The sequence below is a fragment of the Endozoicomonas sp. genome (assembly GCF_051008435.1).
Lineage (GTDB): Bacteria > Pseudomonadota > Gammaproteobacteria > Pseudomonadales > Endozoicomonadaceae > Endozoicomonas_A.
Genome location: NZ_JBPCXO010000323.1, coordinates 1 through 53,196, shown reverse-complemented (window position 1 = coordinate 53,196; position 53,196 = coordinate 1). Strand labels below are relative to the sequence as shown.

41 protein-coding genes are annotated in these 53,196 nt (G+C 47.8%); 16 read left to right on the top strand and 25 right to left on the bottom strand.

The annotated features are described in order from the left end of the window. Positions 1-158 precede the first annotated feature (158 nt). The 5 genes from ACR2PX_RS16405 to ACR2PX_RS16385 form a co-directional block, all read right to left on the bottom strand. Entirely contained in the window at positions 159-1,649 is a 1,491-nt protein-coding gene (locus ACR2PX_RS16405; protein ID WP_434000433.1) for a hypothetical protein, read from the bottom strand. Between the two features lie 18 nt (positions 1,650-1,667). Then, positions 1,668-3,230 (bottom strand): type III secretion system translocon subunit SctE, encoded by a 1,563-nt coding sequence (gene sctE, locus ACR2PX_RS16400; protein ID WP_434000432.1) that lies wholly within the window; start codon positions 3,228-3,230, stop codon positions 1,668-1,670. Between the two features lie 16 nt (positions 3,231-3,246). Further along, positions 3,247-3,723 carry a SycD/LcrH family type III secretion system chaperone gene (locus ACR2PX_RS16395; RefSeq protein WP_434000431.1) on the bottom strand — a complete coding sequence of 159 codons (477 nt, stop codon included), beginning with the start codon at positions 3,721-3,723 and terminating at the stop codon, positions 3,247-3,249. Between the two features lie 18 nt (positions 3,724-3,741). Then, positions 3,742-4,602 (bottom strand): hypothetical protein, encoded by an 861-nt coding sequence (locus tag ACR2PX_RS16390; RefSeq protein WP_434000430.1) that lies wholly within the window; start codon positions 4,600-4,602, stop codon positions 3,742-3,744. A gap of 131 nt (positions 4,603-4,733) precedes the next feature. After that, positions 4,734-6,518 carry a hypothetical protein gene (locus tag ACR2PX_RS16385; protein WP_434000429.1) on the bottom strand — a complete coding sequence of 595 codons (1,785 nt, stop codon included), beginning with the start codon at positions 6,516-6,518 and terminating at the stop codon, positions 4,734-4,736. 148 nt (positions 6,519-6,666) lie between these two features. Here ACR2PX_RS16385 and ACR2PX_RS16380 point away from each other — a divergent pair, with 148 nt between their 5' ends. Continuing rightward, positions 6,667-7,287, top strand: coding sequence for a trimeric intracellular cation channel family protein (locus ACR2PX_RS16380; RefSeq protein ID WP_434000428.1), 621 nt, complete (start codon positions 6,667-6,669; stop codon positions 7,285-7,287). A 58-nt stretch (positions 7,288-7,345) separates the two neighbouring features. Here ACR2PX_RS16380 and ACR2PX_RS16375 read toward each other — a convergent pair whose 3' ends face one another. Then, the gene (locus tag ACR2PX_RS16375) at positions 7,346-7,765 is read right to left on the bottom strand and encodes a CBS domain-containing protein (RefSeq protein ID WP_434000427.1); all 420 of its coding nucleotides are present in this window, start codon (positions 7,763-7,765) and stop codon (positions 7,346-7,348) included. A gap of 204 nt (positions 7,766-7,969) precedes the next feature. Between ACR2PX_RS16375 and ppa the strand changes: the two genes are divergently transcribed. The 12 genes from ppa to ACR2PX_RS16315 all read left to right on the top strand — a co-directional run bounded on the left by ppa (position 7,970) and on the right by ACR2PX_RS16315 (position 23,303). Beyond that, entirely contained in the window at positions 7,970-8,497 is a 528-nt protein-coding gene (gene ppa / locus ACR2PX_RS16370; protein ID WP_434000426.1) for an inorganic diphosphatase, read from the top strand. Between the two features lie 167 nt (positions 8,498-8,664). Next, positions 8,665-10,503, top strand: a complete 1,839-nt coding sequence (gene dsbD / locus ACR2PX_RS16365; RefSeq protein WP_434000425.1) for a protein-disulfide reductase DsbD — start codon at positions 8,665-8,667, stop codon at positions 10,501-10,503. A 351-nt stretch (positions 10,504-10,854) separates the two neighbouring features. Next, entirely contained in the window at positions 10,855-11,301 is a 447-nt protein-coding gene (gene aroQ, locus ACR2PX_RS16360) for a type II 3-dehydroquinate dehydratase (protein WP_434000424.1), read from the top strand. A 159-nt stretch (positions 11,302-11,460) separates the two neighbouring features. Beyond that, complete coding sequence (gene accB / locus ACR2PX_RS16355) at positions 11,461-11,919, top strand: acetyl-CoA carboxylase biotin carboxyl carrier protein (protein WP_434000423.1); 459 nt, start codon at positions 11,461-11,463, stop codon at positions 11,917-11,919. 10 nt (positions 11,920-11,929) lie between these two features. Next, positions 11,930-13,273 carry an acetyl-CoA carboxylase biotin carboxylase subunit gene (gene accC / locus ACR2PX_RS16350; RefSeq protein WP_434000422.1) on the top strand — a complete coding sequence of 448 codons (1,344 nt, stop codon included), beginning with the start codon at positions 11,930-11,932 and terminating at the stop codon, positions 13,271-13,273. Positions 13,274-13,427: 154 nt separating this feature from the next. Then, positions 13,428-14,312 carry a 50S ribosomal protein L11 methyltransferase gene (gene prmA, locus ACR2PX_RS16345; RefSeq protein ID WP_434000421.1) on the top strand — a complete coding sequence of 295 codons (885 nt, stop codon included), beginning with the start codon at positions 13,428-13,430 and terminating at the stop codon, positions 14,310-14,312. 162 nt (positions 14,313-14,474) lie between these two features. Further along, positions 14,475-15,320, top strand: a complete 846-nt coding sequence (locus ACR2PX_RS16340; RefSeq protein ID WP_434000420.1) for a DUF3426 domain-containing protein — start codon at positions 14,475-14,477, stop codon at positions 15,318-15,320. Positions 15,321-15,810: 490 nt separating this feature from the next. Further along, positions 15,811-16,803 carry a tRNA dihydrouridine synthase DusB gene (gene dusB, locus ACR2PX_RS16335; RefSeq protein WP_434000434.1) on the top strand — a complete coding sequence of 331 codons (993 nt, stop codon included), beginning with the start codon at positions 15,811-15,813 and terminating at the stop codon, positions 16,801-16,803. Next, positions 16,800-17,102: a DNA-binding transcriptional regulator Fis gene (fis, locus tag ACR2PX_RS16330; RefSeq protein ID WP_434000419.1), complete on the top strand. Its 303-nt coding sequence runs from the start codon at positions 16,800-16,802 to the stop codon at positions 17,100-17,102. The genes dusB and fis overlap by 4 nt, the downstream gene beginning before the upstream one ends. A 296-nt stretch (positions 17,103-17,398) precedes the next feature. After that, the gene (gene purH, locus ACR2PX_RS16325; RefSeq protein WP_434000418.1) at positions 17,399-18,988 is read left to right on the top strand and encodes a bifunctional phosphoribosylaminoimidazolecarboxamide formyltransferase/IMP cyclohydrolase; all 1,590 of its coding nucleotides are present in this window, start codon (positions 17,399-17,401) and stop codon (positions 18,986-18,988) included. A gap of 170 nt (positions 18,989-19,158) precedes the next feature. Beyond that, the gene (gene purD, locus ACR2PX_RS16320; protein ID WP_434000417.1) at positions 19,159-20,442 is read left to right on the top strand and encodes a phosphoribosylamine--glycine ligase; all 1,284 of its coding nucleotides are present in this window, start codon (positions 19,159-19,161) and stop codon (positions 20,440-20,442) included. A gap of 479 nt (positions 20,443-20,921) precedes the next feature. Beyond that, entirely contained in the window at positions 20,922-23,303 is a 2,382-nt protein-coding gene (locus tag ACR2PX_RS16315) for a response regulator (protein WP_434000416.1), read from the top strand. A 34-nt stretch (positions 23,304-23,337) separates the two neighbouring features. Here ACR2PX_RS16315 and hemE read toward each other — a convergent pair whose 3' ends face one another. The 10 genes from hemE to ACR2PX_RS16265 all read right to left on the bottom strand — a co-directional run bounded on the left by hemE (position 23,338) and on the right by ACR2PX_RS16265 (position 38,094). Beyond that, positions 23,338-24,405 (bottom strand): uroporphyrinogen decarboxylase, encoded by a 1,068-nt coding sequence (hemE, locus tag ACR2PX_RS16310; RefSeq protein WP_434000415.1) that lies wholly within the window; start codon positions 24,403-24,405, stop codon positions 23,338-23,340. Between the two features lie 189 nt (positions 24,406-24,594). After that, positions 24,595-26,022: an FAD-dependent oxidoreductase gene (locus ACR2PX_RS16305; RefSeq protein ID WP_434000414.1), complete on the bottom strand. Its 1,428-nt coding sequence runs from the start codon at positions 26,020-26,022 to the stop codon at positions 24,595-24,597. A gap of 132 nt (positions 26,023-26,154) precedes the next feature. Next, on the bottom strand, positions 26,155-30,612 hold the full coding sequence (gltB, locus tag ACR2PX_RS16300; RefSeq protein ID WP_434000413.1) for a glutamate synthase large subunit: 4,458 nt from the start codon (positions 30,610-30,612) through the stop codon (positions 26,155-26,157). Between the two features lie 511 nt (positions 30,613-31,123). Further along, positions 31,124-32,230: a 3-dehydroquinate synthase gene (gene aroB, locus ACR2PX_RS16295; protein ID WP_434000412.1), complete on the bottom strand. Its 1,107-nt coding sequence runs from the start codon at positions 32,228-32,230 to the stop codon at positions 31,124-31,126. Further along, entirely contained in the window at positions 32,230-32,754 is a 525-nt protein-coding gene (gene aroK, locus ACR2PX_RS16290) for a shikimate kinase AroK (protein WP_434000411.1), read from the bottom strand. Before aroK ends, aroB begins: the two co-directional genes overlap by 1 nt. 145 nt (positions 32,755-32,899) lie before the next feature. After that, entirely contained in the window at positions 32,900-34,981 is a 2,082-nt protein-coding gene (locus tag ACR2PX_RS16285) for a type IV pilus secretin PilQ (protein ID WP_434000410.1), read from the bottom strand. 317 nt (positions 34,982-35,298) lie between these two features. Next, complete coding sequence (locus tag ACR2PX_RS16280) at positions 35,299-35,826, bottom strand: pilus assembly protein PilP (RefSeq protein WP_434000409.1); 528 nt, start codon at positions 35,824-35,826, stop codon at positions 35,299-35,301. Next, positions 35,826-36,440, bottom strand: coding sequence for a type 4a pilus biogenesis protein PilO (locus ACR2PX_RS16275; protein ID WP_434000408.1), 615 nt, complete (start codon positions 36,438-36,440; stop codon positions 35,826-35,828). The genes ACR2PX_RS16280 and ACR2PX_RS16275 overlap by 1 nt, the downstream gene beginning before the upstream one ends. Beyond that, positions 36,437-37,003 (bottom strand): PilN domain-containing protein, encoded by a 567-nt coding sequence (locus ACR2PX_RS16270; RefSeq protein ID WP_434000407.1) that lies wholly within the window; start codon positions 37,001-37,003, stop codon positions 36,437-36,439. The genes ACR2PX_RS16275 and ACR2PX_RS16270 overlap by 4 nt, the downstream gene beginning before the upstream one ends. Then, positions 37,003-38,094, bottom strand: coding sequence for a pilus assembly protein PilM (locus ACR2PX_RS16265; RefSeq protein WP_434000406.1), 1,092 nt, complete (start codon positions 38,092-38,094; stop codon positions 37,003-37,005). Before ACR2PX_RS16265 ends, ACR2PX_RS16270 begins: the two co-directional genes overlap by 1 nt. Before the next feature lie 461 nt (positions 38,095-38,555). Here ACR2PX_RS16265 and ACR2PX_RS16260 point away from each other — a divergent pair, with 461 nt between their 5' ends. Both ACR2PX_RS16260 and ACR2PX_RS16255 read left to right on the top strand, forming a co-directional pair. Next, positions 38,556-41,033, top strand: coding sequence for a penicillin-binding protein 1A (locus ACR2PX_RS16260; RefSeq protein WP_434000405.1), 2,478 nt, complete (start codon positions 38,556-38,558; stop codon positions 41,031-41,033). 136 nt (positions 41,034-41,169) lie between these two features. Beyond that, positions 41,170-41,970, top strand: a complete 801-nt coding sequence (locus ACR2PX_RS16255; protein WP_434000404.1) for a hypothetical protein — start codon at positions 41,170-41,172, stop codon at positions 41,968-41,970. 130 nt (positions 41,971-42,100) lie between these two features. Here ACR2PX_RS16255 and ACR2PX_RS16250 read toward each other — a convergent pair whose 3' ends face one another. The 3 genes from ACR2PX_RS16250 to rpmE all read right to left on the bottom strand — a co-directional run bounded on the left by ACR2PX_RS16250 (position 42,101) and on the right by rpmE (position 44,670). Continuing rightward, positions 42,101-43,351, bottom strand: coding sequence for a malic enzyme-like NAD(P)-binding protein (locus ACR2PX_RS16250; protein ID WP_434000403.1), 1,251 nt, complete (start codon positions 43,349-43,351; stop codon positions 42,101-42,103). 176 nt (positions 43,352-43,527) lie between these two features. After that, positions 43,528-44,343, bottom strand: a complete 816-nt coding sequence (locus tag ACR2PX_RS16245; protein ID WP_434000402.1) for a thermonuclease family protein — start codon at positions 44,341-44,343, stop codon at positions 43,528-43,530. Between the two features lie 111 nt (positions 44,344-44,454). Further along, positions 44,455-44,670 carry a 50S ribosomal protein L31 gene (rpmE, locus tag ACR2PX_RS16240; protein ID WP_434000401.1) on the bottom strand — a complete coding sequence of 72 codons (216 nt, stop codon included), beginning with the start codon at positions 44,668-44,670 and terminating at the stop codon, positions 44,455-44,457. A 304-nt stretch (positions 44,671-44,974) separates the two neighbouring features. On the opposite strand from rpmE, the gene ACR2PX_RS16235 reads away from it, so the two are divergent. Beyond that, on the top strand, positions 44,975-47,194 hold the full coding sequence (locus tag ACR2PX_RS16235) for a primosomal protein N' (RefSeq protein WP_434000400.1): 2,220 nt from the start codon (positions 44,975-44,977) through the stop codon (positions 47,192-47,194). 14 nt (positions 47,195-47,208) lie between these two features. Here ACR2PX_RS16235 and ACR2PX_RS16230 read toward each other — a convergent pair whose 3' ends face one another. The 6 genes from ACR2PX_RS16230 to tatA form a co-directional block, all read right to left on the bottom strand. Continuing rightward, positions 47,209-48,003 carry a DUF2059 domain-containing protein gene (locus tag ACR2PX_RS16230; protein WP_434000399.1) on the bottom strand — a complete coding sequence of 265 codons (795 nt, stop codon included), beginning with the start codon at positions 48,001-48,003 and terminating at the stop codon, positions 47,209-47,211. A 76-nt stretch (positions 48,004-48,079) separates the two neighbouring features. Next, positions 48,080-48,790, bottom strand: a complete 711-nt coding sequence (locus ACR2PX_RS16225; RefSeq protein ID WP_434000398.1) for a 16S rRNA (uracil(1498)-N(3))-methyltransferase — start codon at positions 48,788-48,790, stop codon at positions 48,080-48,082. Between the two features lie 74 nt (positions 48,791-48,864). Next, positions 48,865-51,465: a serine/threonine protein kinase gene (locus ACR2PX_RS16220; protein ID WP_434000397.1), complete on the bottom strand. Its 2,601-nt coding sequence runs from the start codon at positions 51,463-51,465 to the stop codon at positions 48,865-48,867. Between the two features lie 108 nt (positions 51,466-51,573). Beyond that, the gene (gene tatC / locus ACR2PX_RS16215; RefSeq protein ID WP_434000396.1) at positions 51,574-52,311 is read right to left on the bottom strand and encodes a twin-arginine translocase subunit TatC; all 738 of its coding nucleotides are present in this window, start codon (positions 52,309-52,311) and stop codon (positions 51,574-51,576) included. Then, on the bottom strand, positions 52,308-52,670 hold the full coding sequence (gene tatB / locus ACR2PX_RS16210) for a Sec-independent protein translocase protein TatB (RefSeq protein ID WP_434000395.1): 363 nt from the start codon (positions 52,668-52,670) through the stop codon (positions 52,308-52,310). Before tatB ends, tatC begins: the two co-directional genes overlap by 4 nt. Positions 52,671-52,790: 120 nt before the next feature. Beyond that, positions 52,791-53,009 (bottom strand): twin-arginine translocase TatA/TatE family subunit, encoded by a 219-nt coding sequence (gene tatA, locus ACR2PX_RS16205; protein WP_434000394.1) that lies wholly within the window; start codon positions 53,007-53,009, stop codon positions 52,791-52,793. Between the last annotated feature and the right edge of the window lie 187 nt (positions 53,010-53,196).

Genomic DNA, 53,196 nt, shown 5'->3' with positions numbered 1-53,196 from the left:
GCCTGTCGGACTTACCACTGACCTACTGCGAAAAAGCCGGATTTGGCCATTTTCTATGATTCTTTTCGTTGAATAGCTCGCTATTCGCCTCAAATAATCATAAAAACTGTCTCAAACCGGACTTTTTCTCACTACGGTCGGCTAAGTCCGACAGACTCCTAGCCTCGAGTGGTGGTTTTCAGTGTTTCAAACCAGGTACGAATAATTTCGTCCATCTTACTCTGTACCGTTTTCACCATATCCTGATGCATCTGCATCCACTCGGACGCACTCTGGGCGGCGTTATCATGCGTTTTCTGAAAGGCTTCATGCTCTTTCTGTCGAGCCTGATGCTCAGATGCCTGATAGTTGAAGCCTGCAGAAATAATGTCACCCATACCTGATACCATTTGAGAAGCCTGAGTAGCCTGCTGCATCCTTACGGAAGACTGTGCTGCTGACCCCCCTCCCATTGAGCCACCTATGGCCACTGCACCAGCAGCGACCTTCATGGTGCCACTGGTAACACCTGCAGCCAGGGTATAGATAGCCGCTTTACGCATTTCTCCGGCCTGATTCAGGATTTCCTGTTTGGCCGCATCGTATTCCATCGCTCGGGTTTCCCTTGCAGTTCTCCGCCCCTGCACACTCATTTCGTGAAGAAGTTCAAGCACAGTAAAAATATCCACCAGCTGCTCAAGCACTCTGTCCCCAATTGGACTACCTGTTGACAGCACATTGGCAGCCTGTGCCATTTGCTGCAATTGAGCCAGCTGATTAGCATCAGTAGATTGCGCTAGCTTACCCTGAGCCTTCAAAGCCTGAGGGTCTGCAGTTGCCAGAAGCACATCAGATTCTGTATCACTGAAGCCCATTTGCTTCAGAAGTTCTTTTTGCTGCTCCGTACCAAAGGTTTGTCCATTGAGCAGTGCAGTCAAACGTTCTGCCTGAGCATTGCTAAAGCCTTGAGAGGCTAAAGGAGATTTGGATTTACCGGATCCGGCCTGGTGAGTAGATGCAAGAGAGTTTCCTTCATCATCCGGATCAGCCAGTGATAACAGGGCGTCAACCTGACTTTCGCTGAACCCCATGGATTTCAGAGCATCTTTCTTACCTTGCAGAGCTGACTGGCCACCGTGCATGGAAGCCAGTGAATTACCGGCATCAGCAGGATCAGCCAGTGACATTAAAGCGTCCAGCTGACTTTGACTGAATCCCATTCCAGCCAGAACACTTCTCTTGCCTTCAGTTCCACCGAGATTATGTCCATGAAGATTACTTAAAAGACTGGCACCACCTTTTAAAAGGTCCGCGTTTCTCTCTAGCTGCTTCTGCTGATCTGGATTCAAACTCCCGCTGCGCAGGCTTTTGGCCAGCTCCTGGGTATTTTCAAGGGATGACTTCGTCAGTTTACTGATGTCATTTACGTCTGTATTGGCTGCTTCAAGATGAGTGGGCTTAACATCGTCCGGTTGATCAAGGACTGGTGCCCTGCTCTGCTGGCCCTTCAGTACTTCTGCACTTTTGGTTTCTCTGGCGTATCGAAGATTTTCACCATCAAGGTCTCCTCGCCCTACTTCATCAAGAGAGCCCGCACCAGACAAGCCTGTCTGAGAGCCATAGTTCACCGGCGTATTCTGTGTTGAGCCTGTTTGTCCTACCTGTGACATAACCTACCTCCTTGAGACTCAGGCACGCAGATTGCGCGCAAGTGTTGTCTTGGTTTCGTGATTAGCTTTTATAATACTGGCGGCTATGGAGTAGCCCTGCTGGAGTTCGTCGATCGCCTTTTGCACAGCTTCAATAGCATCATCAATTCCCTGCTGGATCCTGGACATTTCGGCTTTCTCTTCAAGAGCTTCAGCTCTTAGAATATCTGCCTGATAGGTATAAACAGAGGTCCCGATATCAGCACCACCTGAAGCCACCTGAGAAGCACCACCAATCAATTGAGCCAACTTAGCCAGCTTAGTCATGATCGCAGCAGCTTTAGCTGCGGTGGTTGCAGCAGTAGCTGCTGTGTTAGCCCCCGTCGCCGTTACTGTGGCGGCAGTAGACGTACCCGTTGCGGCACCCGATGTAGCAGCACTTGCTGTACTGGCTGCCGCACCACCCGCACCGGCAAAGCCACCAGCAGCAGCCGCACCTGCTGAGAGCGCAATCATAACCACGGCCCAAAACACCATGGCAGCAATCCGGGCATTCTTCTTGTCATCTCCAGCAAAACTATCAAAAATTTTCATCATAAAATTATTGGTTTCAGAAGAAATGATCATCGTCACCATAACGGCCATAGCAGCAACCATGAGTGATACAGCCACGACTGTCAGAACACCGCCTGTAAAAATAATCCCGACTGCAGCAACGACAACTGTGGCAACCGCCATGAGAGCAAGTGCTATATAGCCAAAAATCTTTCCAATCAATCCGCTTTGCGCGGCCTTATCCATTTTCTCAATGGTTTCCTTGATCTTCTGGATAATTTTACTACTACGTTGCTCTGCAGCTACCTGCCCTACTTTGATACTTTCCTGATCAAACTTGAGTCTTTCATTCTGAAGTTTGGACTGAATTTGAACCAGCATCGTAGTTGCAGAATCAAGATCAAGGGGTTGCTCTGCATTCAAAGCGGCCTTAGTAAATGATTCAATATCACTGGTGAGTTCAGCTTTCAGATCATTAGGTATTTCAGTAATGGCAGAGAAGCGAACCATCACATCTTCGAAGGTATTAAATAACTGATTAAGCTTGGGATCTCCTCCTCTGGCATCCATATCTTTAATTCGTGCACTGGTAGAGTGCATAGAAGACAGGGAGTTCTCGAGATCATTGGGATCTGCCAGAGCAAGCATCCCATCTATCTGGGATTTACTGAACCCTATGCTCTCCAGTTCAGAACGTTTGCCCTGAAGATTGCCAGTCTGCTTCCTGATAGGGATATTCTTCTGCTCCTGAACAGTCTCTCCTTGAGTCTTGGATTGTTTAGCCGTTATATCAGAATTTTGTTCTGCATGCTGTTTCAACACTTCTGACGTGGCCTTTTCAGACTCAGCAATAGGTGCTGGAACATCCAGTACGGGAGTATTAGTCTGAGGTTTGGGGGCTTCATCACCTTTAGTTCTAGAGTAACTGTTCTGGTTACTGAAGCCTCTCTGAACCGGGTTCTCTTCATGATCAACGGCATCAAAAGAAGCCTGATTAATATTCCCAGTTTGCTCTGTAGAGACAGGTCCCTGACCGATTGAAGACATCCTTGTACCTCTTCCCTTAACTGCTCAGGTTATCCAGCATACTTTCGGCTCTTTGCTTCTCATCCTCATAATCAGCCGCATCGCCAGCCCATTCAATTGCTGTCTCATAGGACATTTTTGCTTTTTCTTTGTCACCCATAGCCAGATGACAGTCACCGATATAGATCATGGGCCTGGGATCATCGGCATCCAGCACTGTTGCAAAAGTGAAGATTTCAATAGCATTGTCATACTGCTTCATCATTTGCTGACATGCACCAAGCCCCATGAAGTACTTACGATTGAAGTGATCGTAAAAGCACAGGAACTGAAATACTTTTTGAGCTTCCTCGTACTTTCCACCCTGGTAGAGGTTATAAGCGACGCTGTAAATTGCCTCCATGGCATCGTCACTCATATTTTTCAGGTCCTTGAAGGTACCTCCTTTACCAAAAAACTCGAGCAACATATCTTCGAGCTCTTCACCTTCACTGGTCTTAGCTTCTTCATTCACACCGAGATCCTCCATAATTCAGCGTAGATTCTGAATAATCGTACTGAGTGACTGATAGTATTTGTTAATGAAGTTAGAAAGCATTTCAAAACTTTGGTTATATTTATTTATAGTCTGCTGCAGTTTGGTGGTTTCCAGCTGGGATTGACTGGTTAGAGCTTCAATTTTTGACTTGAGTCCTTCAATATTGACATCCCAATCCGCAGAATTATGGTCAAGAACTTCGGTATCAGTGTTGGTATCCGTGGTTTGAAATTCAGCATCAAGGCTTTCCCAATAATCCCTGAATTCCTGATCAAAGGTTGAAGAGCCTGATGTACCGGCTTCTGCTTTCTTAGCTCTGGCTCTTGCTAACCAATCGTTTGCCCTTTCAAGTTGAGCGTTTTTATCCTGAATAGACTGAATCTGATCCCTAAGTTGTACCTCAATTATTTCAGCTCGAGCAGAAAGCACTGAAAAGACTAATGCATCCAGGCTGGGTTTAGAAAAATCAACAGGCTCTCCATTGAGAAAGGCATTAACTGACGATGCTCCAGGGCCCACATAGTTCTCACCCTGCCAATTACTAGGGTCACTGATCTGATTCAGAAGCGACACCGGTGTCTGAACATAAACTAATTGCCTAGCAGCTTCAGTAAGTTGGCCTGAATACTGAAGAGAATTGAGCGTTGATTTATCTACGGTATAAAAATGGGTTGGCGACAGTGAGCTTCCCTGATCATCAGGATCAGCAAGAGAAAATAATGCCTCAATCTGGGCATCACTAAAACCGGCAGCTCTAAGCGAGTCTCGCTTGGCATCAGTAATGTGAACTGACCCCTGCGTGCCAGTGAGTGTCACTCCTCCCTGATTATCTATCGATGGTGAGGACTCAGTCATAACTTGGCTCCCTGCCGTTCTGTGCTGATCACATTACAATTAATCTAGGTTATTTATTCGTTATCGATGGCTGACATCTCTCATCTCATAGTCTTATATGCAAAAAATTCATAAAAAAAGTAAATTAGTTACTATTTGAAATGATCCTTGCCTTTAATTTTAAGAATAACTTCAGAGAACCTTTCACCAGTCTGCTTTTTAAGTTCCTCTAAAAACTCTGCACCGCTGATTCTTTTCTCTCTGGGCTTTTCCAACACTTCTCTGGCCGCTTTCAGAAAATCATTTTTGTCACTGTCATTAAGACGATCAGCTCGATCCAAGGTAGCCAGCTCAAATGAAAGCACTCTGAAATGAACCATATTTTTTGAAATAGACAGACCAACCGCTTCAGAGGTTCCTGCTTCACTCACAGAGTGCGGTGGAGCTTTAGCTACTGATTCTTTAGGTTTTGGAACTTCAGGAGGAGCAGCAGGAGGTTCAGGCACGACTTTAGAAACCGCAGCAGAAGCGCCAAATGAGATAGAAGCCTGCTGTTGTTGCTTCAATAGACGCTCTGCTTTTTCTGTCTGCAACAATTTCAGAACGCCTGTGAATACCTCTCTGGCCTCAGCTGTCCCTGCGCTGGCCATTGCACCTCTAGTCATAGCTATTAGCTGATCCAACGTCGCATCACTCATCCTCGGCAACATCTCTTTCAATTTCGAAAGAAACTCTGCTAAAGCCTGCTCTCTCTCGCTGTCTGTCGTTGCATTCATCATGGCTTCTGCCGCACTCAAAATAGCGTTTGTTACTGTTTTGAATTCAGCATCATGCGGATCAAAGTTCTTATCTCTGCTCAAAACATCAGCAATAGCACCAGAAACCACTTCTGAGAGAGGCTGTCCGGCCTGCACCCCGGTAGAGATTTGTTGCAGAAGCTCTTCAGGATCCACATTGAGCTTGCTCTCTTCAGCAAACCTCTTAAGTCTTTTCTTCGCTTCGTCTTCATCCAGTGAGCCATCCTCCTGAAGAGGAATAGACCCATCACCCTGAGTAAGAGCTTCAAGAACTGGCTTGCGAACTGCCATGAACTGGCCATCATCAACACTGCTTTCACCAGGTTTATTTTTGGGGTCGTCAGGCTTCGGTTTTGGCTCATCTGGCTTGGGTTTTGGCAGATTTTCAGGGACATCATCCAAGGCAAACATCATCTTGGATAGGCCCATACTCAGCATCATTATTCCACAAGCGTATATGCAGAGACCTGCCGGAGGAAAACCAATCGCTGCAGCGGCACCTATGCCTATCAAAATACCACCCGCCGCTGTGACAGTTATTTCTTTCTTATGCTTATCGAGAAAGCTCAATTTGGGCTGCAGCTGATTTTTGAATTCTTCTTTTCGCTTTTGCACATCCGGATCATCAGACGTGCTGACTGATACTCTAGGAGAAGTTTCTTTGGGTGTGATGAGTTCATCATCAGGATCAGGGGCTGGACCAGGCCTCTGCCCACCCGGAGGTGTTTGCCTGGGTTTTATCTGCGGGGGAATAAGCTCATCTTCAGGGTCAGGAGTACGCCCTGATCCATGGCCTTCTGAAGGCTGAGCTGTTCTGGACCGGGAAGATTTTCTGGAAGCTTCGAGAGAACTTAACAGTTCAGAAGCTTCATCACTATCCAGTGAATTTTCCAGTTCTGACTCAACCAGTTCTGGTAAATCACCCTGTTGATGCTGGGCTTTGGACGCAGTACGTGAATGAATACTTTCAGACAAAGGACCCGAACCCTGTGAGTCACGTCTACCCACAACACTCTGTCCCGGTGTGCCTGTAACATTCCTGGGGCCCAACCGACCTGATTCATTAACTTCATGCTTTGGATGCACTACTTCAACAGGTACTGTTGATTGAGTATCAACTCCCGCCGTTTTCCCTGGCATAAACCTTCTTCCGAAAATGCAGCGTATACTTCATTAAAGCTTAGATGAACTATCACTTCAGCAGTTAGATTTAATAGTCAGAGAGAATAAGTAACTCATTAATATTTCGCCAATTTTTTGGCATTTTAACCCTATGAGGAAGGCGGTATTGCTGGAAGTACTTTATATTCTTGCTATTACTGTGGAAGCCATGTCAGGTGCGATTGCGGCTGGAAGAAAACAGATGGATCCATTTGACATCCTCATTATTGCTACAGTCACGGCTTTTGGAGGTGGAACCCTTCGAGATCTGGTATTAGACAACCACCCCCTGGTGTGGATTGCTCATCCTGAGTATTTGGTTGTCACTACGGTAGCGGTGGTCGTTGTCATCATTATAAGACCTTGGATTCGCTACTTATCCGAAGCTTTTCTGGTGCTTGATGCGATTGGTTTGGTGACATTCAGTATCATTGGAGCCCAAAAGACGCTCGAGCTGGGACACAACTATCTGATCGCCAGTATTATGGCAGTCTTTACGGGTGCGTTTGGTGGAGTGCTGAGGGATATTCTCTGTAATCAGGTACCATTGGTCTTCAGAAAAGAGCTTTATGCCAGTATTTCATTTATAGCTGCCTGGATTTTCTTTATTTTGTGTATGACACCGTTATCCATGACGGCCTGCATCCTCATCACTTTGATCACCGGCTTTGTAGCCCGCATGCTAGCCATCACCATGAATATAGAGTTGCCCATACTCAATTTCGATCAAAAAAAACCTAAAAAATAGCGATTCAAAGGCAACGCCTGGTCTTTTCTGCAAAGTCGCAGGCGTGTTAGCTAGTCACTTACATTGCTTTATGGCTGGTCGGAGTTTCATAAAACTCCAACACAGCTGACATAACATCTTTAGGACTTAACATTCCGACCAAAGACCCCTCTTCAACAACAGGCACTCTGAAGGCATGAGCTTTCATAAAATGTTCATAAGCCGTGATGATATCGTCATATGGCGATACAGTAAGGACATCTCTGGTCATACTCTCACCCACCAAGCTGCCTTCCTGGGAAAAATAACCTCCCATCAATGTCCCCTGAAGACAGTCTGTCTCTGAAAGGATACCTACCAGGCCACCATTCTCATCCACCACAGGTACCGCTGTTATATCGTTATTGAGCAGTATTCGTATGGCCTCGACCACTTCCATGGTTGGAGGAATAGTAATCACCTGAGGGGTCATACAGTCTCTGACTTTGATTGATCTCATAAAGCCTCCTCGATTGTTACGAGCAGTAAGGAGCAATTTATACACTTACAGTATTCTACTCTTTTTCGAACAAAGTCCAGTTCCCGAATAAACTTCCTTAATAAAGTCTTGCTCAGAACGGAGACAAGCTGCTCTGAGGCCTTTATAATGGCCGCCTTTCAACCCTTTTTACCTCTGTAATCGAAATAAGGCAAAGGTATATACATGAGCTATGCGAATATTCCGGCGGGTAAAAATCTGCCTGAAGATATCTATGTTGCTATCGAAATCCCGGCCAATGCGTCTCCTATCAAGTACGAAATCGACAAAGATATCGACGCTCTGATGGTAGACCGTTTCATGGCTACCCCCATGTTCTACCCTGCCAACTATGGTTACATCCCACAGACTCTGGCGGACGATGGAGACCCTCTGGACGTTCTGGTAGTGACTCCTTACCCTGTTGTTCCAGGTTCTGTGATTCGCTGTCGCGCAGTAGGCATGCTGAATATGTCAGACGAAAATGGTCAGGACGAGAAACTGATTGCAGTGCCTCACGAGAAGCTGTCTGCACTGTACAACGATATTCAGGAATACACTGACCTTCCAGAACTGCTGCTGAAGCAAATCGAACACTTCTTCGAGAACTACAAAGACCTGGAACCAGGCAAGTGGGTCAAGATAGAAGGCTGGGAAAACAAAGAAGCAGCCTTTGAAGTCATTAAAAAGTCTGTAGCCAATTACAAAGGCTAAAGGGAATGATGCAATAAACCATTTTTGAGAATGGTGCATTACTCCTTTAATAGTGCTGAAGATGACATCTTCAGCACTATTAACAAGCCCAGAACCTTCCAAAGGTTTGCATCCCGGCGGTTTCACTCCACAATAAAAGGATCAGAAACAAGAACAGTCGGTTTTCCATGGCTCATTTATTGAGAAGCAATCAGAAATCTTCCCCATCGACCTTCATCCTCTTTCTTTTTATTTGGGCATTTTCAAACTGCGCTACTGCTAACCTGGACCAACTGTTGAATAGCGGTTCATCAGAGCCTCAGCAGTTTCTTCCTGTGGAAGAGGCTTTCCAGTTGGAGGCAGAAATCGTAGACACAACATTGCTGCTGCACTTTCTGGTGACACCTGAGCACTATCTTTACAAAGATCGTTTCAGCTTTTCTAGCAATGAAGACTCAACTCGGCTTGGTCAGCCCGTTTTCCCAAAAGGCCAAGAAAAGTACGACATCAACTTTGAAGAGAACATGGAGGTTTTTCCAGAGAGCATTACTATCAGAATTCCTGTAAAAAGTACTGAGATCGAACCTCAATTCCAGATCAAGTTTCAGGGCTGTGCTGATGCTGGACTCTGCTACCCCCCTCATACTCTTAACGTTTCTGTCAACAACCCGCATGTCGTTAATACTGAACAGCTTGCCCCCTCTGCAGCCACTTCAGACAGTTACGAAGGCCTGAATGTATCGAAACCCACTGACCATTTAAACAAAGGGCTTTGGGTAACGCTTTTACTTTTTTTATTGGCAGGTCTGGGACTGACTTTTACACCTTGTGTCCTCCCAATGATTCCTATTCTTTCCAGCTTACTGGTAGGTGCGGCTGCGCAGGGGGCGAGCCGAAAGAGAACGCTTTCACTTTCAATAGCTTATGTGCTCAGTATGTCTGCCACTTTTGCTGTGGCTGGCACTTTAATGGGTCTATTCGGTGCCAGCTTGAATCTGCAGGCAAAACTTCAGTCTCCCTGGTTATTAATCCCCTTCTCTATCCTCTTCGTGCTTCTGGCTCTGAGTATGTTTGGGCTGTATGAGCTTCAGCTGCCCGAAAAACTCAGGGATCGTCTCAACAAACATCCCCAGAAATCAGGCAGCCTTTCGGGTGCAGCCATTATGGGAGTTCTTTCTGCCTTAGTGGTATCTCCCTGTGTATCAGCACCGCTGGCAGGAGCCTTGATCTACATCAGCACAACCGGAGACGCATTGATTGGAGGACTCTCTCTGCTGGCTCTGGGCCTGGGAATGGGATTGCCACTGATATTAATCGGTTTGGGTGGTAAGGCTCTTATGCCGAAAGCCGGTGGCTGGATGGAGAATGTAAAGCTGTTTTTCGGCTTCCTATTGCTAGGCGTTGCCATCTGGATGCTGGAGCGTATTATTCCTGCCCCACTCACTTTGCTTCTTTGGGGAACTCTGGCCATTGGTAGTGCCGTTTGTCTTGGCGCGCTTGAATTCAGCAAGAAGTCTGGGTCAGCAATACTCTTTCAGGCGTTAGGCATTGTTCTCCTGATTTATGGCACCTTGCTGATTATCGGAGCATCACAAGGCGAAAAGAACCCGCTAAAGCCACTTGGCAGCAATAGTCAGCCTACTGAAAACTTGTCAAAAGAGATTTCTTTTCAAACAGTCACAACGATTGAAGCACTGTCAAAACAGCTTGAAGTAGCAGTAAAGAGTGGTAAACCTGCCATGATTGATGTTTATGCTGACTGGTGTATTTCCTGCAAAGTCATGGAAAGAGAGGTTTTCCCTGAGGCTTTCGCCAAAGTCAGCATCAGCAGCTGGCATCTCATCAAATTTGATATTACTGCCAATACCCCTGAGCAACAAAACTGGCTCACCCGTCATCAGCTATTTGGGCCCCCTTCCCTGCTCTTCTTCGATACTCATGGGCAGGAACAAAGCGAACTTCGCTCTCTGGGTGAAATTACTTCGTCAGAGCTCCAGAAAAAGCTGCACCAGACACTTTCTCCGTAAACCTGGCCCTAACCCGAATGTTTCATAAACATGCTCCTCTTCTCGCTTGCCCCTTACCGCCCTAAGAAAGTTTGACTCAGTCGACCGTACTCCCCGGTACGGCGCTCCTTCGTCAAATTCCTTAAGACTGCATGGATGCAGGAGGTAGAGCAACGCAGGAGCAGTTGCCGAGAACGACAATGGTCTGCGCGAGATTCAGGACAGTTTATGAAACATCCGGGCTAACAAGATAATTGTGAGCTTATCTGGCTCTGAAATGCTTGGTAACTGACGTTAACGTTCAGTAACACGCACGAACTAGACCCTTTCATTTCATTGCGGCACAATGCATGCCAATATGAGAGGATACTGATGGCAACAATACTTGTTCTGAATGGCCCCAATCTGAACCTGCTGGGAACCAGAGAGCCGGGCGTTTATGGCGCCACCACACTGGAGCAAATCAACCAGATTCTGACCCAACAGGCTCAAACGGCTGGCCACCAGCTCAGCTGCTTCCAGAGCAACGCTGAGCATGAACTCATAGAACGTATTCACAAAGCCCTTGAGGAAGAGGTTGATTTCATCATTATCAACCCTGCTGCTTATACTCATACCAGTGTTGCTATCAGAGATGCCCTGCTGGGTGTTTCCATCCCCTTTGTTGAAGTTCACTTGTCCAATGTCCACCAACGGGAAGCTTTCCGACATCACTCTTATTTCAGTGATGTTGCTGAAGGTGTTATCGCAGGACTTGGACCCAAGGGTTACGAGTTTGGTCTGGCCTACGCCCTGGATCAGCTCGATCAGAAGCCTTGATGGCCCCACCTGGAATCATCAATAGACAGAGCTTCTGTACAACAGATTTTCCTATAGGGCTTAAGCAGTAATCAAGGCTGCATGAGTTATGTGCGCCAACGAACACATCCTTTAAACCACGGTCAGGTTTACCCTGTCCAACAGCATTTGAGATTGACCATGGACATCAGAAAAGTAAAAAAGCTCATTGAGCTGCTGGAAGAGTCTGGAATTGACGAGCTGGAGATTCACGAAGGTGAAGAGTCTGTTCGCATTAGCCGTTATTCCCAGAATGCTCCGGTGGCCGCACTAGCTGCTCCACAGATGATACCAGCAGCGGCTCCCGCTCCTGTAGCAGCTGCACCGGCAGCTACGGCAGCTGCTGAAGTCAAACCTGAACTGTCCGGTCACCAGGTTAAATCTCCAATGGTCGGCACCTTCTACACATCTCCTTCACCGAGCTCACCTGTTTTTGCTGAACAGGGACAACATGTCAAAGAAGGTGACGTTCTCTGCATTGTCGAAGCCATGAAAATGATGAATCAGATCAAGGCCGACAAATCAGGCACCATCGAAGCTATTCTGGTTGAAAACGGACAGCCCGTTGAATACGACCAGCCCCTGTTCACTATTGTCTGAGATAGTTGCCATGCTGGATAAAATCGTAATCGCCAACCGGGGTGAAATAGCCCTACGGGTATTGCGGGCCTGTAAAGAACTCGGCATTAAGACCGTTGCAGTGCACTCCAAGGCTGACGAAAGCCTGATGCACTTGCGTCTGGCTGACGAGTCTGTCTGCATTGGCCCTAATAGCCCAGCTGAAAGCTACCTGAATATCCCGGCCATTATCAGCGCTGCAGAAGTGACTGATGCTGATGGTATTCATCCGGGCTACGGCTTTCTTTCCGAAAACGCCGACTTTGCTGAACAAGTAGAACGCAGCGGGTTTACCTTTATAGGCCCAAAGCCTGACGTTATTCGTCTAATGGGCGACAAGGTATCAGCTATTGCTTCCATGAAAAAAGCCGGCGTTCCCACTGTCCCAGGCTCTGACGGCCCCATTACCGACGATGATGAGCGCACACTGGAAATAGCCCAGCGCATTGGCTACCCGGTCATTATCAAGGCGTCAGGCGGCGGCGGCGGTAGAGGCATGCGGGTAGTTCATCGCGAATCTGCTCTACTGAACTCTATCAGCCTGACCCAGTCAGAGGCCAAAGCAGCCTTTAACAATGATGTAGTTTACCTTGAAAAATTCTTGGAAAACCCTCGTCATGTTGAATTCCAGGTACTTTCAGACAGCCACGGCAATGCCATTCACTTAGGTGACCGTGACTGCTCGCTGCAGCGCCGCCACCAGAAAGTCATTGAGGAAGCGCCTGCACCTGGCATTGATGAAGATGCCAGAGCCACCGTAGCAGCAGCCTGCACCAAGGCCTGCAGAGAAATTGGTTATACCGGAGCAGGTACCTTCGAATTCCTGTACGAGGAAGGCCAGTTTTACTTTATTGAGATGAATACCCGCGTGCAGGTTGAGCATCCCGTAACGGAAATGATTTCCGGAGTGGATATCGTCAGAGAACAGATCCGCATTGCCAGTGGTCTGCCCCTGAGCATCACTCAGGAAGAAGTAAAACTTCAGGGACACTCTTTCGAGTGCCGAATCAATGCTGAAGACCCCAAAACCTTTATGCCATCGCCTGGCCTGGTTAACCAGTTCCATGCTCCTGGCGGCAACGGAGTCCGTGTCGATTCTCATCTGTACAGTGGCTACAGCATTCCTCCTTACTACGACTCACTGATCGCCAAGATCATTACCTATGGTCCGGATCGTGAGACCGCTCTGACAAGAATGAAAAATGCACTGGATGAGGCTGTGGTGGACGGAATTCGCACCAACATCCCTCTGCATCAGGATCTAGTGAAGGACAAAAACTTTCAGGAAGGAGGCGTTAGCATCCATTACCTGGAAAAGAAGCTGGAAGAGTCCTGAAACACCCCAAAGCTCTCTGAAAACAGTTTTCAGAGAGCTTCTCTCCTATCCCTTTTGCAATACACTTTGTCCCTCTACTGCAATCAGCTAGAATGAGTCCGACTCGGCGGATACTTATTTCTGCCTCCCACTCCCAATCTGTAAGTCCATACCCATGCCCTGGATACAAATCAAACTAGATACCTCTTCCGATCATGCTGAAGAACTGGAAAACCTGCTTCTGGAAGCCGGAGCCAGCGCCGTCACCCTTCAGGACAGTAAAGATCAGCCTCTGTTCGAACCTGAGCCAGGAAGCACTCCGCTGTGGCACAACACCATGGTTATCGGCCTCTTCGATGCTCATGCCGATATGGAAGCTGTTGTTGAGCATTTACAGTCCCAGTATCAGCAAACTCCATTCCCCAGCCATAAGATAGAGATTGTTGAAGACAAAGATTGGGAAAGAGAATGGATGACTCACTTTGTGCCCATGCAATTTGGAACCAAACTCTGGGTCTGCCCCAGCTGGAAAGAGATTCCAGAACCCGACGCCATTAACCTGATGCTTGATCCCGGACTAGCCTTTGGAACAGGCACTCACCCGACAACAGCCTTATGCCTGGAGTGGCTGGAAAAACAGCAAGATTTCGAAAATCAGACGGTCATCGACTACGGATGTGGCTCCGGTATTCTGGCTATCGCAGCCCTTTTGCTGGGTGCAAAAACAGTGACAGGGGTTGATCTTGATCCTCAGGCACTGGAGGCCACCATTGATAATGCTGAAAGAAACAAGATCGCCCTAGAAAAACTGAAAGTGTATCTACCTGATCAGGCCCCAGAAAATAAAGCGGACACCGTCATTGCCAACATTCTTGCAGGCCCACTGGTAGAGCTGGCACCAAAACTTGCCGGCTATCTCAATAGTGGCGGTAGAATAGCGTTATCAGGCATTCTTTCAGAACAAAAAGACAGTATTGTCAGCACCTATTCAGAATGGTTTGATCTTGAACCCGTGGTTCACAACGAAGAATGGATTCTGGTGACCGGAACCCGCAAATAAGCAAAATCTTCAATTAGTCCGAAAAAAGACGAGTCATTTTTTGATACAAAGCTCATTTCCGACCTCTGCCCAGAAGATTTTATCTTTTGGGCAGTAGACATCCTTTGCAGCTCTTTGATCTAATGATCTCATTCAATTAAGACAGTAACGCAAACAGGCTTCATGACAAGCTCTCGAATCACTCGCTGCCCAAAATGCCAGACCTCCTTTAAAGTCACCCAGGCACAATTACGAGTTGCCAGTGGCTCTGTACGATGCGGCTCCTGTCTTGAGGTTTTTGACGCCCGCACCCATATGCACAGTAATTCTTCGCCAGAAAAGAAATTACACGCTAAAGCCACTGAACCACTGGCCAGCAAGTCCGCCAAAACACCGGAACAAAACCCGGTACAGGACAGTAAACCTGAAACCAGTGCTGCAAAAATTGCAGAACCCCCCCAGAAAGAAGAACCCCAGTTTCATTCATTTCTGGAAACGCTGGACAAAGAACACGTTGAAGTCGACGAAGATCACGGGAAAAGCTCTCTAAAACTGTTAGGCTGGACCGCTCTCATTTTAATAGGCTCTTTTACACTGCTGGCCCAATACGCCTGGTTTAATAAAGATCAACTTTCACTCGACCCTCGCTTAAGACCTACCCTCGCTTTCAGCTGCCAGTACTTAAATTGTTCTCTTCCTGCACTGGTGGATGTTAAAGCCATTAAAAGCTTGCAGCTGCACATCCGCAGTCACCCTGAACAGAGCAAAGGCCTGGTAGTGGATTCAGTGATTATCAATGAAGCTACCTTCACTCAGCCCTGGCCACAGCTGGAACTGACTTTTACAGACATTAATGGCCAGCCCGTAGCCAGCAGACGCTTTCGCCCCAAAGAATATCTGGGAGGCGCACTGGCCGGATCCAGAGAAATGCCCAGCGGCCAACCCATCAGACTAAGCATGGAAATTGTTGACCCAGGTAATGGTGCAACCAACTATCAGCTGCGCTTTTTACCTACCAAACAAACCTGAATAAAGTCAAAAACTCTATAACCCCTACTTCTGTAGTGTTTTGCTGATAAGGACATCTCGAAACCGCACTTACAAAATCGCAATAGGTACTTGCTACAAGCCTATAAGTACTTGATCCAGATCAAAAAGCGCTCAGATCACTCAAATTATTGCTTGCGGTTTTTCCCACACAAGTCACTATATAAGGGTCTTGGAAAGGTTATATTTTCCAACAGGACACTGGTATGTGGTGATAACTGCTCCTGAACGTAAGTGCTATTCCAGTCAGAGCTCACAATAGAACCCCCTTTCGTCTAAAAATTGTACAGAGTATTATGTCCGGCTACGTCTGCCTGATCTCCCAAAAGGAGAAGCTGAAAGTCGTATAAATGTTTGAAAACTCCGCAAGATCGACCTCTTGCTTGTTTCATGTTTCCGAGCAGCGATTTATGTCGCTCCAAATTTTTATCGCGCTCTGGGCAGTTCTAACGCTGGATTGAGGCAAACCACCTTGTTGAAGATTGGTCCATACACTATTCACAACCCCGTTATCTTGGCCCCCATGGCCGGAGTAACGGACCGCCCATTCAGGCAACTGTGCCTGAAAATGGGAGCGGGTATGGCTGTCTCAGAAATGGTAACCAGCAACCCAAAACTCTGGAACACACGAAAGTCTCGACTGAGAATGGATCATCACGCCGAAGAATTTGAACCTCGTTCTGTTCAGATAGCAGGTAGCGACCCAGAACAAATGGGGATTGCTGCTCGACTGAACCAGGAACGAGGGGCACAGATTATAGATATCAACATGGGCTGCCCTGCCAAAAAAGTCTGTAACAAGGCGGCGGGTTCGGCTCTGATGAGAGAACCAGAGCTGGTAGAACGCATTCTGAAGTCAGTGGTTCAGGCTGTTGATATTCCTGTCACGCTCAAGACTCGAACCGGCTGGAATCCCGAGAATCGAAACGGCCTCGACATTGCCCTGATGGCACAGGACTGCGGCATCTCAGCTTTGGCTGTACACGGTAGAACCCGACAGTGCATGTACAAAGGCGAAGCTGAATACGAAACCATTGCCCGGATCTGTGAATCCCTGGAAATACCAGTGATGGCCAATGGCGATATCACTTCTCCAGAAAAAGCAAAAACGGTACTGGATTTAACGGGAGCAGACGCTGTCATGGTTGGCCGCGCAGCCCAGGGCAGACCCTGGATATTCCGGGAAATTAACCATTACCTCGAGCACGGTGAACACTTACCAGCACCTGAACACAAAGAGATTCAGTCTATTTTGCTGGACCACCTTTCTGCACTTCACCAATTTTACGGTGAAGTTCAGGGCGTACGTATCGCCAGAAAACACGTTGGCTGGTATTTGCAGGCCAGTCCATCAGGCTCCAAGCTTCGTAAGCTATTCAACAGTCTGGAGTCTGCAGAAGAACAAGAAAACTGCATACTGGAGTATTTTCAAACCTTATGTCATCACAAGGATATTGCAGCATGACGGCACCCCATATTATTTCTGATGAACAATCTGTCAACGGACAGGCACTGACCAGCCCTATTGAGAGTGAAACACAGACACTCCGTGACAGCGTTGAAAAAGCCATGAACAATTACTTCAATCATCTGGACGGTCAGGAAGTGACCGATGTTTACCAGATGGTTCTTTCCGAAGTAGAGGCCCCTCTCTTGGAGACCGTAATGGCTTATGTCAAGGGCAACCAGACCAAAGCATCGGTCTTACTTGGCCTGAACCGTGGCACATTAAGAAAGAAGTTGAAGCAATACGACCTGCTGTAATCTTCTCAGCCTTAAAGTCGTATTTTGCCTTATGACATGAATACGACTTTATGCACCTCCTACTTAAGCAGCAACAGATCTGAAATAACGTAACAGAACGTTTAAACTACAAAATTCCGCCTTAGATACATGCCACAAAATTCAAGATCCCAACGGCTAAAGCAGTAACTTGCGATTCGAGTTCAGCAATAAATCCGCTTTTCCTGCCATTCCCATCAATCGGATGCTGCGAAACAGGTCAAATCCAGCTAGAATCAGTCAGCTTTTCAGGCAACGTTTTTTCAGTGAGTAAAGGAATGATGGCAGACGATTTCGAACAGCCACCTCTTCGAAGAGCCCTGATCAGTGTCTCAGACAAAACCGACATAGTGGAATTTGCCCAGGCACTGCACCAGCGCTCCGTAGAAATCCTCTCCACTGGCGGCACATACAAGCTGCTGGTCGAGCACGATATTCCCGCTGTGGAAATCTCCAGCTACACCGGCTTTCCGGAAATGATGGACGGCAGGGTCAAGACACTGCACCCCAAAGTACACGGAGGCATTCTGGGTCGCTCGGGTCAGGACGAAGCAGTCATGACCGAACACGGCATTCAGCCTATCGATCTGGTTGTGGTCAATCTCTATCCTTTTGAGCAAACAGTTGCCAAAGAAGACTGTACGCTGGCAATGGCTATTGAGAATATTGATATCGGCGGCCCTACCATGGTTCGTTCCGCAGCCAAGAATCACAGGGACACCACCATTGTTGTCGATGCAGGCGACTACACCCGTGTACTCTCCGAACTCGATGAGAACAGTGGTTCTGTTTCTTCAGCCACCCGCTTTGACCTTGCTGTAAAAGCATTTGAGCACACAGCGCATTACGACGGTGCTATTGCCAACTATCTCGGTACATTGACTGGCAACAAAGAAGAGCCTGAAGCTTTCCCTCGTACCTTTAATCGTCAGTACAAAAAAGTGCAGGACATGCGCTATGGCGAGAATCCTCACCAGAAAGCGGCATTCTATGTAGAAGAACCTGCTTCAACTGGCACGGTTTCCAGCGCGCAGCAGATCCAGGGCAAGGCGCTCTCTTTCAACAATATTGCTGACACCGATGCTGCCCTGGAATGCGTCAAGTCCTTTGAATCCCCAGCCTGTGTCATCGTCAAGCATGCTAATCCATGTGGCGTGGCGACCGGTACTGACATTCTGGAAGCCTACAACAGGGCTTATACAACCGATCCCACATCAGCCTTTGGCGGCATCATTGCATTTAACAGAAAGCTTGATGCAATTACTGCCAAGGCCATTATTGATCGCCAGTTTGTAGAAGTCATCATTGCTCCAGAAGTCGACAGCGAAGCTGAAATCATTCTTCAGGGCAAGAAGAATATTCGTCTGCTTTGCTGTGGTTCTCTGCCGGAAACAGCAGAACATTTCCTGGACTTCAAACGGGTAAACGGTGGACTGCTGGTTCAGGATACCGACATCAAGATGACCAGTGCTCAGGAACTGAAAACCGTTACCGAAAGAGCGCCAACTGATGCTGAGCTGAATGACCTGTTATTTGCCTGGAAAGTGGGCAAGTTTGTTAAATCCAACGCGATTGTCTATGCCAAAGATCATCAAAGCATTGGTATAGGAGCAGGCCAGATGAGCCGGGTATACAGTGCCCGTATTGCTGGCATCAAGGCGGCTGATGAAAATCTGGAAGTCCGTGGCTCTGTAATGGCATCAGACGCCTTTTTCCCGTTCAGGGATGGCATTGATGCAGCAGCCAGCGCAGGTATTACTGCCGTCATTCAGCCAGGTGGCTCCATGAGGGATCAAGAAGTCATCGATGCTGCAAATGAAGCAGGCATTGCCATGGTATTCACTGGCATCAGACACTTCCTCCACTAAATACCAGTAAGAGGCACATTATGTGCCTCTTTTTTCATACAATGAACAATCAGTGAAAGACTCTGGTTGTTCATTATCTCTGTGAGTCCGAATGACCCACAGCAGTTTGATTACTAGTGAAGCTGGTTGTCCATCCACCACAACCAGACTCACGGGGGACAGGCAAAGTTATGAAAGTACTCATCATTGGCAGTGGCGGTCGCGAACACGCCCTCGCATGGAAGGTCGCTCAGGACAGTAACGTAGAACAGGTGTTTGTAGCTCCCGGCAATGCAGGTACAGAGCTTGAACCCGGCATTTCCAATATCAGTATTGATGTACTCCAGCTCGACAGCTTGATTGAGTTTGCCAGGAAAGAAAGCATCGACCTGACCATTGTTGGTCCCGAAGCTCCTCTGGTTGCCGGCGTTGTCGACCAATTTGAAGAGGCAGGCCTGACTATTTTTGGCCCCACTCAAGGTGCAGCACAACTGGAAGGCTCAAAAGCTTTTAGCAAAGACTTCCTGGCTCGCCACAAAATCCCCACAGCAGAATATCAGAACTTCACAGACATCGATCAGGCAAAAGCCTATGTTCGTGAAAAAGGCGCTCCCATTGTCGTAAAGGCAGACGGCCTAGCTGCGGGCAAGGGCGTTATTCTCGCTGATACAGAAGAACAAGCCTTTGTTGCCATTGACGACATGCTGGCCGGCAATGCCTTTGGTGAAGCAGGCCACAGAGTCGTCATTGAAGAGTTTCTTCAAGGAGAAGAAGCCAGCTTTATTGTTATGGTCGATGGCAAAAACATACTACCACTGGTGACTAGTCAGGATCACAAAGCCAGGGATAATGGCGACAAAGGCCCTAATACAGGCGGTATGGGCGCATACTCTCCCGCACCTGTAGTCACAACCGCTATTCATGATCGCGCTATGCAGGAAGTGATCATCCCAACCGTAGAAGGCATGGCTGCTGAAGGCAACACTTATAAAGGCTTTTTGTATGCTGGTCTGATGATCGATTCAAAAGGTACGCCAAAAGTATTGGAATTCAACTGTCGTTTTGGTGACCCTGAAACACAACCCATCATGATGCGTCTGCAATCCAGCCTGACTGAGCTTTGCCTGGCCGGATCAACTGGCAAGCTGGACCAGATTGAGGCTCAATGGGATGAAAGAGTAGCCCTGGGGGTTGTTATGGCAGCAGGTGGCTACCCGGAAAAATATCGCAAGGGTGATACCATTTCCGGCATTAGTGAAGCTAACTCAGCAGACTGCAAGGTTTTCCACGCGGGCACTCAACTTGAAGGCGATGCAGTACTAACCAATGGTGGTCGTGTACTCTGTGTGACTGCCTTGGGTAACAGCGTCAGTGAAGCACAGGAGAAAGCCTATCAGGCCACGTCTAAAATCCAATGGGATAGCGCTTACTTCAGAACAGACATTGGCTATCGAGCAATAGCCAGAGAACAGTAATCAATACTTTCAGAGGGCGGGTAATCAAACCGCCTCTCTGCCAGCTGGCTTTACCTTATCCAGGCGCAAACAGCTGAGCGTTCACCTGAAAATAATAACGTTTGCCTAAGGCATACCCAGCCAAACAAACGTCCATCGACTACTAGATTGCTGGCTGGAAACAGGCAATTTAACGAGTCAGGGCTAACAACACCTGAAAGCAATGTCCACGCACATTAGTCACTGCATTGATCCTGACAGGCATAGATTCAGCCTGTCACTTAATAAAGAATCTTAAGCGGGGAAGCCACCTCCCCTCTTACGGGAAATGACTTTCAGAGTAAAATTAGGTAAAAACTGCAACAATTTCACTTTTTCACGGGGCCTCTTACGGTATACTCATTCCCAATGGAAAAATGGAATTTTCAATAAATATTATGAGAGTTGTATTCAACCCCCTATTATCCATTGTCACAGTACCTTTTAAAGGTATAGAGCCGGTGTCACAGTTCCGTGCCAGGCTTCGATTCTGGATTAGAGCCCTGCTTCTAATAATGCTGTCCACCTATGGCACAGCAACATTCAGCTTTGAACAACCCACTGATCAGCAGCCTTACCATATCTCCATCAATCTTGAGCCTTTCTCAAGCATTTTCATCGACCCCAAAAGCACACTCAACCTGGATCAGATCAACACACCCTATTACCTGTTTCGGTTTGCTCCCTGGCAGAAAGAACGTCTGTATTTCACAACCAAGAAGGGCATAGCCTGGATCAAGATCTCTTTGCCTAAAGATATCCATGTTGAGCCCATGCCTGTACTGAGGCTTTGCCCACCACCCGGCGTATCTCTAAAAGCCTATGTTGCAGGTCAGGGTTATCACGAACAACTACCAGGTGGACGACAGGCCAGCAGCAATATCTATCTTTATAATCTGGCGCCCTATATGAATCAGGCACAGGACGTATTTATCGAGATACCTGCCGCAGCTGCCCACAGCTTACATGCCTCTCTAAAATCCCCCAGCGCCGTCCTCAGTGATCAGGAATATGCAAACTGGCAGACCGGTTGGTTGCTGGCCCTATTCCTTGTCATGATCATGATGAATGTCTTAAATTGGTTCAAATATCGACAGGAAGCTCATATTTACCTGGCTCTCATTTGCTGCATGGGCCCCGTCTTTTTGATCAGTTGGCAGGGGCTCGTTCATATCAGCTGGCTGCAACCAGGATGGTTGCAGCACCTAATGATGAATATTTCACTGACTGTGGGCACGATTGTACTGAGTCAAATGGCACGGGTCAGCCTGTCAGGCAACAGCATCAGACTCACCTATTGTTTTAATACCCTTTCCATTATCTCAGCATCCTTGCTGATTCTGATTCTGACAGGTGCCTCTGTCTCACTGGAACACAGCTTACTGATCAACCTGATTACCACCCAGATTATCTGGTATTGCAGCCTTTTTACCAGAGCCCCGGGGGCATTAACCATCCCAGCCTGGCTTTCGACACCCTACGCTATTATTCACCTGGTCGCTTCACTGGCGATCCTTGGCGTGATCGATTTCAACCCTATTGCAGCCATCTGGATGCTATTACAAATCACGTCATTAACTATTCTCGCCTTTAGTTTTTATTTTGGAAACCGGGAGCATCTAATCACGGATACTGAAGGGGTACAAAGCAAGTCGTCCAGTCCGCCCCCCATAACCCAGATCACAAAAGACAACGATATATTCAATGCCATGGGGCACGAACTCAGAACCCCTTTGAATGGCGTACTGGGAATGTCCGAACTACTTCAGAGCACACAGCTGACCCCCAAACAGGAAAACTATGTTGAGACCTTGAGATATGCAGGTAACGAACTCAGCAACCTTATCAACTTGCTCTCTGAAGCCTGGAAACTGGAACAAGATGAAACCAGTTTTGAAATCAAACCTTACGATATCAATGAGTTTCTCAACGACAGTCTCTATAAGTTCCGATTCCGTGCGGAACAGCTCAACACTGAATTGATCAGCTTTGTACACCCCGATGTTCCTGATATCAGCGAGGCTGACACACGACAACTATCTCTTATTCTGGAAGGCATCCTGAGCCATATCTTCAGCCGGACAGAAAACAGTGAAGTTATGGTTTCCGTTAACCAAACCTCCCTGCTACCCGGTTCAGAGCCTGACAAACAAAAAGAAAGCAAAGACGGCTACATTCTTTTCCAGATTACCTACAACCAGGGACAGCAAGGCCTGAATCTACCCGGTGACATCAGTACGCTCAGCTACTATGAAGCCAAACAACAGGCCGACATCAGTATGCACCTGTACATTGCCATCAAGCTAATTGAAGCGATGTCCGGGCAATTTGGCATCATGAATCAGGGCAGCACACACATCTGGTTTGCCATTCCACACAAACAACAGACAACAGACGCCATTAGCCGGGATGAGCAGCCCATGTTCTCCCACAAAAATATCAAGGCTCTGATTGTTGATGACAACAAGACCTGCAGACAGGTTCTGGCCCAGCAATGCGCCCTAATGGGCATCAACACCCTTGATGCTGAAGACGGTCGGGAAGCTCTGGCCATGATTCGCAACGAGGCCTACCTTGGACGAGCCTTTGATGTCATCATCCTTGACCACCACATGCCAGGCATGAATGGCATCCAGATGGTGGAGCGGCTACAGGAAGACAGTCAGATGGGCATTCCCAGAATCATCATGCTTACAGGGGCCACGAACCCACCCGGCAAGCAGCGTGCTGAGAGACTGGGAATCAGTACATTCCTGACCAAACCAGCCGGACGCAAAACACTCCAGAAGGCTCTTTCACAAGCATTGGGAGAAACCCGTCAAGGCGATACAGAGACGGCCTGATGTCAGCAGACATCAGGCTAATGGATGAGATCAATTATTGGGCGTGGTATTGAGCAGAAAGCTCATGAACGGCATCAACAAAAACCTTGGCACGATCAGGTTCGACAAATTGATGTATTCCATGACCCAGATTGAAAACATGACCTTCACCCGAACCAAAGCTGCTTAAGACCTTCGCTACCTCTGTTCGTATCCGCTCTGGAGATGCATAAAGAACAGATGGATCCATATTTCCCTGCAGCGCCACCTTATCCCCTACACGACGACGTGCGTCAGAAATATCAGTAGTCCAGTCCAGACCCAATGCGTCAGCACCTGTCGCTGCCATGGATTCAAGCCACTGACCACCATTCTTGGTGAAGAGAATGACGGGAACTTTTCTACCATCATGCTCTCTGATCAGACCTGAAACGATCTTCTCCATGTATTTCAGGGAAAATGCCTTGTAGCACTCAGGTGAAAGCGCACCGCCCCAGGTATCAAAGATCTGAACAGCCTGAGCGCCTGCTTTGATCTGAGCATTCAGATAATCAGTCACAGAGTCCGCCAAAACATCCAGCAATTGAGACAACACTTGAGGCTGGTCGAACATCATAGCTTTGATACGACGGAAATCTTTACTGCTTCCCCCTTCGACCATATAGGTAGCCAGAGTCCAGGGACTACCGGAAAAACCAATCAGGGGAACTCGGCCATTCAGCTCGGAACGGATAGTGCGAACCGCATCCATGACATAACCCAGATCTTTTTCAGGGTCTGGCACTGACAGGGCTTCAACATCCGCCGCTGTACGAACAGGCTTTTTAAACCTTGGACCTTCACCGGTTTCAAAATACAGTCCCAAGCCCATAGCATCAGGAATGGTCAGAATATCCGAAAACAGAATGGCTGCATCCAGATCAAAACGCTCCAGAGGCTGAATCGTGACTTCACAGGCCAACTCAGGATTCATGCAAAGCGACATAAAATCGCCCGCTTTACTTCTGAGCTCCCGATATTCAGGCAGATAGCGTCCGGCCTGACGCATCATCCAGACAGGTGTGACATCAACAGGCTCTTTCAGCAGAGCCCTAAGAAATCGGTCATTTTTCAGCTCGGTCATGAGGTTTCCAGAATTCAGGAAAAGTGCAATAAACCGCGTTACAGGATCTAGAAGGACATCAACGCTGCCCTCTCAATCTTTACCATCAACGGTTTTAAAAAGGAAAGGAGGGAGAATACTCATTCCCCCTCTCATTGACAATTGCTTCAGCCGCTCAAGACTGCTTATCTTGATAATCTTTCAGCAGGATCAGACGTCGAGATAATCCATAATCCCTTCAGCAGCCTGACGACCTTCCCAAATGGCAGTTACTACCAGATCAGAACCACGAACCATATCACCACCCGCAAACACTTTAGGATTGGAAGTCTGGAACTTGTACTTAGCCTGTTCGGGCGCAACCACCCCGCCCCATTCATTCAACTGAATATCATGGGAATCAAACCAGTCAGCAGGACTTGGGCGGAATCCGAAAGCAATCAATACGGCATCGGCTTCCAGAATTTCCTCACTACCCGGAACAGGTTCTGGACGACGACGCCCTTGCTCATCAGGCTCACCCAGTTTAGTGGTGATAACTTTAATACCTTCTACCTTACCATCGCCAACAATCTCTACAGGCTGACGGTTAAACAGGAACTTAACTCCCTCCTGCTTGGCATTGGCCACCTCACGACGGGAGCCTGGCATATTCTCTTCATCACGACGGTAGACACAGGCTACTGATTTGGCCCCCTGACGGATTGATGACCGGTTACAGTCCATCGCCGTGTCTCCACCACCGAGAACCACCACACGCTTTCCTTTCATAGCAATATAATCGGACTCGTCTTTTTCAAAGCCCAGATTACGGTTCACACTGGAAATAAGGAAAGGCAGAGCATCATGGACACCCGGAAGATCTTCACCCGGAAAGCCTCCCTTCATGTAAGTGTAGGTACCCATACCCATAAACACGGCATCGTACTCTTCCATAAGATCTTCTATCACTACGTCTTTGCCGATTTCAGTATTCAATCTGAATTCAACGCCCATTTCCGTGAATACTGCACGACGACGGGACATTACTGACTTATCAAGTTTGAACTCAGGAATACCAAAGGTCAGCAGTCCACCGATCTCTGGATTCTTGTCAAAAACGACCGGTTTTACACCATTTCTAACCAGAACGTCTGCACAACCCAGACCAGCAGGACCGGCTCCGATCACAGCCACCTTTTTATCCGTCCAAACCACTTTAGACATATCTGGGCGCCAGCCCAGAGCAAGAGCTGTATCAGTAATGTATTTTTCAGTAGCCCCGATCGTAACTGCACCAAAACCATCATTAAGGGTACAGGCACCCTCACAGAGCCGATCCTGAGGACATACACGACCGCAGACTTCCGGCAGGCTGTTGGTCTGGTGAGAAAGTTCAGCAGCTTCAAACAAGTTGCCTTCCGAAACCAGCTTCAACCAGTCTGGAATATAGTTGTGAACAGGACACTTCCATTCACAATATGGGTTACCACAGGAAAGGCAGCGATGAGACTGCTGCTTGACCTGCTTTTCACTGAAAGGCTCATAAATTTCTACAAAATCATTTTTTCGAACCCGAAGAGCCTTTTTTTCCGGATCCTTTCTTCCTACTTCAACAAACTGAAAGTGATTGTTGAGTCGACTGTTAAACTGTGACATGGATTTGACCTCATTCGCTGATTGTTTTTATAACGCTCATGGCGCTGCTTTCTATAAGCTCAAGGCTGTCTAGCTCAGAGCTGCAGCGCACATGGCTGTTCTAAAGACTTTCCTTGCAAGCGGGCAGGCATCCTATTCAGGACGCCCACGAGTACTCGCCAACAATGAGTCCAAACTGGCCGCCTTTGGCTTCACCAGCCAGAAACGACCCCGATAGTCGTAAAACTCCTCCTGAAGTTCACGCCCCCATTCACTGCCTGTCTCTTTCACATATTCATCCAGGAGTCCAATCAGGTGAGACTGGTAATCTTCCATGGATTCGGTATCAATACGATGAATATCCACCAGTTCGTGATTGTAACGGTCAACGAAGTTACGCTTTAGATCCAGCACGTAGGCGAAGCCACCCGTCATACCAGCACCAAAATTGTGACCCGTTTTACCCAACACAACCACCAGTCCGCCTGTCATGTACTCACAACAGTGGTCTCCTGTCCCTTCGACAATGGCAGTAGCCCCCGAGTTCCGAACCCCCAGACGCTCACCTGCTTGCCCTGCGGCCAGCAAGCGCCCACCGGTAGCGCCGTAAAGACAGGTATTACCGATGATTGAAGTTTCGTTAGAGTTGAAAACGCTACCCTGAGGTGGACGGATAATCAGATTGCCGCCGGTCATGCCTTTACCCACGTAGTCGTTGGCATCACCTTCCAGATACATATCCAGACCACCGGCATTCCAGACACCAAAACTCTGCCCAGCAGTGCCTTTCAGGTTCAGTTTTACCGGATTATCCGCCATACCCTGATTGCCATGACGCTTGGCAATCTCACCAGACAACCTTGCACCAATTGAACGATCACAGTTCCCTATGGTGAATTCAAACTCGCCCCCCTGACCACTTTCAATGGTCGGCAGACAGGTTTCGACCATAGACTCTGCTAACTCTCCTTTATCGTAAGAAGGGTTACGTTCTACCTGGCAGGTATGAGGCTTATCTTCAGGAATCAGGTCATTGCGAATAATAGGTGTCAGATCAAGACCCTTTTGCTTGTCGGTATCCCCTGGCAACAGATCCAAAAGCTCAGTTCGCCCAATGACGTCTTCGAGATTTTTAGCCCCAAGCACAGACAGCCATTCACGAACTTCTTCCGCCACAAAAGTGAAAAAATTCATGATCATTTCAACAGTGCCGTTGAAATGATTGTCCCTCAGATGTTGATCCTGAGTTGCAACACCCGTTGCACAGTTATTCAGGTGGCAGATTCTCAGATACTTACAACCCATGGCTACCATCGGTGTAGTACCAAAGCCATAGCTTTCGGCCCCCAAAATGGCTGCCTTAACGACATCAAGACCCGTTTTAATACCACCATCCGTCTGGAGACGCACCTTGCCGCGCAGATCATTAGCTCTGAGCGCCTGATGAGCCTCTGTCAGACCCAGCTCCCATGGAGAACCTGCGTATCTAATAGACGTCAACGGACTAGCAGCAGTACCACCGTCATAACCAGAGATAGTAATCAGATCCGCATAAGCTTTGGCAACACCAGCCGCGATGGTGCCAACACCTGGCTCAGAGACCAGCTTTACGGAAACCAACGCATTCGGGTTCACCTGCTTCAGGTCAAAAATCAGCTGAGCCAGATCTTCAATTGAATAAATATCATGATGCGGCGGAGGAGAAATCAGTGTCACACCAGGTACAGAATAACGCAGTCTGGCAATCAACTTGTTCACCTTACCTCCAGGCAGCTGACCACCCTCACCCGGCTTAGCCCCTTGCGCCACTTTGATCTGCAGTACTTCTGCATTCACCAGATAGTGCGGCGTGACACCAAAGCGACCCGATGCAATCTGTTTAATCTTGGATACTCGATGAGTACCGAAACGAGCTTCGTCTTCCCCCCCTTCACCAGAGTTCGAACGACCACCCAGTCGATTCATGGCTTCAGCCAACGCCTCATGAGCTTCTGGAGACAACGCTCCAAGACTCATGGCAGCAGAATCGAATCTTCTTAGAATATGAGTGACTGGCTCAACCTCTTCGAGAGCCAGAGCCTTATCGGCCACTTTGAGACCCATCAAGTCACGAAGTGTGGCCACCGGCCTTTCGTTAACCAGCTTTGAATAGCGACGGAACTCTTCGTAGTCACCGCTGGAAACCGCTTTCTGAAGCTGCTGAACGACATCAGGGTTGAATGCGTGATATTCGCTGTCGTGTACATATTTCAACAAACCACCCTGCTGAATAGGCTTTCTTTTCTTCCAGGCGGTTTCAGAGAGCAACTGCTGATCTTGCTGAATGGCTTCAAAACTGGCGCCTTCGATACGGCTTTGAACGCCCTTGAAGCAAAGATCAACGACCTCAGAAGACAGGCCAATCGCTTCAAACAACTGAGCGGCACGATAAGAAGCAATGGTAGAGATCCCCATCTTGGAGAGAATCTTCAACAGGCCTTTATCAACACCTTTACGGTAAGCCTTGTAGGCATCCAGTGGATCGGCCAGAATCTCCCCAGAACGAATCTGGTCATGAATAATTTCATAGGACAGGTACGGATAAATGGCCGTCGCACCAAACCCTAGCAGTACGGCAAACTGGTGTGAATCTCGGGCCGTAGCTGTTTCCACCAGAATATTGGCATCGGAGCGCAAACCAGTATCTATCAATCGATGATGAACAGCGCCCGTGGCCATGGCGGCATGAACCGGTAACTTATCATTATCGATATCTCGATCACTCAGATGAATCAACGCCTTGCCATCTTTTACAGCCTGCTCTGCTTCATCGCAAATACGCTCAACAGCCGCTTTTAAACCTTCTTCAGGCTTGTAATTGAGGTCGATGTAAACCACATCCAGATCATCATGCTGATGATGAGCATTGATCAAATTCAGGAACTTGGTTGTGGAGAGCACAGGTGATTTCAGTACAACACGCCCTGCATGCTCGGGCGTTTCTTCAAAAACATTTTTCTCACGCCCCAAACAAGTTTCCAGGGACATGACAATGGCTTCACGTAGCGGATCAATAGGTGGATTAGTGACTTGTGCAAACTGCTGTCTGAAATAGTCATACACCGAACGAACACGCCCCGACAATACAGCCATGGGGGTATCATCACCCATTGAACCTACCGCTTCCTGGCCACTTTCCGCTAAAGGACGAATGACCTGATCACGCTCTTCGAACGTGACCGAGAACATCTTTTGATGAACATTCAGCAACTCCGAGTCCAGGTGTTCAATCTTATGATCTTCACCCCTGAACTGGGAACGAATACGATAGGAGTTCTTTTTCAACCACTGTTTATAGGGCTGTCGAGTCTTCAACTGATTATCAATATCATGAGCCTGATGCAATTCGCCAGACTCCACATCAATTGCCAGAACCTCACCAGGTCCTACACGACCTTTTGCCACTACGTCTTCTGGCTGGTAATCGTATACACCCACCTCAGAAGCCACAGTCAGATAACCATTTTTGGTAATAACCCAGCGAGAAGGGCGCAGACCATTTCGATCCAAAGCACAAACCGCACGACGACCGTCGGTAATAACCAGTCCCGCCGGACCATCCCATGGCTCCATGTGCATGGAGTTGTATTCATAGAAGGCCCTGAGACCCGGATCCATGGTATCAACGTTCTGCCAGGCTGGCGGTACCAGCATTCTAATCGCACGGTACAGATCGACACCGCCAGTCACCAGAACTTCGAGCATATTATCCAAACTGGATGAATCCGACCCTGTCCGGTTTACCAGAGGAGAGATCTGACCCAGATCAGGCAGCAACTCTGATTTGAACTTGTTTCGACGAGCCTGTGACCAGTTTCTATTACCGGTGATGGTATTGATTTCACCGTTATGAGCCAGCAGGCGAAAAGGCTGAGCCAGCTTCCAGCGAGGCATGGTGTTTGTGGAGAAACGCTGATGGAATACGCAGATTGCGGTTTCGAATCGTGAGTCACCCAGGTCCTGATAAAAATTATCCAGATCCACTGGCATCATCAGACCTTTATAGGTCACTACCTGGGTAGACAGGGAACAGATATAGAAGTCCCGATCCTGCTCGAGCGCCATATTGGTAAAGCGGCGAGCCATGTATAAACGAGCAGAAAATTCTGTTTCATCCAGCTCACCCTGGTACCCGATAAATACCTGCTCAATAACGGGCAGCTGATCCAGTGCAATAGGCCCCAGACACTCACTATTGACCGGTACTTTGCGCCAGCCAATCACCACCAGGTTTTTCTTCTCCAGCTCGGCTTCCAGTTTTTTTCTGGCATGATCAGCTACTGCTTCATCCTGACTGAGAAACAGCATCCCCACAGCATATTGAGCCGGGAGATCTTTACCAAGCTGCTCTTTAACGACAGTGCGGAAGAAGGTATCAGGAGTCTGAATCAGCAGGCCACAACCATCGCCAGTTTTTCCATCTGCGGCAATACCACCACGGTGCGTCATGCAGGTAAGTGCTTCAATAGCGGTTTTCAGGAGATTATGACTCTTCTCTCCCTCCATGTGGGCTATCAGCCCGAAACCACAGTTATCCCTAAATTCCTCAGGATTATACAGACCTGCTTTCATAGGCACTCTCTCATCGCCAGTTATTATAAACCTTGAAACTTCTGTCACTTAAGGAGGTCGATTGAGGCTCATGCCCTTACTAACCTCCCTTGACGATCGTTATTCTCATTCTGCCCAAGGCTGTTTTTTCTTTAAATCTTGTTGCTCGCCGCTTTTAAATGTAATTTTTCTGGCATTCCATAGCTGATGGTATTTGCTGTCGAATCGTCAGGCGACGCCTCTGACCTTGACCGCATATAGACCCATGGCGGCCAAACATGAGTCAACCTCATGCTCCGACAGGGTTGGACTCCTTCTCTGTTGGGCAGCACAGCCCAGTATATTAATTCATTTTTATGGATTTTAATTCAAGCAAGAATACAAAAAAAGAGTATACCCTTAACTACTACTTCATGGAAAATAGGTCGAAGTTGCAGATATTTAGCCTCGCCACATAAGACAAGGGGCTGACCATTTTACACGGCCAGCCCCTTGATCACAAATGCATAAAAAGAACAATAGGTAATAGACTCTATACCCTGCACATTTCCTTCAGCATTCCATCCAGTACACTTCGGTCAAACTCATCTGTGACAAAGGCTTTGCCTACTTGCTCCAGAAGCACCAACCTCAGTCTTCCATCCAGAACCTTCTTATCCACTGACATCAGCTCTATAAACCGGTCAGGCGACATACCCTCAGGAGGCTCTACCGGCAAACATGCCGTTTTGAGCATATCCACAACCCCTTGCACCTCTTCCCGGGTAATTTGCCCCAGCCGGCAGGACAGTTCTGCTGCCATCACCATTCCAGTAGCAACCGCCTCACCATGTAGCCATTTACCATAGCCAGCATGTGTTTCAATAGCATGACCAAAGGTATGACCCAGATTCAAAATAGCCCGGAGTCCCGACTCTTTTTCATCTTCTGCAACCACCCAGGCTTTATCTGAACAGGAACGATGAATAGCATAGGTCAAAGCCTCTTGATCCCGAGCCATCAGCCGTTCAATATTTTCCTGCAACCACTGATAGAAAGAGTGATCACAAATCAGCCCGTATTTAATAACTTCTGCCACTCCAGCTGAATACTCCCTGTCTGGCAAGGTACTCAGAGAGTTCGTATCAATAAGAACAACATTGGGCTGATGGAAAGCACCGATCATATTCTTACCTAGCGGGTGATTGACGCCTGTCTTCCCACCTACAGAAGAATCGACCTGAGACAAAAGCGTGGTTGGAATCTGAATAAAATCGACTCCCCGCTGATAAGCCGCAGCAGCAAAACCTGTCATATCCCCTACCACACCACCACCCAGAGCAATCAAAGTGGTTTTCCGGGTATGTCGACCTTCAAGCAATTCATCAAACACCTGCTCAAGTGTGGCCAGATTTTTGTACTCTTCACCATCCGGAAGAACCACCTCTAGCAGTTCAACTCCCTCAAGCAGTGCCCTCACCCGATCCAGATAGAGTGGCGCTATGGTTTCGTTCGTCACAACGGCCACCTGCCGCCCCTTGATATAGGGCTGCAGCAACTCGGGTCGGGAAGCGCCCACATAAAGACCCGAGCCAATAAATATGGGGTAACTTCTATCCCCCAGATCTACATTCAGCTCAAGTATGTTTGGTTCCTGCATCAAACACCTCTGTTTTTCTCAACGGCTCGGATGATTTCATTAATCAAGGCTTTAGGTGAGAGCTGTTCCGTATCCAGTTCAATATCTGCAATACTGGTGTAGAGAGGAGCCCTATCACTCAGTAACCGAGTCAGCACCTCTTCTCTGTCAGGCCTTTGCAGCAACGGTCTTTTTTTGTCCTTCTCTGTTCTGGCCAGCTGCGCAGCCACTGATGCCTTGAGAAAAACCACAAAACCATTGGTGCCAAGTTGCTGGCGATTTTCAAGCCTCATTACGGCTCCACCACCCGTTGCGAGAATGATACCCCGCTCGGTGCACAGGTCATGAATTACCTGTATTTCACGTTGTCGAAAGCCCTCTTCGCCCTCAACATCGAAAATCCAGGGAATATCAGCACCAGTGCGTATCTCGACCTCATGATCTGAATCATAAAATGGCAGCCCCAGTTCTTTGGCCAACATCCGCCCGATCGTACTTTTACCGGCCCCCATAGGGCCTACCAAAAATATATTTGTTAATGGCATTGTCTTTGTTAGCCCGACTTCCTGCCTGCGTGAGGCCGAGCGTAGCGCATCCTAAGTCATGCTGACAATAAGATAAGGCATAAAAAAACGGGAGCTTAAGCTCCCGTTCTTATTTTTTCCCGGATTTCACCCTTACAGGCGAGAATTAGCGGAGGGTTACATTATCGTTAATTACTCGAGGGGTGATAAAAATCATCAGCTCGGTCTTCGTATCAGTATTCGTATCCTTTCTGAACAGTCGACCAACATAAGGGATATCACCCAAAACAGGCACTTTCACTATCCCCTTCTTCTTCTCCTGGGTAAAGACACCACCCAGAACAATAGTCTCACCATCCTTGACCAGAACCTGCGTATTCACTTCATTCTTGTTGATGGTTGGCACACCATTTGGCGCATCAGTTCCCTGTGAGTCATTCGTCACAGTCACTTCCATGATAATACTGCCTTCCGGAGTGATCTGCGGCGTGACTTCAAGAGATAACACGGCATCCTTAAAGGCTACGGAAGTCGCACCACTGGATGTTTTTTCTTCGTAAGGAATCTCTTTACCTGACTTGATCACCGCTTTGGTTTTGTCTGCAGTAATCACTTTTGGCTGGGAAACAGTTTCACCACCACCATCTGAAAGAATGGCTGAAAGCTCAAGATTCAGCAGGGTACTATTGGTAGCAAAACCAATAGCCAGCGTCGCAGCATTAGCTCCAGTGACTCCGAAGTCTACAAATGGAGCATTTTCTGGCAGCTGAACGGTTGGTATACCATCAACGATTCCGGCCTGAGTCCCTCTACCACCAATAGCTACGTCTCGATTAGGTGAGCGATCAAAGTCTGTTGCCCCTCCCCACTTAACACCCAGGTCGCGGGTAAAGTCAGAATTCATATTGACGATTCGAGCTTCAATCATCACCTGCCTGACAGGGATATCAAGACGCTGAATCAGAGCACGCAGCTCATCCAGTTTCTCCTGGGTATCTTTAACCAGAAGAGTATTGGTACGAGCGACTACCTGAACTGAGCCACGCTCAGTCAGAAGACTGGTTTCTTCACCTTCGCCGGCAAGAACAGTCGCAATTTCTGATGCATCCGCATAATTAATCTGAATCAGATCAGTGTAAACAGGAGCCAGCTCACGAATCTGCTTATCATTCTCCAGCTGCTGACGTTCTCTTGCAGCAATTTCTTCAGCTGGCGCAACAGTCAAAACATTACCTTCAAGACGCTTATCCAGACCTTTTGACTTAAGAACGATATCCAGAGCCTGATCCCAGGGCACATTCTGCAGACGCAATGTTACGTTGCCACTTACAGTATCAGAAGCTACAAGGTTCAAATCGGTAAAGTCAGCAATCAGCTGGAGGACTGCACGAACTTCAATATCCTGGAAGTTCAGTGACAACTTGTCACCTTTATAGGTCAAGCCTTTACGATCACGACCATAATCTTTATCCGAGACGGGTTTCACACTGACGGTCAGAGTGTTATCTGTCTGATAGGCGAGATAGTTGTATTCACCCTTAGGCTCAATGACAACAACCGCGTTACCATCTTCTACCTTGGCATCAATAAATTTTACTGGTGTAGCAAAGTCGATTACGTCAAGGCGGTTACGCAGTCGACCTGGTAACACATTGCCCTGAAACTCCAAACGAATACGGCCACCCAGTTCATTCATGTCCATGGGAATATTGGGGTTTGCAAGCGTAATAACAATATTACCTTCACCCTCTTCACCCCTTTGGAAATCAATATGGGTAATCCCATTACTGGCCGGATCTGCCAGAGGCGCTCCGGAATTGGCTACTGATGGGAGTGGAGAACTGGTATTCGAACCTTCAGCACCCACATATACATAGAGCACATTACCATCAGCTTTGGTGGTAAAACCGGAAGCTGATTTCAGATTAACGACGAGTCGGGTTCTATCCCCGGCTTCAAGTACCGTTACGCTCTCAGTATTCTGAAACCCAACTTCGTTGTACTTAGGCAGATCACTGCGAGTGTAGGGCAAATCCAGAGAAATTCTTGGCGGTTGTTCTATCGTATAACCCTTGGCCTCAGGTGCTGGGCCATCAAACATCAGACGCAGCTCTACGATGTCACCCGGCAGGGTGCCAGCATCCATTTTCTTGAGTGTTACACCCCAGACAGAAAGCGGCAACCACGCCAACACCGTATACAGCAACATTCGTACTGCGCTGGCTTTCAACACGGGCTTATTATTCATCTACTTAACCCACTTAGCATTTTAGAATTGTTGTTCTAATCGGCATAACATCAGAAAAATCCAGTTTTCTACAGTGATGCAGCCTACCTTGTCATATTAACCATGAGCACTCTCAATGAAACAAGAGCCATACCTTTATCACCTCCTCATATCAAAAAGACATGTAATGTAAAGGCATGCATGGCAAAGCGGGAAATCCATCTCGAAACTGATCGGGCTATCCTTACAAACAACACTTACTGTGAAAAATTATTTCATACCCCGAGCAACTGAAGATTGTTTTTGTTACTCAGGGATTTTCAGCAATTGCTTACCGATCAGGGCTGACCAAGATCCAACCTCAAGCTTCTGGGTCTTTCAATCCAGACCTCAGAACCTGCTGACACAATCTCGATAATTCTCAATTCACCGTCGTCGATATAAGTAATTCGACCATGGTTTTTACCCAGGAAATCACCCACTCTTACACGATGAATACCATCATCACCACGAATCAAGCCCCAGAGGCCGTCGTCGTTACTGATGGAACCCACCAAAGCAAAAGTTTCGATATCAAACTGTTCCAGGTATTGCTTGATCCGACTGTTGTCCGGTTTGACATTGCTATTGAACTCACGATCAGTGGCTTTCACTTTGATCGGTGGCTCAAACGGGCTTCTCAAGCCAGAAGCCCTATAAGTAAATGCCTCATAGGGTGTAAACGTCGGCAAAGGTTCAATTCTTCCGGATGGTTTAGCCTTCATTTCTGCCATGTACTGGTCCAGATCACTGAAACCACTGTTTCCGGAGCATCCTGCCAGAACAGCTCCTACACAGACAACCAGAAGTCTTTGTAAATACTTCATTACTGAGACTCCTTGTCGTTGTAGCGATAGGTTCTGGCCAGAATTTCCATTTTCAGAATCTGTCCATTTCTTTCCGGAGTAATGGAAAAGTCATGAAGCGTCACAATTCGTGGCAGACTGGCCACGCCACTGACGAAGCTGCCAATATCGTGATAGTTACCACTCACTGAAATACTGATAGGCAGTTCAATATAAAACTCTGTCGCTTTTTCAGGTTGCAGTTTGATGGTCTCGAACGTTAAACCTGCACCACGACCGGTAAAGGTAATATCTTCAAGCAATCCAGGCACTTCTGTATCACTGGGCAGCTGCTTTACCAGAGCACCAAACGAAGCTTCCATCTCTTCCATCTGGACACGGTATGAATCGAGGTTGGCGGCCTGGAAAGCTTTAACGCGGAACTGATCTTTTAGTTCTTTTTCCTTGGAGATAACGCTCTCATAACTTTTCTGAAGATTACTCAAGTGCAGTTGATAGCCCAGAAAAAGCACTACTCCCAAAGTCAGAACACAGGCAATAATCCTGACCGGCAACGGCCATCCGCCGACATTTTCCAGATCCAGTTCACCCAGATCCAATTCATTCAGTTTTTTCAGAGAATCTGCAAAGCTCATGATTCGTCCTCTCCCTCTTTCTCAGGTGATGTACGAATCACAGTCAGATCAAACTCATTCATCCGCTCACCACCCAGCGTCACTTTACGCACAGCGGTCAGATTGGGATTAGCAAACCATTCAGAAGAATCGAAATTACGCATCAGACTGGAAATGCGATTATTGGACTCAGCCACTCCGACCAGCTTCAGAGTATCTCCCTGAAACTGAAGACTTTTGAAATACACGCCATCAGGAATCAAACGAGCGAGTTGATCAAACACCCTGACGATGATAGGGCGGTTACCCTGCAGATTCTGTATGACCTCCATACGCTCCAGCAACTGAGCCCGCTTATCCTTGAGATCCTTGATTTCAGCAATACTCTTGTCGAGCTCAATAATTTTATTCTGAAGGTACTGATTCCGGCTCTGTTGCTGACTGATAGCATTAGCGGTGTAGAGATCTGCCAGAAAAATCATGGCACCTCCCATCAGAATGGTCATCACCCAGGCTGCAACAAAGCGCTTCTTACGCTCTTCACGCAGCTGTTCACGCCAAGGGAGAAGGTTAATTCTTGCCATCAGTCAAAACTCCTCATGGCTAATCCACAGGCGATCATCAAGGCCGGAGCACTACCGGTTAATTGACTGGCCTCCACTTTTCCGGATAGCGCCATTTTGGCAAACGGATTGGCCAATAAAGCCTGAGTACCGAGCTTGTCCTGAATCAGAGCCGCAAGACCTGAAATAGAAGATGTGCCCCCTGCCATCAGAATGGCATCGACATCATTGTACTGACTTGAGGAATAGAAAAACTGCAAGGATCGGGAAACCTGTTGAACAACGGCTTCTTTGAAGGGCTCCAGCACTTCTGGCTCAAAATCATCTGGAAGGCCACCTTCACGCTTGGACTTTTCAGCTTCTTCGGGACTCAGGCCATAGCGACGCTGGATCTCATCAGTCAGCTGTCGACCACCAAACAGTTGCTCCCGGGTATAAATGGTTTGCCCATTACTGAGCACACTGATGGAAGTACTGCTGGCACCAATGTCGACAATCGCCACTACCGGATCTTCTTCTGGCAGCTCCAGCATATCACTGACCAGCTCGTAAACCCTTTCCATGGCAAAAGCTTCAACATCCACCACTTTGGCTTTCAGCCCACCCAGACCAAGAGCCTCTTCACGCATCTCAACATTGTCTCGGCGGCAGGCGGCCAAAAGCACTTCTGCCCGTTCAGGATTATTTTCCTTTAAGCCAAGCACTTCAAAATCGATTGCCACCTCATCGAGGGCATACGGAATATACTGATCGGCTTCTACAGCAATTTGTGTTTCCATCTCATCATCACTGAGAGAAGAGTCCATCTCAATGGTCTTAGTGATGACAGCCGAACCGGAAACAGCCACTGCAGCATTTTTTACATTGCTGCGGCTACGGGACACTGCTCGCTTGATAGCCTCGCCAACGGCTTCAGGCTCCTGAATATTATTTTCTACCACAGCCCCGGGTGGCAAAGGTTCTTCGCCATAGGCTTCGATTCGGTAGCCCCCACTGCCACGACCCAGTTCGAGAACCTTCACTGAGGTCGAACTGATGTCCACTCCAAGGACAGCGCTTGTTTTATTTTTGAACAGCCCAAACACAGACGCGATTCCTGCTTTTTTCACCATGAAACACCGACCTGATCAAAATCCACAGCATGGGTGTTTGTCGCTCACGGCGGCTTTGTTATAAAAATTCCCTATTTTTCATTTAATAACAGTCCGTTCAATTGCGCAACGAAAGGAACCTTCCGGATTAACTTTATCTTGAACAGATCACGCTAAGCGCCTTCCCATGGCTACTTTTTATTCGATATGTCAAAAACAGAACATATCGACTTACTCACTTTGCTCATGACAGTTTCGACAACTATCTGTCACTTTTGACAAAAAAACATCGTCTATTCGGAACAACCATGGGTAAAAAATGCATTCCTGCCCGGTTGGGAGAAGGAACGCCCTTCACGATATAGCAACGTAAAGCCGAACATTACATTAACTAGCGATCCGGATTCTAGGGAAATTGAACATTTCCCTTTATAATGAGACTCCTGTAACTGCAGAGTGCCAGAACTGGACATCAGCCAAGAATGAATCGATCGGTAAAAATTTTAAAATTTCTGCTCTGGAGCTGCCTGGCAGCCGTCAGCGGCATCACCCTGATAGCAGCCAGTGCGTATCTCTATCTGAGCCCCTCGCTGCCTTCAGTCGACACTCTGCGTGACACTCACTTGCAGACCCCATTGCGTGTCTTCTCAAAAGACGAAAAACTGATCGCAGAGTTCGGAGAAAAACGCCGAACCCCGATCCACTTCTCAGACGCCCCTGATCCTCTGGTTAAAGCTTTTATGGCTGCCGAGGATGACCGTTTCTATCACCATCCGGGTGTCGACATAATGGGTCTGATGCGAGCTGCAGTGCAGCTGGTTTCAACCGGCCGAATTCAGTCAGGCGGTAGCACCATCACCATGCAGGTGGCTAAAAACTTCTTTCTTAGCCATGAAAGAGTCTTTTCCAGAAAGTTCAATGAGATTCTACTGGCTTTACAGATTGAACAGGAACTGACCAAAGACGAAATCTTTGAACTCTATCTCAATAAAATTTATCTGGGTAACCGGGCTTACGGTGTAGAAGCTGCTGCACAGGTTTATTACGGCAAATCCATTGATGAGCTCACCCTGGCTCAATGGGCCATGATTGCTGGCTTACCCAAGGCTCCTTCCCGCTACAATCCGATCAATGGACCTGAGCGAGCTCTGGTTCGCCGTAACTGGATCCTCGGCAGAATGCTTGATCTGGGCTACACCACCCAGGTCGATTATGAAAATGCCATCGAAGCCCCCATCACCGCCAGCTATCACGGCCCAAGAATCGAAATGCAGGCACCCTACATTGCTGAAATGGTTCGTCAGGAAATGGTAGAAAGGTTTGGGCCGGAAACTTATACCGAAGGCTTCAAGGTCTACACCACTGTTGACAGTGTTCTGCAAACATCAGCGAATGAAGCCGTAGCGAACGGCTTGTTTGCTTACACAGAAAGACATGGCTACCGGGGCCCTATAAGCAATCTGAATGTAGATGAAGCAGGCAACCCTGTTGTTCAGCAGGAAGAAGATACAACAGCTTTCTGGAAAAAGACTCTGAAAGAAACCCGCTCTGCCAGCGTTCTGAAACCAGCAGTGGTTACCGCTGTCGAGGATCAGTCTGTGATGATCCTGATGAAAGCAGACAAGGTCGACCGTATAGACTGGGATAACCTCAAATGGGCAAAACCTTTTATCAATGTTAATGCCTTTGGCTACAACCCTAAACAAGCTTCTGACGTTCTGAAACCCGGTGACCTGATCTGGGTGAGAGAAATGCCTGATGGCCGTTTCCGTCTAAGCCAGGAACCTGAAGCCCAATCCTCTCTGATTTCAATGGACCCTGAAAATGGCGCCATTCTCGCTCTGGTAGGTGGCTTCAATTTCTACGACAGCATGTATAACCGCTCTACTCAGGCGATTCGCCAGGCTGGCTCTGCCTTTAAACCTTTTGTTTATCTGGCCGCCCTGAATGAGGGATTGACGGCATCAACCATCATCAATGACGCTCCGGTTGTTTTCGCGGATGAAGGACTTGAGGGCACCTGGCGCCCAAACAATGACAACATGAAGTTCAATGGCCCAATGCGACTCAGAGAAGGTCTCTATCGATCAAGAAACCTGATCTCGATTCGCATCCTCAGAGAAATTGGTGTGAACCGGACCGTGAACTTCCTGACCGAACTGGGTCTCCCCAGGGACGCTCTGACCCGAAACCTCTCACTGGCACTGGGCAACGTATCCATGACGCCTCTGGAGCTGACTACAGGCTACGCCACGATCGCCAACGGTGGCTATAAAGTCATGCCATTCTTGATTCAAAGAGTCGACGTACTGGATGACACCGTGTTTCAAGCCAACCCTGTCACTGTCTGCCGGGATTGCAATAGAGAGCCAGCACCCGCCGAGGAAGTTTTATCTGAACTGACCGAAACCTCACCAGCACCACTGACAGACGATGAACCATTGATTCCTGCCGACCCCGTCAACGAAGCAGAAACGGTTATGGATAGCAGAACCAATTACATTATCAATGACATCATGCGCGACGTTATCTGGAAAGGTACTGGCAAGCGAGCAAGAGCCCTTGAGCGGCATGACATTGGCGGAAAAACCGGAACCACCAATGACAGTAAGGATGCCTGGTTTGTTGGCTTCAACCCTGATGTCCTGACCAGCGTCTGGGTGGGTATGGACAACTACTCCACTCTGGGCCGCTGGGAGTATGGAGCGAACGCTGCTCTGCCTATCTGGCTCAGCTACATGAAAACCGCCCTGGCCGACCAGTCTGAAAAGCGCCTGCCTCAGCCCGCAGGTATTGAAACCGTTCGAATTGATCCAAAAACAGGTCAGCTGGCCAAACAGGGTGATCCTGAAGCCATTTTCGAATTATTCAGAAAAGAGAACACGCCTAAAAGTGTCAGCGAGGGCAGCATCCCTTCTCTGGAAGACAGCGGATCATTCAAACCAGAAGATTTGTTCTAAGCCTTTAAGCCACACTTCTCATTCAGGAAATGAAAAACCTCTATTGCATACTGCAGTAGAGGTTTTTTTATCACAGAAGCCTATCAACCTATTAGAACCTGCTAACTTGAAGTAGACCAAAAACAACAATAGGAATATGGCACCTGTGACTTCTGTTCGTTCACAGTTTCTTTTACTTCTGATTCTGGTTTGTCAGAAAGCATTGCCTACCGTCTGGGAAATCAAGACCCTTTCAAGAGTCAGCAGCCAGTCTCTGGAAGCCAGAATGCTGGTCTCATCAGACAGTTCCTTTCTGTACGTTCATCAAAATCACTCCCAGACAACCAATATCAATACATCTTCCAGCTACTTGGAAATATTAATTCAGATACACATGCTAACCCTTGAGTACACCCCCTTCGGGAATGCACATTTGGGCGTTATCAGCCAGCAAGCCCCTCCTTCCTCGCTGTCAGGCAGCATTGTATTGATTGAATTCCTCCATCTTCACGACGTCTGTCAACTCAGCAGCTACCCGGGCATCAATCTTCTTCTGCCTGAACTCCTCCCCCTTCCAGCTCAGTTTAATCACCAGATCAGCGAATCTGGCATGAACCTGATTCACGCGACGCTAACACCTGTGACAGGCTTTTTGATTCCAATCACCATACAACATCAAGCCATTTCCAATGGCTTTACACTCAGCTTGTTTGAGGGACACCTACAGTCTGTCGTCAATCAACAACCTGTAGCCGTGACAATCAACCAGTTGCACGAAACCAAGAAAAATAAGACGAAACAACTCAGTTCTTTGGAATATGACCCGCCTCCACCATCAGCACAGCCACTGGAAATCGCATTAAAAGAACCGCAAGACATGAGAACGATAATGACTTACTTCTCATGGCAGCACCCATTATTGCGAACTCATTCACTCTCTCCTGTCTTTGCCAGGTAAGACAGAGTGCACAGGAAAGTTCTTATGATTTATTTCGTGAAATGAAACAGTATGAAGAGAAAGTTCAGAAGAGAATATCAGGCGTTATCAGGGTCTGATAATAACCAGACCCTGACTCTCTGAAAAGACGTTAGATATCGCCCAGGGACTTCAGAGGATAATGTGCAGGATAAGGTAAACGAGCCACACCGGAGTCCACAGCAGCTTTAGCAACCGCAGCAGAAACAATCCCCAGCAAACGAGGATCTGTCGGCTTAGGAATAATGTATTCAGGGCCAAAACTCAGCTGAGCACCGTCATAGGCATCCACCACTTCCTGAACCACTTCTTCCCTGGCCAGTTCACGGATCGCGTGAACCGCCGCCACTTTCATTTCCTCATTGATACGGCTGGCACGTACATCCAGAGCACCACGAAAAATGAACGGGAACCCCAGTACATTATTCACCTGGTTCGGATAGTCAGATCGACCTGTTGCCATAATGACATCTGAACGCGCTTCTTTAGCCAGCTCTGGACGAATCTCAGGATCAGGGTTAGCGCAGGCAAATACAATGGGGCTGTCAGCCATTTGTTCCAACTGCTCCGGAGACAGCAGGTTTGGACCCGACAAGCCCAGGAAAGCATCAGCGCCTTTGATAGCGTCGTCCAGAGTACGGCTATCGGTTTCAACCGCGAACAATGCCTTGTACTGATTGAGATCGTCACGACCGGTATGAATCACCCCTTTGCTATCCAGCATAAAGATGTTGGCCGGATTCATACCACAGCTGACCAGCAATTTGACGCAGGAAATGGCTGCAGAACCCGCTCCCAGACAAACCAGACGGGCTTCTTCTATTTTCTTACCTGCAATCTCAAGAGCATTCAGCATACCTGCGGCAGTAACTATGGCAGTACCATGCTGGTCATCATGAAAGACAGGAATATCACATTCTTCGATCAGGCGACGCTCAATTTCAAAGCATTCTGGCGCCTTGATATCTTCCAGGTTGATACCACCAAAACTGCAGGCAACACGCTTAACTGTGTCGATAAAATCCTGGGGACTTTCGCAATCTACTTCCAGATCAATGGAATCAACGCCGGCAAAACGCTTGAACAGCAGCGCCTTACCTTCCATAACAGGTTTACTGGCAAGCGCACCAAGGTTACCCAGACCAAGAATCGCAGTACCGTTACTGATGACTGCGACCAGATTTCCCTTCATGGTGTACTTGTAGGCATTTTCAGGGTCAGCAGCGATTTCACGCACTGGCTCCGCGACACCCGGGCTATAAGCCAGAGACAGATCTTTTGCAGTTTCAGCCGGCTTGGTCAGTTCAATCGAGATCTTTCCGGGTTTAGGCTTGGCATGGTAATCCAGAGCGGCTTGCTTCATATCCTTGTACTTTCACCCTAATGAAAATATGAGATGGGAAAGGGGGGAGAATATAGGATCAATGTTTATCGAACAAGGATTCAGAAGGCCAGAAAAGTATATCTACAGACCAGACACCTGATTTCATGATCGGTAACGAACAATACAGATCACCAACCGAACCCGTTTTATCAGTATCAGAGCCTTTGAATACCATCCCGGCTGTAAATACCTATCATCCAGCGCTTATACTGCCTGCTTCCCTTATTTTTATTCTTGCGATCCACTAGCCAGCCTCTGAACTCAATACGTTTTCCCACCAGAGTTTTAAGCCATTTCGTTTCAACAGACGACTTGGGTACACGAATCACTACCGGCCCTTCCATTTCCACCCATAGAAAGTCGCTCTTCCTGGGGCTGACCACCTTTACCACTTCCCCCCTGAGCATCCGAAAGCCCGGCTTCAGTCTGTCTGCCCGGATATCCAGAACAGTTTTTTTTGACCACACTCCCCTTTTCGCCTTTCTGGCCTCAACTTCCTGTTGCTTCAGACAACTCCTGTAAGGATCAGACTGTTCGGAAAAAAGCTGATAACCCAAACCTTTCTCAATCAACAACGACTCAATAGATCCACCTCCCATTAAAAATGGATGAGCTAACACCCGACCATGGCGATCTTTACCCACTACTTGAATCCTGATTTTCTTCGAACCAGACAGTAACTGCTTGAGGACCAGAGAGGCTTCATCTCCAAAAGGCTCTGCAGGCTTTTTTTCGTGAGCTACTTCGGGAGTGTTGATAGAAGGGAAACGAATTTTACGGCCATCCTTAAGCCACAGAGTGTCGCCATCAGCGATGTAATCCCACATTACGGTTTCTGAAGAACCTTTTAGCGTACAAGGCTCAACCGCTGAAGCAGGAAGAATAAAAGAAAATGCCCAAGCATAAAAAAAGGCGCTCACGACAACGTGAAACGCCTTTTTAGCACAGCCAGTAAAGTTATAAGAAACCATTCTGCTACCTTTCGAATCACTCTTCGAACAAGCATAGCGACATTTTTAACTCATGTTACTTCTGGTTCATGACTGTCCAGCCAGCGGTTTGCAGGGCAAGCATGGAAATGCTTACTTGCGAGTACCAACCTTGCCGAAACGCTTGGTGAAGCGCTCGATACGACCGCCTGTGTCCATCACTTTCTGAGTGCCGGTGTAGAATGGGTGGCACTTGGAGCAAACTTCAATGTGCAGGTCCTTGCACAGAGTAGAGCGAGTCTCAATCTTGTTACCGCAGGAGCAGGTAACTTCGATAGCTTCGTAGTTCGGATGGATTTCCGGCTTCATGGGATCTACCTCAAAACAATGCATGCCGCCACCCGGTCTCTGGCTAATAGCAACTCGGCCAAGGCACCGCACGCGAAATGATCACCAGCAGGCATTTTCAAAGCAATATTTCAAAAAATACTGCCCAGAGGCTGCCATTCAGTGACCCTAGAAAATTGAGGCGGAATCATACCAGAGTATACCCGTCAAGCAAATACCAGTATTTCACGAGCCACTCATTTCAACCCGACCGCAACTCAGGTTAAACTGGTCAGGACTTCTGCCGGAAGGCCCGCCATGCCATTAGCGAACGAAAAGCAGCCTCATGACCTCATGTGACGATCATTATCTCAGCATCGCCATACCTACTCCTCTGAGGCAGATGTTCGACTACCTTCCCCCGGATAATGAAGCAAACCTTCAACCGGGTATGAGGGTACAAGTGCCTTTTGGCCCCAGAAAGCTGATTGGCATTGTCGAAGCTATCAAGTCAGAATCAGACTACCCCAAAGAAAAGCTCAGGCAAGTCACTGCCGTTCCAGATCGAGTCGCTTTGATTCCTGAAGATATCATGCAGCTTTGCCGCTGGGCCTCCAGCTACTACCATTACAGCCTCGGCGAAACCCTGCTTCAGGCCCTGCCCAAGGTTCTTCGTCAGGGAAAACCTGCGACCAGAGAGAAAATAGCTCTCTGGAGCCTTATTTCTCCACTGGATGAATCCATCGCAGTATCTCTGAAAAGAGCGCCCAAGCAACTCAAAGCCCTGCAATGGCTTAGCGAATACCCTGAAGGGTTGTCAGAGCCCGAACTCCGAGAAGTCGGTTTTAGCAAAGCCATTCTTTCCCAACTACAAAAGAAACAGCGGGTATTGGTTCGTGAAATTGAGTTGGTTGATCGACTGTTTACCGAGTATGCCAACCCAGTCAGACAAACACCCCTGACACTCAACTCTGAGCAGGCATTTGCCCTGGACGGCATTCTGGAATCTCCATCCTTTCACCCCATTTTGCTTGATGGCGTGACCGGCAGTGGTAAAACAGAAGTCTATCTTCAGGCTATAGAAGCGACACTGAAAGCCGGTAAACAAGCTCTGGTTCTGGTCCCTGAGATTGGCCTTACCCCGCAAACCGTCAAGCGTTTTCGCAGCCGCTTTTCTGTTCCCGTAGCTTGTCTTCACTCCGGACTGAGTGATGGTGAACGCCTGCAGGGCTGGCTCGCAGCCAGTCGAGCCACTGCCGGAGTGCTCATTGCTACCCGCTCAGGAATTTTCACTCCCTTACCCAAGCTGGGATTGATCATTGTCGATGAAGAACACGACAACTCTTACAAACAGCAGGACACACTCAGATATAACGCCCGGGATCTGGCCATATACCGGGCCAAAATAGCTGATTGCCCAGTCGTTCTGGGGTCAGCCACCCCTTCTCTGGAAACCCTCGTCAATGCCCGTAAAGGCCGTTACAGCCACTTGGAAATCAAGAGCCGGGCAGGACACGCCCGTCCACCCACACTCGAACTACTGGATATTCGTCAACAGACACTCCATGAAGGCTTTGCCCAGAGCCTGATAACGAAAATGAAATCTACCCTGGATAAGGGTGAGCAGGTCATGGTCTTTTTGAACCGCAGGGGCTATGCGCCTTCACTGATCTGCCATGATTGTGGAGAAGTGATTGACTGTCCGCACTGCGATGTCCACCTGACATTGCATCGCATGCCGCCCCATATGCACTGCCATCACTGCGATTTTCAAACGCCGATCCCCTGGTCCTGCCCCAAGTGCCAGAGTAAACGCCTTCAACCAGTGGGCCAGGGTACCGAACGCTGCGAGCTAGTACTGGAACAAATGTTCCCGAATACCCCCCTAATGAGGGTGGATCGAGATTCAACCCGACGAAAAAATGCGCTTTCAGAAATCCTGAATACTGTTCACTCCGGAGAGCCCTGTATTCTTCTGGGCACACAAATGCTGGCCAAAGGTCATCACTTTCCAGACGTAACACTGGTGGCTATCGTCAACGCAGATTCAGGGCTCTTCAGCTCTGATTTCAGAGGGTTGGAAAAAACGGGGCAACTCATTCTTCAAGTCGCCGGACGAGCAGGAAGGGAGAAAAAACCGGGTCATGTCATCATTCAAACTCATAACCCCCAGCATCCAGCCTTGCAAATGCTGGCCAGCCAACAATACAGCCGCTTTGCAGACAGCTTGTTAAGTGAACGGAAGCAACTCCAACTGCCGCCAGAAGGTTATCTGGCACTTTTCAGAACAGAGTCCTCCATTGCAGCAACCGGTGAGAACCTTTTAAAAAACCTCAGAAATCTATTACTGAGCCATCAACAGGACCATTCTGTCAGGGTATTGGGACCCATCCCGGCTCCCATGGAAAAAAGGCAGGGCCGCTATCGTTACCAGCTATTTTTGCAAAGCCACCAGAGAGTTTCTCTGCATCGCATGCTGGACCTTGCTGTCAAACAGCTGGACTCACTGAAATTACCGAAAGGCCTGCGTTGGACACTGGACGTAGATCCGCAAGAAATGACCTAGTAGCCTGGCCCGAATCAGAGAATTCGGGCTATGGCCTGAATCTGACCTCGTTGAAAGTTTTGCATCGCTGTACTTCTGGCAAAATCCAGGTAAGCACGAATCTCATTATCAGGAAGGCTTCGGTAGGTATAGAGGTAAACATACCTCATATGGTCATTCATTCCTTTGCGAATCACCGGCTTCTCTCTGGCCTTGAGAATCTCGGGCGGCCTTAAAGGACGACCGTCTTTTATTGGCATAACCTCATGAAGAATTCGTTTGGCACCCACCGAGGCACTGGCCGCCAGCTCAGTGCCCAGCTCAACAGCATCCAGTGTCTCCATCAATTCTTCAATCAGACGTATGCGACTGGTTCTGGGTAATTCTCTGGATAACTTATCTTCAATGTAAGCCTGCATATACAGTGTATTACGAGGGTCATTGGCTTCCATTTCCAGACGCAGAATTTTCTGGCCCAACGCTGAGTTATACCAGTCCAGCAACTTTAATAATTCACCAACACTTAAAGCTTCATCCAATGTAGCTTCCATTGACGACTTAAAAAGATCTGCGCTGTAGCGCACTTTGACAACCTGATTGACCGTATTGATGACTTCAGGAGGAAGCGTGTACTTCTTTTGATCAATAGTCATACTGGAAAGCACCCAGCCAAGCTGCTGCTCCAACTGGGCATTATCATAGAGCTCGCCCAGAAGAATCCCTTTATCAGCTGCTGAGAGCATACTGCTCGAAAACAACGACAAAACGAATGCCAATGTCTTTGTAAAACGGCCAAGACCCGAGCATGAAAAGTTGATTTGTGTGTCCATACACTTACCCTGCGAGCAGGAAGGCTCTGTTTACAACATACCTAAACTGTATGACAGTGTAAAATGAGTAGCCTATTCAGTCGTACAATTTGCTGATAATAGCGGTTACTGCTGTTTCAACCCGAAGAATCCTCGAACCCAGATGAATTCGTTCCAATCCAGCTTCTTCGAGCTTTTCTACCTCATAAGGAATGAACCCACCTTCAGGTCCAATCGCCAGAACCACCTCGTCATTCACCTGATGAGGGCATGAAACACCTCCGACAGGATGAGCAACAAGACCACGTTTGCCTTCCATGATGGCTGGCAAACGATCCTCAACAAAGGGCTTAAAACGTTTCTCAAGAATCACTTCAGGCAACAGAGTATCTCTTGCCTGCTCAAGCCCAGGAACCAACTGCTCATGGATTTTTTCTTTTGAAAGCCAGGGTGACTGCCAGAAGCTTTTCTCCACCCGGTAACTGTTCATCAGGATTATTTTCTTTACACCAAGAGACGACAAGTGTTGCAAACTTCTTTTCAACATCTTCGGCCGGGGAAGTGCCAGTAAAACAGTCAGAGGCAAAGGTCTGGGAGGCTCTTGATCCAGACACACATCCAGCTCCATGGCCTGATCCGACAGAGAAACAATGACACCCTCTCCCATCTCTCCATTTAACATCCCCACTCTGATGCTATCACCCTGTTGAGAGCGATGAACTTCAAGGACATGTTGAAGCGGTCTCCCCGTCAACATGACGCGGCTTTCAGAAATAAAGTCGGAAGGAGTTAGTAATAGCAAGTTCATATCAGGACGCGTCAACCGTCAGAAAAGAAAACACGGCATTCTCCAGATAAAGCCTCTGCAGTGAAAGCCTAATTTTATCGGATATCGGGTATAGGAATACCATCGGACTCCCAAAAAGGATGCCCCTGAGCATCGACTGAAGAGAACCTTTTCTCAGGATCAATTTCCAGCAAGCTGGCCAACAGATTCTTTAGCTTTGGTGATCTCATCAGAGCTGGATGCGCCATGGCTGACTCCAACTCAGCCTTTATATAACCTACAGGGTCATCCGGCTGTATCAGAGTAGGAGCATTTTTAATCAATGCCTCACCCGTCGACATTTCATAAAGAACACAGCCAAACGCCCACATATCCGCCTTGGTTGTTCGGCCAGAGGATTGATCAAAAAACTCGGGTGGAGCGGTTCCATGATTCCCTGAAAAATCATCCCAGCCAATCTCAGCCTCATCCTGAAGTGCTGACGAACCGAAATCAGATAATTTAGCCTCACCATCGGCTGTCACAAGTACATTGTCCGGCTTCAGGTCACCATGTATAACAGGCGGATACTGGGCATGCATATATGCCAGTGCATCCAACAGTCCTTCCGCTATTTTCATACTCAATGAAGTAGGTAGAGGACCACTGGGAGTCATTACCCCATTCACGTCTTTACCCCTGACCAGCTCATGCAAATTCTGCCCGACAAACTCCCTTTGAATGCCTTCTCTGAAACCAATATCTCCAGAGGAAGTCTGTTCAGCTAACACACTCCGGTAATAATCCTCTACAGACACAATATGAGGATGCGTAAGAAGAGATAGAATTTCGAGCTCTCTACTTCTGTCCGCATTCAAAGTGGTTTTTAGGGCTTTAACAGGTCTCGCTAACCCTGAACGAGACGTAACCGGAACAACCTCACCATAGCTGCCCTGCCCAACCACAGGCCCCGAGGGGCTTACTTGCATGTGATCAAAGACATTCTGCCTGCTTTTCTCCTCTGTTCGCTCTCTCGGCAAATCATAAGGGACAAAGTCAGGGACATAGAAACCTTCTTCCTGACCTGAGCGCTCCTCAGTTGATTCTTTCAGGTTTTCATAGGTTTCACTCAATCCGCCCAACAAATGCCTCGCGTATTTCAAAGGGGCATGCTCGAGCAATTCTCTGACCATATCTTCATAAGAATCACAGGACCCAATACTTGTTTTCAGAGCTTCCAGTTTCTTAATATCCGGCAGCTCCTCGGGATTGATCTCGGAATGGGGAACAACAATGTAATCTTCCAAATCGTCACTGAGTTGAGAAGCGGTATCGTACCCGGAAGAAGAGACAGACGAAAAGGGTCGATTAAGTCGAGCCCCAGTCATTGCTGGGGGTTCAGTTTCTTCCCCGTCAACAGGTTCACCCCGTGTGGCTTCTGCATAGAATTCTTCCAGTATTCCCCTGATAACATTTTCAATATCGACCACCAACCCTTTTTTAAGGTCAATGACCTGTTCAGGATCCCGGGATACATGACTCCAGCTTAAATCCATCGATGAACTGTCTTCCCGTTTTTCACGATCCTGCAGATATTGCCCGATGGAGGGATCCAGCTGTAAACAATCTCCAGTCTCTTCGCAAATCTCACTGAAGGCTGTCAGCAAACCATGGGTATATTTTGATGGCGAATCCTGCTTGATCAGAGAAAAGGCTTCATTGATATCACTGGCATTCATTAAATTCAGGGCAAGCACACTGATTTGATACTGCACCAGACGAGATCGATCATCTCCTTCACCGTCTTCATTTTTGTGAAGAACCTCTATTAATCCGAAAAACTTTTCTTTGAACTCACTCAGCTTATTCGCAGAAGCAAGCAATGATACCTTCATATCTGGGGCATCCTGCGTATACCCTGACTGTTCCATCATGCTTCTGAGTTTCAGGATATAGCAATACTGTTCGCAACCATGAAAATGGCTATCGAGAAATGAAACCAAAGTGGGGATATCCGTTGCCAGTTGAACCGCTCCCAATAAACTGCGTTCATCAGGCTCATATTGACGAAACCCTTTAGCCAGGCCTTCAATAGGCTGGCCCAGTTCGGTTTTCAATAATAGGAATAGACTCTCCTTAATGGCTTCCATAGCTTCGTTTGGAACCATGGACTTCAACCAACGCCTACTCTTTTCTGATAACCCTAACTCAGCACCACAAGTCCGGCCTATCTGTATCATGCTGACGTACAACCTTTGTCGATAAGGCGTTGGAACTTCTGCTGTCACCCGCTCTAAAATTTCATCCAGAGAACCGCAATCATCAATCCTATGTAAAAGGTAGCTCTTGATAGTGCTGTAGAGCCCTGCTGCCTCTTCACCTTCAACAGCAGCAATATCATCCATGATATCCTTAATCCTGAGTTTGAAAGCCTGCTTAAACGCCTCCATTTCAGGAAATGAATATTCTTTTAATATGGCTGATAGTTTGAACTGTCCCATAGGCACTATAGAGCGTTGATCCAGTGGTGGTGCAGAAGGCTTGAAGAGGTTGAGTCTTTTTTTCAAACGGGTAGGAATCAGGACAACAGCGACACTCCTACAAAAAGCCTTAGCCTTACCAAGAGCCAGAGTAGTAGCCTTACCAAGACTGGAGACAGCCAGTCTGAGATGGTACAGGATACTGTCGTCCTGTGGTGGTTTCTGAACATTAGCCATGCGTGTCCTTAAATTATGACATTCCTCTATTCAACTTAGACAAAACAGAGGGATGCCTTTTCAGTGACAGGCTCTATCCAAAACCTGGCCATCAAAGAGATCGCGACTTTAATCTGGCGTCGAAGGCTTAATAAGCCTGGAGAAGAAAATACCGGCTTCAAACAGCAGCCACATGGGAATAGCCAGTAAAGACTGGGAAACCACATCCGGTGGTGTCAGCAGCATACCTATAACGAAACAGCCAACGACAATATAGGGCCGCTTTTTGGAAAGACTGCCTACTGTTGAAATACCGCTCCAAACCAGCAAGACAGTGGCTACTGGAATTTCAAAGGCCATGCCGAAAGCAAAGAACAACTTCAGTATAAATTCGAGATATCGATTGATATCGGTCATTACGGTAACCGATTCTGGTCCGACAGTAGTGAAGAAAGAGAAGATAATCGGGAAGACCACATAGTAGGCAAAGGCCATGCCCAGATAAAAGAGCACAACACTGACCACCAGCATGGGGATCGCGACCCGTTTCTCTTTCTTATACAAACCTGGAGCAATAAACCCCCAGACCTGATGCAAAACATAGGGAATCGACAGAAAAAAAGCGACGAACAGAGTCAGTTTGAACGGAGCAAGAAAAGGTGACGCCACTTCAGTGGCAATCATGGTGCTCCCTTCAGGCAAGTGAGCCCTCAGTGGCTCAGAAACAAACAGATAGATATCGTTGGAAAAATAGAAGAGCCCCAGAAACACAGCTAATACAGCAATGAAACTTCGAAGCAAACGACTCCTGAGTTCAATCAGATGTTGAACCAGAGGCTGTTCCTTGTCGGCTCCACCTTCATTCATGCGCTCTTATCTTTTTTTTCTTCAGTTTCGTTTTGCTCTTTGTTTTCACTGTTACCGAGACTGTTTTCACCAAGATCAAGGGGCTTGTTTAATGCCTCCAGAGGATCCTTGATCGACTCGGTCACCTGAGAGCGCGTCTTTTCCAGCTCTTTCATAACCTGCTCGTTATGAATCTGCCTTTTGATACCATCAACATCCAGCTCTTTCTCAAGCTCTTCCTTGGCAGACTGAAAACTGCGTTTTATCTTGCTGATCCAGTAGGCCGTGGTTCGAATAGCACCAGGCAGCCTCTCAGGCCCCAGTACGACCAGAGCAATAACAGCAATAAGAAGCAGCTCTGTGAAACCAATATCGAACACTTTATCTCCAGAGATATCTCAAAAACATTTTGATCGTGAAATGCAGTTTACTCTGTGACCTGCAATACAGGAGAAGGAAACCATTTCATTCCACTTCAGGTTACCAGCAGACCACCTGCCTCAGGACTTTCGCTGAGTATCTTCAGGCTCTTTTTCCTGCTTGCTGCTATCAGACTGCAGTGGCTTCTGTTCTTCTTCAGAAGAGATAGCCTTCTTGAATCCCTTAACGGCACTACCCAGGTCGCCACCCAGACCTTTCAGTTTCTTGGTACCAAACAACATCACCACAATCAGCAGGACGATGAGCAACTGCCAGATACTGATTCCACCAAATCCCATAATCCACCCTCCTTTAAGCTAGGAGCCTGACCGAGAATAGACAGGTCGGCCTAAAATCCAGAAAGAGCGGCCCATTTTTCCGATGAATTTGCTTAAATAGGTCAACTATTCGCACAAATCCATCGAAAAAATGGCCTCGTTCTACTGAATTTTAATCTCGACCGCTATTCTCGGTCAGGCTCCTAGG

What these genes read in the sequence shown, in the direction of transcription:
- ACR2PX_RS16405 (WP_434000433.1), bottom strand. Translation starts at nt 1,649, where the DNA reads ATGTCACAGGTAGGACAAACAGGCTCAACACAGAATACGCCGGTGAAC.
- sctE (WP_434000432.1), bottom strand. Translation starts at nt 3,230, where the DNA reads ATGTCTTCAATCGGTCAGGGACCTGTCTCTACAGAGCAAACTGGGAAT.
- ACR2PX_RS16390 (WP_434000430.1), bottom strand. Translation starts at nt 4,602, where the DNA reads ATGACTGAGTCCTCACCATCGATAGATAATCAGGGAGGAGTGACACTC.
- ACR2PX_RS16385 (WP_434000429.1), bottom strand. Translation starts at nt 6,518, where the DNA reads ATGCCAGGGAAAACGGCGGGAGTTGATACTCAATCAACAGTACCTGTT.
- ACR2PX_RS16375 (WP_434000427.1), bottom strand. Translation starts at nt 7,765, where the DNA reads ATGAGATCAATCAAAGTCAGAGACTGTATGACCCCTCAGGTGATTACT.
- ppa (WP_434000426.1), top strand. Translation starts at nt 7,970, where the DNA reads ATGAGCTATGCGAATATTCCGGCGGGTAAAAATCTGCCTGAAGATATC.
- dsbD (WP_434000425.1), top strand. Translation starts at nt 8,665, where the DNA reads ATGGCTCATTTATTGAGAAGCAATCAGAAATCTTCCCCATCGACCTTC.
- aroQ (WP_434000424.1), top strand. Translation starts at nt 10,855, where the DNA reads ATGGCAACAATACTTGTTCTGAATGGCCCCAATCTGAACCTGCTGGGA.
- accB (WP_434000423.1), top strand. Translation starts at nt 11,461, where the DNA reads ATGGACATCAGAAAAGTAAAAAAGCTCATTGAGCTGCTGGAAGAGTCT.
- accC (WP_434000422.1), top strand. Translation starts at nt 11,930, where the DNA reads ATGCTGGATAAAATCGTAATCGCCAACCGGGGTGAAATAGCCCTACGG.
- prmA (WP_434000421.1), top strand. Translation starts at nt 13,428, where the DNA reads ATGCCCTGGATACAAATCAAACTAGATACCTCTTCCGATCATGCTGAA.
- ACR2PX_RS16340 (WP_434000420.1), top strand. Translation starts at nt 14,475, where the DNA reads ATGACAAGCTCTCGAATCACTCGCTGCCCAAAATGCCAGACCTCCTTT.
- fis (WP_434000419.1), top strand. Translation starts at nt 16,800, where the DNA reads ATGACGGCACCCCATATTATTTCTGATGAACAATCTGTCAACGGACAG.
- purH (WP_434000418.1), top strand. Translation starts at nt 17,399, where the DNA reads ATGATGGCAGACGATTTCGAACAGCCACCTCTTCGAAGAGCCCTGATC.
- purD (WP_434000417.1), top strand. Translation starts at nt 19,159, where the DNA reads ATGAAAGTACTCATCATTGGCAGTGGCGGTCGCGAACACGCCCTCGCA.
- hemE (WP_434000415.1), bottom strand. Translation starts at nt 24,405, where the DNA reads ATGACCGAGCTGAAAAATGACCGATTTCTTAGGGCTCTGCTGAAAGAG.
- ACR2PX_RS16305 (WP_434000414.1), bottom strand. Translation starts at nt 26,022, where the DNA reads ATGTCACAGTTTAACAGTCGACTCAACAATCACTTTCAGTTTGTTGAA.
- gltB (WP_434000413.1), bottom strand. Translation starts at nt 30,612, where the DNA reads ATGAAAGCAGGTCTGTATAATCCTGAGGAATTTAGGGATAACTGTGGT.
- aroB (WP_434000412.1), bottom strand. Translation starts at nt 32,230, where the DNA reads ATGCAGGAACCAAACATACTTGAGCTGAATGTAGATCTGGGGGATAGA.
- aroK (WP_434000411.1), bottom strand. Translation starts at nt 32,754, where the DNA reads ATGCCATTAACAAATATATTTTTGGTAGGCCCTATGGGGGCCGGTAAA.
- ACR2PX_RS16285 (WP_434000410.1), bottom strand. Translation starts at nt 34,981, where the DNA reads ATGAATAATAAGCCCGTGTTGAAAGCCAGCGCAGTACGAATGTTGCTG.
- ACR2PX_RS16280 (WP_434000409.1), bottom strand. Translation starts at nt 35,826, where the DNA reads ATGAAGTATTTACAAAGACTTCTGGTTGTCTGTGTAGGAGCTGTTCTG.
- ACR2PX_RS16275 (WP_434000408.1), bottom strand. Translation starts at nt 36,440, where the DNA reads ATGAGCTTTGCAGATTCTCTGAAAAAACTGAATGAATTGGATCTGGGT.
- ACR2PX_RS16270 (WP_434000407.1), bottom strand. Translation starts at nt 37,003, where the DNA reads ATGGCAAGAATTAACCTTCTCCCTTGGCGTGAACAGCTGCGTGAAGAG.
- ACR2PX_RS16265 (WP_434000406.1), bottom strand. Translation starts at nt 38,094, where the DNA reads ATGGTGAAAAAAGCAGGAATCGCGTCTGTGTTTGGGCTGTTCAAAAAT.
- ACR2PX_RS16260 (WP_434000405.1), top strand. Translation starts at nt 38,556, where the DNA reads ATGAATCGATCGGTAAAAATTTTAAAATTTCTGCTCTGGAGCTGCCTG.
- ACR2PX_RS16255 (WP_434000404.1), top strand. Translation starts at nt 41,170, where the DNA reads ATGGCACCTGTGACTTCTGTTCGTTCACAGTTTCTTTTACTTCTGATT.
- ACR2PX_RS16250 (WP_434000403.1), bottom strand. Translation starts at nt 43,351, where the DNA reads ATGAAGCAAGCCGCTCTGGATTACCATGCCAAGCCTAAACCCGGAAAG.
- ACR2PX_RS16245 (WP_434000402.1), bottom strand. Translation starts at nt 44,343, where the DNA reads ATGGTTTCTTATAACTTTACTGGCTGTGCTAAAAAGGCGTTTCACGTT.
- rpmE (WP_434000401.1), bottom strand. Translation starts at nt 44,670, where the DNA reads ATGAAGCCGGAAATCCATCCGAACTACGAAGCTATCGAAGTTACCTGC.
- ACR2PX_RS16235 (WP_434000400.1), top strand. Translation starts at nt 44,975, where the DNA reads ATGACCTCATGTGACGATCATTATCTCAGCATCGCCATACCTACTCCT.
- ACR2PX_RS16230 (WP_434000399.1), bottom strand. Translation starts at nt 48,003, where the DNA reads ATGGACACACAAATCAACTTTTCATGCTCGGGTCTTGGCCGTTTTACA.
- ACR2PX_RS16225 (WP_434000398.1), bottom strand. Translation starts at nt 48,790, where the DNA reads ATGAACTTGCTATTACTAACTCCTTCCGACTTTATTTCTGAAAGCCGC.
- ACR2PX_RS16220 (WP_434000397.1), bottom strand. Translation starts at nt 51,465, where the DNA reads ATGGCTAATGTTCAGAAACCACCACAGGACGACAGTATCCTGTACCAT.
- tatC (WP_434000396.1), bottom strand. Translation starts at nt 52,311, where the DNA reads ATGAATGAAGGTGGAGCCGACAAGGAACAGCCTCTGGTTCAACATCTG.
- tatA (WP_434000394.1), bottom strand. Translation starts at nt 53,009, where the DNA reads ATGGGATTTGGTGGAATCAGTATCTGGCAGTTGCTCATCGTCCTGCTG.